The sequence below is a fragment of the Streptomyces sp. NPDC055103 genome, assembly GCF_053607625.1.
Genome location: NZ_JBSGTX010000027.1, coordinates 54,650 through 99,888, shown reverse-complemented (window position 1 = coordinate 99,888; position 45,239 = coordinate 54,650). Strand labels below are relative to the sequence as shown.

The following is a 45,239-nucleotide window of genomic DNA, read 5'->3' as shown; positions in this document are numbered from 1 at the left end:
CGACAGCCGGGCCACCGCCGTGCCCACGACCAGCCCGAACAACCGAAACGGCCCACCGGAGAAACCGACGGACCATCACGAAAGATCGAGGTTAGAAGCCGTATCTCAACCGATCGTGGAACGTGCGGGTCGAACAGGTTTCCCGCCGGGGTGATCTTCCCGTTGTGCGCGCATGAAGGCAGGGTTATTCGGTAGCTCGGGGATGCGAATCTAACCGAGCAGTGCCGGGAGGCCCTGGTGTCGTTGTTGTACGCGTCCGAGCCCGTTCAGTTCAACTCGGCAGCTCCATCGTGTGATTGGCGCATGTGGACGGCAACGCGGCCGACCGTCCGAACCGGGAACGCCGGTATCCCTCGGACGTGTCGGACGCGGAAGCCGTTGTTGACGTCGCGAAACTGCCAGAAGGTGGCTCCTGTTCCTGCTGAAATAGTGCTCACACTTCATGTGATGCCCAACACAGGACGGGATTCATGTCCACAGCAACCACCACTTCCATCGACTCGCCTTCATTGCCGGCTCGATCACGATTGGTATCGTGGCTGGCGGTGATTTCGGTGATGTTGGGGATCTTCTCGATCGTCACCACCGAGATCCTGCCGATCGGCCTTTTGACCTCGATTGGCTCGAGTTTCACCATCTCCGATGGAATGGCTGGTCTGATGATGACCATGCCTGGTTTTCTGGCCGCGGTCTCGGCGCCCGTGGTAACTGTCGCCACGGGGCGCATCGATCGTCGGCTCATGCTGGGTACGTTTATTCTGTTGCTGGCATTGGCGAATTTCCTGGCCGCGGTTGCGCCGAGCTACTGGCTGGTCCTGGTCTCACGTGTATTAGTCGGGGTCACCATCGGTGGTTTCTGGTCCATCGGCGCGGGGCTGGCCAGCCGGCTGGTTCCTGCCGAATCGGTGGGCCGGGCAACCGCCGTGATCTTCTCCGCGGTGCCTCTCGGGTCCGTGCTCGGAGTCCCGCTGGGTACGTTCATCGGAGACGTTGCGGGGTGGCGTACCGCGTTTCTTATCATGGGGATTCTGACCCTCTGTGTCTTCGCCATGTTGCTCCTGGTGGTCCCGCCGCTGCCGGCCGATGAGCCGACTCGTCTGAGTGCGCTCACGGGCATGCTCAGGAGTGTCAATACTCGGTTTGCCTTGGTGATGACGTTCCTTGTGGTGCTCGCCCACTTCGGTGCCTACACCTATGTCACTCCGTTCCTGGAGCAGGTGACTCATGTGAGCGCCGGGCTCATCACGGTCTATCTGCTCGTGTACGGAGCTGCGGGAATTGCCGGGAACTTCCTGGGCGGATCGGCTGTGGCGCGGTATCCGATGGGCACCTTCGCAGCCGCCGCCCTGATGATCGCCGGCGCGACTGTGCTGCTCCCGGTGCTCGGCAAGGATGATCTCGGCGCCGTGGCCCTGCTGGTTTTGTGGGGCGTTGCCTACGGTGCCGTGCCTGTCTGCTCGCAGACCTGGTTCGCCAAGGCCTCTCCCGATTCACCCGAAGCCTCTTCCGTGCTCTTCACCGCCTCGTTCCAGGCCACCATTTCCATCGGGGCGCTGGTCGGAGGCGTCGTGGTTGACCACTCCTCCCCATCCACGGTCATGACGCTCGCTGGCACAGCCGCTGCCCTGATGGTGCTGGTCGCCGGGTCCCACTGCGCCCGGAAGATCCCGTGGCCTGACCCGGCCAAGCCGTAAATAGCCGCATCTCAACCGATCTTGGAACGTGCGGGTCGAACAGGGTTCCTGGTCGGGTGATCTTCCGGCGGTAGGTGTATGAAGGCAGGGCCTCTTGGTAGCTCGGGGGTGCGACCCCATCCGAGCAGCTCCAGGAGGCCCTGTTGTCACATGTGTACGCGGTTGCGCCTGTCGACTTCAACCCGTCCGTCGTGTCGTGCGATTGCCTCGCGCACTTGTACGGCAACGCTGCCGATCATTCCGACCGGCAGCGCCGGTATCCGTCGGACATGACGGACGCGGAATGGGTGGCGGTGCGGCCCTTGCTGCCCACGCCTTCCTGGCTGGAGGGCCGGGGCGGGCAGCCCGAGGGCTACTGCCACCGTCAGATGCTGGACGCGATCCGCTACCTGGTCGCGGGCGGGATTTCCTGGCGGGCGATGCCCGCCGACTTCCCTGACTGGGCCCGGGTCTATGCCTTCTTCCGCCGCTGGCGCGAGAACGGTCTGGTCGCGGAGTTCCACGACCGGTTGCGTGGCCGGGTGCGGGAGCGCGAGGGGCGGGAGGCGGAGCCGACGGCGGGGATCATCGACGCGCAGTCGGTGAAGGCCGCCGCGACGGTGCCAGCCGCCTCACGCGGCTTCGACGGCGGGAAGCTGATCAATGGGCGGAAGCGGCACATCGTGACTGACTGCCTGGGCCTGCTGCTGGTCGTGGCCGTGACCGCCGCGAACATCGGGGACCGCGAGGCGGCCACCGGCCTGCTGACCCGGCTGCGTGAGCTGCACCGGGACATCTGCCTGGTCTGGGCCGACGGCGGCTACACCGGATCCCTCATCGACTGGGCCCGCGAGAAACTCGCCCTGGCCGTGGAAGTCGTCAAACGGACCGACGATACGAAGGGGTTCGTGGTGCTGCCGAGGCGGTGGGTGGTCGAGCGGACCCTGGGCTGGTTGATGCACTCGCGGCGTTTGTGCCGGGACTACGAGACGCTGCCCGCGACCAGCGAGGCGATGATCCAGTGGTCGATGATCACGCGGATGGGTCGCCGCCTGGCGAGGCCACGAGCCTGCGGCCGGCGCTGAACGCGCCCGACGCCTCCTGGAGCAACCAGCCCCGCTCGGCCAGGCGTTTCGCCTTCGACCGCACTCCCTCGACCTTCGCCGCCGCCGCCTCGATCCCGAGGGCCGCCGCGATGTCCTTGGCCCGCACCGGCTCGAGACCCGGCCGGTCCTGAAGCACGTTCAAGATCCGCTGATTGTCCGGCGAGAGCACCGACACCGACAGCCCCTCCCGCCAGTGCGGCACGATCGCACCCGGCACCGCCGCGGACGCAGGCGCGGGGACGAGAGCCGTTTCGCCCTCGCCCTCGGCCTCCGTGACGCCAGTGGTCTCGGCGGCGGATGCGGCCAGGGCCTCGACGAGTTCCTCGCGCGCGATCACCCGCCGGTCCAGCTCGATCTCACCGGCCTCCAAGACCGCAACCGCACGGGCCGCCTCCTCCCGCAGGACCTCCACCCGCTCGCGGGCAGACGCTTCCCGCGCCTCCAGCAACCTCAGCATCGACGCCATCGCACACCCTCGACGAACAATCGGAAACAGAACGCCGGATGCCTCCCTCACCCCGACCAAAACCATGCCTGATCAGCAAAAATCAAGCGATCATGTTCGGTTGAGATACGGCTTCTTAGTCGTTGTCCAGACCGGTCCAGGAGTCCCGCACCACTTGCGCACCGCCTCGACGGCGACGAGGTCACGGGCGCTCGGCCGCCCTCACGTCACGCAGACGGAGACGGAGACGGAGACAAGAATGCGTACATGGCCTGGCCGTCAGCCCTCACACTCTCGTCGGGCAGTTGACGCCACGCGGCATGCTGCGAATCATGCAGAGCTTTCGCGAACGCGAGCTTCCTACGGTCGCCCTTGTCGAGTTGATCTCTGAGTTGCAGCGGATTGGCGGGCAACGAGAGCAAGAACGCCAGATCGCGGTAGTGGCGCTCCGGTGAAGCGGTCTTGATGCTCACCGCCGCAGCCTTCGCCACGATCGCCCCCAACAGGCTGGGTCGACGGATCCGGCCGGTCCGCGGCCCCAGTTGCACACTCACAGCCTCGGTTCTCTGCGCGGCCTGCCGGCCGCCCGGCACCTCCAGTGTGCGGCCGGGCGGCGTCGTCGTGAGGTCTGCACGGGGGCCGAGGTTGTCGGGCGCCAGCAGATCCACCACCAACCGCTGCGGCTCCACACCACGCCGATAGCGGTGCAACAGGTTGCCCTGCGGCGACATGCCGGCGGGGGAGAACCCGAGCCGTTCCAGCGCCGCGACCAAACGGCGCAAGCTCTGCTGGTCCGACTGCACGTCAGCCAGGACATCGAGGTCGGCGCTCGCCGCCGGTGGGGTCCGACCGTGCTCCAGGCCGTGCAGGAGCACCATCTGCCCACCGATCAGCGACCAGGCATCCGGCACCTGCTCCGAAAGGTCGAACAGCACGCCCCACAACTCCACCAGTGGACCGGTGAACAGGTCCGACTCCAGTCGCACGTCGGGCAAATCGGCTGCCATGATCACACCCTCCGAGGCTGTGCGTAGCGAGTCAGCAGAGGCTCAAGCAACCCAGCTGCGGCAGCGGCGGCTCGGCCCTCGTGGCGGTCCAGCAAGTCGGCCGCCACTACTGAGGCGGGGGCGTCATGGCCCTGCCCAGGCGTCTCAGACCTTGAGCAGAGGAACGACCACATCTCCGCCGGGGGGATTCGGACCGAGACATTGCCCCGCTCTTCATCACGGACCATGCCGAACTCAGCTTCCAGCCTGTCGACCCTGTCGGGATGCGCGTAGATCTCCGCGCGGCCGAGAGCGATGTAGTCCGCCCCCGCCTGCGCCGCAGCGCTCACCCCCCCCCTCACCACATCCTGAGCGGCGAGCAGAACCGGCAGTACGCCTGAATGAACGCGGTACGAGCGAACCTCGGCGCGGGCGGCAAGAAGCTCCTGGAGCAGGGCCGGAGCTAGTTGCCCGTGGGCAAGGAGGTTCCGCAACCGCGTCCTCACCCGGGACTTCTCGGCATCGGACAGGCTCATCGGCTGATGACCGTCCAGCACCGCCAGAACGCCCCATGCATTGCGGGCCGACAGCGGTCTCCGCGAACGAGGGCCCCGGTCCTTGCGATCCCGGACACCATCCCCGGCAACCAGCCAACGACCACCGACTCGCTGCCCTTGCAGCTTCCCGTCATGCAGCAACTGACGGACACGGGAATCATCCACCCCGAGCAGGGCCGCAGCCTCTTTCACCGACAGCAGTTCCATGACCATCTCCTTGCGCCTCCCCTCACGAAACCAGGAGGGAACACGCAAGCAGTCTCCTACCCAGATTCCCTTGCGTCAAGGCTCACGCTTTCAGGAGACAAGGCGCAACCACCGAGGTCGGGGATGTGCCGCACGACCCAGACCAGCGGACGGTGCCCTATCCGTGCCCTTCGGAGCGGCGAACAGCGGTCAATACCGGTATGGGCGGACCCTCGAGGCAGCCCTTTCGGCAGACCGTTTCCGCAGGTCAGATGCCTTACGGATGCCCCGCGCGTCGAAGATTCCCAAGCTTATAGCGCGGGTTCGATTCCCGTCATCCGCTCTTCTGCGAAGCCCCAGGTCAGCGACCTGGGGCTTCACAGTTGTCCAGCCGTGCCAGGGCCTCCGGTCCCTCCGCACGTCGGTGCCGACGTGCCGCACCCACGGATGACACCCCTGTGGCGTGGCCCGCCACCCGGGCGCATCCTGATGGTGAGACCGCCCGCAACAGGCCCGGCTTCCCTGTCCGCAGGACACCGGCCGGCGTCGGCACCTGAGAGGCGTGCGCCCGTACGGCCGAACAGCAGCGCAGGCGCTACGCAGCCCGTCCGCCGCCCTGCGGGAGGGAGTGGGATGACAGATGGATCGCCCGGGGATCCGGATCGCTCGGAGAGCTTCGGAGAGGGGCTGCTGGGCGGGCTCCTGGACCATGCGCACGAGCTGCCGCCCCATCTGGTCGGGCCGGTCCTGGCCGACACGGTGGCCCGGCTGGGGGGACGGGATCCGCAGATCCTGCTCCAGGACTACGGGCAACAGAGGCTTGTCCCCCTGTGGGGCGAAGGACTGGCGGGCGGCGACCCGCAGTCCATCGACCACTCCGACGCCGGCCGGTGCTTCCTCACCTCACGCCCGGTGGAAAACGTGCTGCCCGACGGCGTACGGGTCCTGGTGCCGTTGCTGGACGGGGGCGAGCAGGCCGGCGTCCTGGCCGTCACCCTGGACGCCGTCGATGACGACGACCGCCGCCTCCTGCGCAGGATCGCCGGCCTGATCGCGGATCTGATCCTTGCCAAGAACAGCCACACCGACCTCTTCTTCCGCACCCGGCGCAGCGAACCGATGAGCGTCGCCGCCGAGATCCAGTGGTCGCTGCTGCCGCCTCTGTCGATGGCGACGCCACGCGTCGCCGTCGCCGGTGTTCTGGAGCCCGCGTACGACGTGGCGGGCGACAGCTTCGACTACGCCCTCAACGGGGACACCTTCCACCTCGCCATGATCGACGCCATGGGCCACGGCCTGGACGCGGCCACGATGGCCACCGTGGCCATCGGCGCGTACCGGCACGCCCGCCGGATCAGTATCGAACTGTCCGAGATCTACCTCTTCATGGACCGGGCCATCGCCGAACAGTTCGCCCCCGATCACTTCGTCACCGCGCAGATGATGCGGCTGGACGCGGACACGGGACGCCTCCAGTGGGTCAATGCCGGACACCCCGCCCCCATGCTGATCCGCGACCACCGCGTCGTACACCGCCTGGACAGCCCCACGACCCTGCCTGTCGGATTCGGAGGAGCACAGCCGCAGGTCAGCGGCGTGGCGCTCGAACCGGGGGATCGTGTCCTCTGCTTCACCGACGGGCTGATCGAAGAACACGAGAGCGGGCGGGAGGAGTTCGGCGAGGACCGGTTGATCGACTGGGTGAATCGGCTGGAGAAGGTGGACCGAGGCGTCCGCGCGGTGGCACGGGACCTCTCCCACACGCTCAGGCGGGCACGCGGCGAGGCTACTACCGACGACGCCACCCTCGTCCTGGTCGAGTGGCGCGGGTGACGGAGGTACGGGCCGGGAGGAGGTGGTGCGGACGGGTCGGCGCGGAGGGCGGCAGGAGGGCGCGCCTTCCGGATCACGCCGACTCCTCATGGCCGCTTGCCGGTTCGGGAAGCGCGGCGACGAGGATCTCAGCAGCTCGGGTGACGTTCCCCGCGTCGACCGCACGGGCCATGGCATCACGTGCCGTGTCCGGTGTCGTGTCCGGTGGCACCACCAGGAGGGCGAAGTGGTCGTTGTCGCCTCGGGTGATGAGGACGGTGTCGTCGCCGACGGGGAAGGAGTCGAGGTGCACGACATGGTCGTCGACGACCACACGGGTCGGGACCGCCTCCCAGGCGTCGGTGTCCAGGCCGACGCGCGTGATGGGGCCGAGGTGCGTGGTGAGCGCCTGGATCAGGGCGGGCAGTTCGGTCGCGACGTCCCGGGAGCGGGGCCACCACGCGCCGTCGAGGACGCCTTCGCGGGAGTGGGTCGTCTGCAGCCGGAGCAGGGCCGTGCCGGGCCTCACCGCTCGGTGGATCTCGTCCGGAAGGAGCTTGCGAGGGGCGGGGGTGTCGGATTCGGCCATGGTGGTCCGCCTGTCCGCGCGGGGCTGTCGACACCTCATGGCCGACGAGATACCTCCGTGGTCTCACGGTACTCCGACGGTCTGCGGTCTTGCTCACGGCTGTCGGCCCGGCTCACAGCGGTCGGCCCGGCTCACAGCGGTCGGCCGGGCGGTCTTCCCGCTGGAAAGTCACCTGCTCGGAACAGCTCGTCCGGGGACGGGGCGGAGTAGGCTGGATTTACCGGGAGTAACTCGAGCACCCGCTCCCACGCGGACGTCGTTTCCGGCGATCAAGACACTGGGCCGCCCTGCAGGGCGGCCCGGAGACGGGTCCGCGATCATGAGCATCGCCCTCGCACCCCCGCTCTCGGCGCGCCTGTCGCTGACGCCGAAGACCACACTCGCCGGCCTCCTGGACGGCGCCTGGTGGCCTCGTTCGCGTGACCTCGCCGCCGAGCTTCCGCCCCTGGTCGACGCCTTGGAGGAGCACTACGGACGCATCACACGCGTCGCGGTGAACCCCACCCGCTGGCCCGTCGTCCCGCACACGGTTCCCGCCACCGGGCACACCGTGCACGTGGGCTGGTTCACCGAACAGGATCCCGACAAGATGATCCTGCTCTCCTACACCGTCGGCCGCTGCGACCTTCTCGTGATCCCACCCGAGACCGAACCCGCCGCAGCCGCCCGGCTCATGAACGCCGCCGCCCTCCCCGGCAGCGTCCGGCCCGCCGATGTCCTCATCTCCGACGAAGCCGCGACCGGCAGCCGTACGCGCGACGCCCGAAGCGGCGTGGACACCTGGGAGACCGACGGCGGGTCCGCCCAGCCACCGCTCCGACACGCGGTCGTCGGAGCCCGGATGATCGCGCTACCGCGCACCCTGCGGAGGTGACGTCATGGAAACCCTGATCGCGCTCGCGGCAGGAGCCCTGCTGATCGCGTTCGGCATGCGCCTGATCCACCGCCTCAACGCCCAGCACGACGCACGCATCGCGGCACACCACTTCAGCGAACCGTTCCCGGCCATCATCCGGCCGCCCGGCCACAGCCACCCCACGCCGACAGCTCAAGCCTCCCGCCGCCGGCTCACGGGCACCTGGCCCTGGCCGCCTCAGACCATTCCTCCGGCCGAAGGCCGCGGGTGGGGTACCCGACACCCGGGACAACCCACCCGCCCGGCCTCTCGCTCGCCCGCGAAGGGACCACGCACCTTGCATCCCACCGACACCACGACCCTGCCCTCGGCCGGACACGCCGAGATCCGTATCGTCGCCGCCAGCCCCGAAGCCGCCCGCGCGGTCGCCGAAGTGATCCGCCGCTCCTTCGCCGGGACGGAACAGCGCAGCTACCCCGTTCCCGAAGGCGGCACCCGACTGCACCTCACCGTCGACACCGAAACCGCCGCAGAACCCGCCCGCTCCTGGCTCACCACCAGCAGAGCGTCCAACCTCACCGGCACCCACGTCGACGAAGTCTGAGAAGCACCGGACCCTCACAAGAACCTAGGGACTCGATCATGGCGACACTCCGCGAGCGGCAGGTGTACCGCGAACGGGTCCTGACCGCCCTCTACGAAGCCACCGAAGGCAACCGTCTCCTCGGCGTCCCGGGGAGGACGCTGCGGAACGATCTGAGCATCCCGGAGGAAGACCTGGCCGCCGCCTGCACCTACCTGGCTGGCGAGGGCCTGATCACCGTCGACTGGGATCCGGGCAACACACCCTCGATGGTCTCCCTCACCCACCAGGGAATCCGCCGTATGGAGGCCGAGGAAGAGGAACGCGGCTGAACCGGACCCCGATGGCCCGTCGACCCGCTCGCCTGCCCGGCGTCACAGTCGTAAAATCGAATGTGGATCGAGCACGCTCACGTGTGGCGATCCGGAAGGGCGGCCTCGGCGGAGTGAATGCGCTGGGGCCGTTGTGACGACCGCCGCCATGAGGGGCGAAGAGGTCGTGGGTTCGATACAGCCAACACGGTTCCCGTGTGCGACGCCGCTCCGCTTCGGCTTCGGCCACTTCTCTGCACCCCACCCAGGGACGCGTGCCACAACGTGCCAGGAGGGACGGTGAACAGCAGACGACAGGGGAATCGACGAGACACCGACGAAACGGCCCAGAACCAGCGTTCCCGCAGGTCAGAGAGGGCGCAGGGGCTGAAGTGCCGGGTGATTCCCAAGCTCCTCGCGGATGTCCTCGCCGTGGGCGATGTCTACCCGCTCGTGCTCACGGGTGGCTACGCCGTCCAGGCACACGGACTGGTCGACCGGCTCAGCAAGGACCTCGATGTTGCCACCGAGAACCCGGAGCCGATGGAGAAGATCGCTGCCGCCGTGCGCGCCGGGCTGGAACAACGCGGCTGTCGGGTACGAGCGTGGGAAACCGACCCGCTGTCCGCGCGGCTGATCGTCACCGACACCTCCACCGGCGAGGAGTGCGAGGTCGATGTCCTCAAGGAAGCACTCTGGCGTCCGCCGGTGAAGACTCAGCACGGCTTGGTGCTTTCGAGCGGGCGGTCTTCCACGACCCCGGCTTCGTCACCACCGCGCGGACCGACCGCGCGATGCGCCTGGCCTCCCGGCCCGGCGGCGCCGAGGCGATGCTGGAGATCCTCGGCTCCCTGCGCGGGGTCCACGAGCCGTGGCGGCGTGAACTGCTGACGGAGGTGGCCGCTATGGACCTGCCGTTGCTCGTCGTCTGGGGCGACCACGACAGGATCCTCCCCGCCCGCCACCTGGACGCCGCCCGTGCCGCCTTCCCCAAGGCCCGTACCCACCTCTTCACGGCCACCGGCCACATGCCGCAGATCGAACGCGCGGAGGACTTCGCCGACCTGGCCCGGGACTTCTGGGCCTGACGTCCTCCTGGGGCCGGGGCTCACCCGAACGGTCCACCCGTGTGGCGGAGCCACCTCGCGACCGGCAGGTTGCCAAGCGTGGGGCGGCGCCCGCCGCCCGGGGCGAAGGTGAGAACGCGCATGGACATGCTGTCGGCGGATCTGCGAACCCTGAGCCGTGAGGCGTACGTCTACCTGTACCCACTGGTCATGATGGACGTCACGCGCCGCCAGTCCACCGCCCTGCCCGAAGGCGTCAAGCCCGGATACGGCCCGCCGAACCGATTCCACCACCTGCGCGAGTTCCCTCCCGCGGACTTCCGCGCCGTCGTCCGGCCCAACTTCGACACCCTGTACTCCACCGCCTGGCTCGACCTGACCGCCGGCCCGGTGGCCCTGCACGTCACCGACACCGCCGGCCGGTACTTCATGCTGCCGCTCATGGACATGTGGACCGATGTGTTCGCCACCATCGGCCAGCGCACCACCGGCACCGGCGACCAGGACTACCTCCTCGTCGGTCCTGGCCACCATGGCGAGGCGCCGGCGGGAGCAACGCTCCTGCGCGCGCCGACCCCGTACGTATGGATCATCGGGCGGACCCAGACCAACGGCCCCGCCGACTACGACGCCGTCCACAAGGTCCAGAACGGCTACACGCTGACCGCACTGAACCAGGCCGGACACGTGCCCGACGCCGGTGTGGACGTGGAGACGGACGCGCTCACCCTCGTCAACGGCCTCAGCGCGACGCAGTTCTTCACCCACGCCGCCCAGGCGATGACGGTCAACCCGCCGCACGCCGCCGACTTCTCCGTCCTCGCGCGCATCGCACACCTGGGCATCGTCCCGGGCCGCGCCTTCGACGCGAGCCGCTTCGACGACGACGCCCTCGCGCAGATCGAAGCCGGCGCGAGCGCGGCCCGTGAGGCGGTCCTCGGATCCCTGGCCTCCTTCGGCACCGCCGCGAACGGCTGGCGCACCTCCACCGACACCATGGGCGTCTACGGCAACAGCTACTTCAAACGCGCCGCGGTCGCCTCGGGAGGGCTCGGCGCCAACCCTCCCGAGGACGCCGTCTACCCCGTACTGGCCACCGACGCCGAGGGCTCGCCCGTGACTGGCGAGAACGACTACGTCCTCCACTTCGACGCCGACGCGCTCCCGCCCGCCGGGGCGTTCTGGTCGGTCACCATGTACGACGCCGAAGGCTTCCAGGCCGCCAACGAGCTGAACCGCTTCGCCCTCGGCGACCGCGATCCCCTCACCTACAACGCCGATGGCTCCCTCGACATCCACATCTCCCACCGCGACCCGGGCCCGGACCGACGGGCCAACTGGCTGCCCGCACCGCTCGGCCCCCTGGGGATCACCATGCGCCTGTACGCACCTTCACCCCAGGCACTCGACGGCACCTGGAACCCCCCGCCGGTCCGCAGGACCCGCCCGGCGGCCGACGGGAAGGCGACGTAGCCCGTCGACCGCGCCTGCACGGGCGGCCGTGCCACAACGTGCCAGTAGGGGCGGTGAACAGCGGTCACCAAGGGGCTCGAAATGGCAGCCGGGACGGAACTTCCACGAAGCCCCAGGTCAGCGACCTGGGGCTTCGTCGTTGCGCTAGACCTGTCGGGGGCTGCCGTGCCCTCCGCGTGCCCGGGGCCGGCGGCGGGACACACAGCCTACGATCCGGGCGGCGCGACCCGCCGTACGGTCAGGCCCGGGCGACGGTGAACAGCACGGGGGTACGGATGCCGATGTGCGCGGCGGAATCCGCCACGGTCGCGGCGAGCCAGCCGACCGCGTCACAGGACCACTCCGCCAACTCGCCGGAGAGCGTCATTCCGTGCAGGGGCGGACCGTTCCAGAAGCGGTCGTCGAATGGCGGCGGCGGAAAGCTCCCTGGGGGAACGACCTCGTCGAGCCCACCCGTGAACACGTTCTGGTCCGGAGGGACGACGCGGCGGGCCAACCGCGTCGCCACCGCCGGGATCGACGGGTCGAGGCCGCCGTCGATACGGACCTTCACCGATACCCGCGCCCCCGGGTCGCACTCGCCGAACCAGTCCGGCGTCCGCATGGACGGCACCATCGCGTACGGCGGGCGAGCCGAGGCTTCGATCCCCTGCACCGGCAGAAGGACCTGGACCGCGGTGAGACGCACGGCGCCGATCCGCTCTGTCGTGTCCTGCGCGCAGCGCAGGAACGGCTGTACAGGAAGCGGCCGGTCGTCGGCCAACGCGCTCGCCTCGATCTGGAACCACGAGATCAGGTTCGGCCCCGGAGCGGCACGGGGGTGGCTCCACCCCGCGTCGTTCATGGCCCACAGCCCCGGCGCGACGTACGTGCGCCCATCAGAGGCGCTCCGTTCTCCAGCGCCCGCCCTGTCGTCGAGCCAGCCCATCGCGAGCGATCGCTGATGGAACAACTGGTATGCGTCGTGCTCCGAGGCGGGATCGCGCCACGCGTGTGGGACCAGCTCTCCGTAGAGCGCGGCGAACATGGTTCCCGCGGTGGGACGAGCGGTGGGCGCAATGCCCGGCTGCGCGGTGGCATCCTGCTCCGACATGTCGCTCTCCCCGCAGATCGGCTCGACGGCCTGCCCTTGGAGCCGGCCGACAGCACCTCTCAGTACACCCGGCAGTTCACTTCAGCCTGGTTCATCGGTTTCTCTCCGGTGTCGATCTCGCCGATCACATCGACGTCCACGTGGTTGCGCCACGACGTGCGTCGGGTGTCGCGGCAGTCACGACGGGCCACTGTGCGGTGAACGCTCCCACCACCGGGCTTGAGCGTCTTGGTCTCCGAACATGCCTGCAGGACACCCCTGGCTCGATCATGTGATCGGCCGCATCTCGGATCAGTTTCGAGTCATTGGCCCTGACTCGACCAGGGAAGGGCGGAAACTTACGCCTATGGGATGAACCAAGACGCCGCTCGGAGGTCATCTGGGGACTCGGCCATCCCGCCGACCCGCAGGAGAGGCGGTCAACAGCGGTCAACACGGGGTCGCCCAGGCCGGACGACACGAGCCTGCCTCTCGCCCTGCAGGACCGCCTGATCCACGAGGGCAGCGAGCTGCCGCCGGACAACCCGTACGACGTCCGCACGCTGGAGGGCAGCCACCTGAAGCGGCTGGTCGACCCGGCTCCGGCGGCTCGCGTCCTGGGCGAACCGGCCACGCTCCTGGCCCCGTCCGCTCCGGCGTGATCGAGCCGGCGTGAAGCCGATCGGGCGGTGGAGGTGCGAGAAACGACCCGCCCGTGCGGGGCGCCCCCACGACCACCCTGCACCGAGATCGGACGCCACTACCGGGTGACGGCCATCGCCGCGGCCGTCACCCGCACCCGGCCCCATGCCGGTCCACGGGCGGTCGGAGCCGGCCCGGGGCAGCACCTCGGGCCGCCCGGTTTCCTCATGAACCACCGCGTGCCACCACGTGCCAGTCACAGCAGCGAAGAGCGGTCGACAGAGGCTGATTCCGCGTGTCGGCGACGTTCCTTCACCAGAGGCCGCCTTCCTGCTGACCGACGGCGCGGCCCGCACCACATGGAGACGGGCGAGCGTGGGTGAGGCCGCCTTGTGGACGCTGGCCCGGATGAGCGATCCGCGCTGCCTGCCGGGCCTGATCCAGCTCATCGCCGACGCACGATCCGACTTCGCCTCGGACTCCGCCCTACCCGCCGACCTGGGCCTTCGTGATCGGACAGACCGTCAAACCGACGGCGGAAGCCATCCGTGCTGGACCGCGCGGGCACCCGCTTCGAAGCGGCTTCGGGCGCCTAGCCGGTCCATGAGGTCGGTGGCGATTCGCCGGGCCGTACGTGAAGAGACCCCTAGGCGCTTGGCTATGGCGTCATCCGTGTGACCCGCGGCAAGGAGCTGGAGCGTCGCGCTCTGTTGGGAAGTGAGACCGTGTTCGTCATTCACGGAACCGCCGCCGAGAGGTTGGGCCGAGGCCCAGATGGTCTCGAACAGCGCGCAGAGTGCCGTGACGATGCCGTCGCTCGTCAGGACCACGGCTCCGACCGCCGTGTCCTGGCTGGCGAGCGGGATGACCGCGGTCTTACGGTCGACCACTATCATCCGGGTCGGCAGCATCGGTGCCGTGCGGACCTGAGCGCCACGCATGGTGAGCCAGTCCGCGTATCCGAGGGTCGGTTCGTCGTTGCGAACGCTGTCGAGGTAGACCGTACGCATGCGGACGCCGCGATCGAAGAGTTCCTGGTCCAGGGGACGGGACGCTTCCATGGCTTCGGCAGTCTGGGCTCCGTCGGTGTTCAGCCCCAGCACCTCCTCCCGTACGTCCCGCGTCAGGGTAGCGAGGCGTTCGCGGATCTGGTCGAGGCCGATGAGCTGCTCGACTCCGGGTCCGCTGACCGTGGGGGTCAGGGTCGCGTAGTCGGCGATGAGACGGGCCGCCGCCTCACGGGAGGCTTCCAGTCGCTGCTGGCGTGCCGCGAGTTCAGCCTGCTGGCGGGCCATCAGGACTTCCATGCCCAGGGCCGGCGGGACGGCCCGCAGCTGGTTCCGAGATTCGTACGCCGGCCGGACCAGCGTCAGTTCGCTGAGTGTGTCCAAGGCGGTTCGGACATGACTCTCGGCCAGATCGAGGCTTTCGGCGATGGCCTGCACCCCGTGCTGAGGGCGGGCAAGCATGATCCGATAGACAGCCTCTGCCGTGCTGTCCAGGCCCAATTCGACGAGCATCTCTAACATCCCCCCCGGAACGTCTTCGACAGGTAGATCGACAGTCGGAGGATCATGTCAGGTACACCCTTCAGGTGACCAGGCCGGGAAAGGTTGTACAAAACCCTTGGCCGATTCCGTCCATGTCCCGAACCGGCCCGAGCGGAGACCACTCATTGGTACCGGGCCCTGGAAGCCTGAACGACATGTATCTGGTTCATGTTCACGTGCGGCGGCCCACGGGCGCGTCTGTGCCCGAGGAGATCGGCTCCTGGGTGGGTGAGATGGCCGGTCCCGGCCATGTCGAGCACGTCGCCGTCCACGCCACCACGATCGCCCACCCCGTTCTGGGCGTCTACCTGCTCGCCGACAGTCTGGAAGAAGCCGAGGAGCTGGTGCTGACGGCCTGCCGGCGAATGCTGGCCGAGCGGCCGGAGTTGAGGGGGTGGGCAGTCGTCGACGGGTACGTGCCGCTGCTGGCGCCCGTTTACGAGGCGCTCGCCGAGGGCGGCTGAGCAGCCGTGGACTGATCCGTCCACGGCCGATTCCGTCCACACGGAAGCTCTTCTCCCGTGCCTGAGCTGGGGGAAAGCTAGAACTCGTCGCCGGGGGAACCCGGTCAGGCCACTGGATGCGGCATCACCGCGGGATGCGATCCGGAGTCGTACCGCCCACTCAGGAAGAGGAACCACGTCATGCTGCGTACCCGTATCGCCGAGACCGCCGCGGTCGCCGTCGTCACCCTTGGCGCCCTCCTCCTCGGCGCCGCCGCCACCACCGCGGCGGGTTCCGAGTCCGTCGTCGCCGAGGCGACGACCACGGACGCCCCTCCGGCCACGGGAACCGACAACATGACCTGGCAGTAGCGGCGCCAAGCCGAACTGGCGGCACCCGACCAAGGCTTGCCATGCACATGACATGCCCGCCGTATCCGCCGCCGAGGCGGTGCCCCTCGCCTTGTCGATCGCCTTTGGCTACATCGCGATCTGGGCCAGGTCCAATGCACGATCTTCACCCTCATCGGCCACCGCAGAGGAATCCAGCCACCGTGCAGTCCGTCAACGCCCGCACCCAATCCGCCCGGCGCCTCGCTGCTGCCGTCCTGATCACCGTCGGACTCACCGGCCCGCTCACCGCCTGTGGTGGCTCCCAACCGTCCGCTTCCCACGCCGGGATCATGGCCGCCGGGTCGGGTCGGCCCACCGCCTCCGAAGGCCCCCAGTCGTCGGCCGCCCCCCAGTCCACCCAGTCCCCCCGGTCATCCATGCCCCTTCAGACCACCCCTCAGTCCCCTCGCATCACGACATCACCACAGGCCACGCTCACCCCGAAGAGCGGAAGGACCCCCGGTGAACCCAAGCGCTCGCAGGCGGCTTCCCACACCCCGGCCCTCCCGTACACCCCGCCTGCGGGCACGTCGCAACATCTCCCCGAGGGACAACTGACCGTCGCCGACGCCGCACGAATCACCGTCGGGATCAGCGGCCTGCCCGCCTCGCCCCTGCTCGTCTCCGGCAGCGCACCGGTGGAGTTCACCGTGACGATGCGCAACACCGGAGACACCGACTTCCCGTTCATCGCTCCCGTGGTGCGGTTCGACCAGTACGACGGCGGGCTCGCGCCCCTCGGATCGGTCGGCGGCCACCTGGAGCGCTTCGATCCGGCGACTGACGCCTGGCAGGCCGCCCCGCTGCCGCAGGCATCCGGCATGGACTTCCTTCTCGCCGCCACCGGCGGTGCGCCCCTGCCCAGGAGCGCGGTCACGAAGATCCGCTACCGGGTGACGCTCGGCGGCGATCTGCGCGCCGGTGTCACCGAACTCCAGGTGTACGCCGTCTCCCAGCCGTCCAACCAGCAGGCCGGAATGGCCGCGACCACGGTGACGATCGCGCCCTGAACGTCCGCGACCGGCTCCCCCTCACTGCCTGACCGCATCACCACCCATCACCCCGGCCCACGTGTGCCCACGTGCGCCCACCTGAACTTCGCCATACCCGAAAACAGGAGACTGAACATGTCCAAGGCCTCTCTTCGTCGCACGCTTCAGGGAATGCTCGCCACCGCCGCGCTCGCTCCGGCCCTCCTGTTCGCAGGCGCCCAGCCCGCCTCGGCCAGCGTGGGTTCCACGATCACGGGCATAGCCGAGCAGAACCTCGGCAACGGGCCGTGCGACACGAACAGCGACGGAGGCTCCGGCTACTACAACAGCTGCTCGGAGGCCTGGTGCGCCGACTTCGCGAAGTGGGTCTGGAACCAGGCCGGTGTGAACGTCACCGGTCTCACCGCGGGCGCCGGCAGCTTCGGCCAGTACAACGGCGGACTGACGCAGACCCCGCACGTCGGTGACGCGGTGGTCTTCAACTACAACGGTGCCGGGTACGCCGAGCACGTGGCACTGGTGAAGTCCATCAACGCCGACGGCACCATCACCACCATCGGCGGCAACCAGAACGGCGCCGTGACCTACGGCACCATCAGCAACGGTTACTACAACACACAGAAGGTCAGCGGCTATGTGTCGCCGATCGGTGGGGTGGACGCCGCGCCGGCTCCGGTGTTCACGCAGACGGCCGCCGCGGACTTCACCGGCGACGGCCAGGCCGACATCATCGCCCGCGACGCCTCGGCCACCCTCAAGATGTGGACCCACAACCCCGGCGGCTACTTCAACTCGCCGGTCAACGTCACCGGCGGCTGGAACTTCACCCAGACCGTGACCGGAGACTTCAACAACGACAACAAGAACGACATCATCGCCAGGGACGCCAGCGGAAACCTGAAGATGTGGCTCGGCCGGGGCGACGGCACCTTCAACGCCGCGAGCCACATCACCGCCGGCTGGAACTTCACCCAGACCGCCGCCGCCGACTTCGACGGCAACGGCAAGGACGACCTCATCGCCAAGGACGCCGACGGCAACCTCAAGATCTGGGCCGGCCGAGGCGACGGCACCTTCAACGCCGCAGCCCACCTCTCCGCCGGCTGGAACTTCACCCAGACCGCCGCCGCCGACTTCAACGAAGACGGCCAGGCCGACATCATCGCCAAGGACACCAGCGGCAACCTGAAGATGTGGACCCACAACCCGGGTGGTTACTTCAACGCCCCGGTCAATGTCACCGCAGGCTGGAACTACTCCCAGACCACCGCCGCCGACTTCGACGGCAACGGCAAGGCCGACATCATCGCCCGCAACGACACCACCGGCGACCTCACCATCTGGGCCGGCCAGGGCAACGGCACCTTCAACGCCGCCAACAAGCTCACCAGCGGCTGGTAACCACCAGCCGACCTTCGCCGGTGCCGTACGGACGTGATCGGTACGGCACCGGCCCCTGGCCCGCGACGCGGCCGGTCCCCCTCACTCTCCCCGCCCGGAAGGTTCCTTCGCCATGTCCTCCCGCACCCCTGCCGCCCGCCGCCGTGCCCTCGCCCTCTCCCTCGCGACCTGCTCCGCGCTCGTTGCGCTCGGCGGCACGACGGGGACGTCCCACGCCGCCTCGGTCAGTACGTGGGAGAAGCTCGCCGAGTGCGAGAGCGGCGGCGACTGGACCGCGGTCAGCAGCGGAAGCGTCACCTACTACGGCGGCATCCAGTTCAGCCTCGCCACCTGGCAGTCGATCGGCGGAACGCAGTACGCCGCCTACCCGCACCAGGCGACGAAGAACCAGCAGATCATCATGGGCGAGAAGCTCCTCGACACCGCGGGCGAGAACCAGTGGCCCGTCTGCGGCCCCAAGGTGGGCCTCGGTTCGGACCCTGCCGACCCCTTCCCGGTCGACGAACCGCCGGCTCCGGTGTTCACGCAGACGGCCGCCGCGGACTTCACCGGCGACGGCCAGGCCGACATCATCGCCCGCGACGCCTCGGCCACCCTCAAGATGTGGACCCACAACCCCGGCGGCTACTTCAACTCGCCGGTCAACGTCACCGGCGGCTGGAACTTCACCCAGACCGTGACCGGAGACTTCAACAACGACAACAAGAACGACATCATCGCCAGGGACGCCAGCGGAAACCTGAAGATGTGGCTCGGCCGGGGCGACGGCACCTTCAACGCCGCGAGCCACATCACCGCCGGCTGGAACTTCACCCAGACCGCCGCCGCCGACTTCGACGGCAACGGCAAGGACGACCTCATCGCCAAGGACGCCGACGGCAACCTCAAGATCTGGGCCGGCCGAGGCGACGGCACCTTCAACGCCGCAGCCCACCTCTCCGCCGGCTGGAACTTCACCCAGACCGCCGCCGCCGACTTCAACGAAGACGGCCAGGCCGACATCATCGCCAAGGACACCAGCGGCAACCTGAAGATGTGGACCCACAACCCGGGTGGTTACTTCAACGCCCCGGTCAATGTCACCGCAGGCTGGAACTACTCCCAGACCACCGCCGCCGACTTCGACGGCAACGGCAAGGCCGACATCATCGCCCGCAACGACACCACCGGCGACCTCACCATCTGGGCCGGCCAGGGCAACGGCACCTTCAACGCCGCCAACAAGCTCACCAGCGGCTGGTAACCACCAGCCGATCGCAGCACCCCCGACGTCGACAAAGCCAGGAAAGGCAGTTCCTTCCATGCCCCGCACCGCATTCGGGTCCACCAGGACGAGACTCGTCGCGACCGCCCTCGTGGTCGGACTGGCCGCCACCGGGCTCGCGACCACGCACGCGACTGCCGCCGAGACCGTCTACACCTCGTTCAGCAGCGCCTTCAACAACGCCGGCATCGCCACGCAGGCCGCCCCGGGTGTCGCGGACCTCGACGGAGCGGGCGACAGCCTGTCCGCCGACGCGCTCAACGCGGCAGGCTGGACCCGCGGAGCACGCATCACCGTCAGCGGCACGACCTACGTGCTGCCCGACGTCGCCCCCGGGCAGATGGACAACATCGTCGCCGCCGGTCAGCGGGTTCCCGTGTCCGGTTCCGGCAACGCCCTCGGCTTCCTGCTCACCGCCACCGGTGGCGCGGTGTCCGGCTCGGGCACCGTGCACTACAGCGACGGCACCACCTCCGCGTACAACCTGGGCAGCGTCGGTGACTGGGAGACCGGCAACGCGGTCGCCGCAGCCGTCGTCCTCGACCGCTCGGCGCGCGGCACCACTCCCGTAAAGCTGTTCTCGGTCACCGTCCCCGTCACCGCGGGCAAGTCGGTCGCCTCGGTCACCCTTCCCGCCGCCCCCGCCGACGGAAAGCGCCTCCACGTCTTCTCCGCGGCGGTACGCAGCACCCCGGCCGCGCCCGGTGGAACCTCCTGGACCGGAAGCTGGGCCGCGTCCTTCAGCCACGCGGGCTCCACATCGATGGGGGCCGAATACCCTGACTGGTCGAACCAGACCTTCCGCATGGTCGTCAACCCGCACACCAGCGGCAGCACGGTCCGGCTGCGCTTCGCCAACACCTTCTCCGCCGACCCCGTAAAGCTCGGCCACGTCACCGTCGCCGGGCAGTCCAGCGGTGCGAGCGCCGCACAGGCCCCGGCCACCCTGACCTTCGGCGGCAGCCAGCAGGCCACTCTCCCGGCCGGTGGCGAAATCGTCAGCGACCCGATCGCCCTTCCCGTCACCGCAGGGAAGAACCTGCTGGTCAGCTACCACCTGCCCGGCACGGTGACGACCGCCCCGCAGCACGGGTACGCCCTGGCCACCTCGTACACCACTCCCCGGCTCGCCGGTGACCGGTCCGCCGACGCAAGCGGCGCCGACTTCACCAAGCAGCTCTCCTTCTGGAGTCTGGTCAGCGGTGTCGACGTCGCCACCGCCGGCACCCCGGGAACCGTCGTCACCCTCGGCGACTCCCAGACCGACGGTGGCCACAGCACCAAGGACACCAACCGGCGCTACCCCGACTTCTACGCGTCCTTCCTCAACGGCGCGCCCCCCGCGCCCGGCGTCCTCAACGCAGGCATCAGCGGAAACCGGATCGTCAGGGACATCGCCGCGGGACAGGGGGCCAGCGCGGTCACCCGCCTCGACCGTGACGTCTTCGCCCAGCCCAACGTCCGCGAGGTGATCCTCTACGAGGGCATCAACGACATCCTCGACGGCGCGTCAGCGGCCTCGGTCACCAACGCCATCCAGACGATCGCGGCCCAGGCCCGCTCCCGGGGAGTACGCGTCACCGTCGCCACCATCCCGGGCTTCTCCGGCTACCCCTCCGCCGCCTCGACCTTCCGCGTCCGCGAGGCCGTCCGGCAGACCGTGAACAACTACATCCGCACCACGAGCGACATCGACGACTACATCGACTTCGACGTCGTCTCCAAGGACCTCGACGACCCCTACGCCCTTCGGCCTTCGGTCGCGAGCACCGACAAGCTGCACTTCAATGACGCCGGTACGGAGCTCCTCGGCCGTACTCTGGCCGACCGCACCGCTCGGGCTTCGCTCCCCATGGGAGAGACCACGGCCGCGGACTTCAACGGTGACGGGAACTCCGACCTCCTGGCCCGGCACGACCCCACGGGCACCCTGAAGGTGTGGCTCGGCCGCGGCGACGGCACCTTCGCCGCCGCGACGGACCTCACCGGCGGCTGGCAGAACTACTCCCAGACCGTCGCCGCCGACTTCACCGGTGACGGCAAGGCAGATCTCATGGCCCGCTACGAGGGCCCCGCCAACGAGAACGTCCCCCAGAACACGCTCCGGCTGTGGGTCAACCGGGGTGACGGCACCTTCGCGGCCCCGAGCAACGTGACCGGTGGCTGGAACTTCACCCAGACCGCCGCCGCCGACTTCGACGGCAACGGCAAGTCCGACCTCATCGCCCGCGACCCCGACGGCAACCTCAAGATCTGGGCCGGCCGAGGCGACGGCACCTTCGGCGCCGCAGCCCACCTCACCGGCGGCTGGAACTTCGCCCAGACCGTCGCGGCCGACTTCAACGAGGACGGCCAGGCCGACATCCTCGCCCGTGACCCCGCCGCAGGCACGCTCAAGGTGTGGACCCACAACCCGGCCGGCTACTTCAACGCCCCCGTCCACGTCACGGGCGGCTGGAACTTCTCCCAGACCACCGCAGCCGGCGACATCGACGGCGACGGCAAGGCGGACATCCTCGCCCGCGACAACGCGACCGGCAAGCTGAAGGCCTGGTCGGGCCGAGGCGACGCCACCTTCACCTCCGCTCGCGATGTGACGGGCGGCTGGTAGCCCCGAGGCGGGTGCGGCCCCAAGCGTGCCCCTCGGAGCAGTGAACAGCGGATACGACGGGCATCGACGAGCCCGTGAAGGGCACCGTGCGAGATGACATCTCCGCAGGTCAGCCATTCCTGCAAACCAGCTCGGCGTCGGTGATTCCCAAGCTTGTGGCGCGGGTTGATTCCCGTCATCCGCTCTTCTACGAAGCCCCAGGTCAGAGACCTGGGGCTTCGTCGTTGTCCCCTCGGACCCTGATGGAATGGTCGTCAGCGCGGAACGGCTGCTGCGCCGACGCGAGGGCCGACACCCCCGTGCTGCTGAGTCCGCAGGACTCCGTTCGTGATCGCTTCCATGCGTGCCGCGTGCGTGTTGCAGGCCGTACGGGTATCGCGGCGACATGGCGCGCGAGGATCCCCTCACGGTTCTCACGCATACCTTGCTCGCTACGACGCCGAGCCTTCTCGTCGTAGGGGTTCTCCAGGAGGTCGAAGAACAGTTCGCCGCCGCGCGAGAGCGAAGTCTCCGAGCAGGAGCGGTTCTTGGGCGACATCCTCCAGGGCATTCACCAACGGACTGCCCCTTGCCGTACCCGGCCCCGCCGAAGGCAGACCCATGATGCGCAGCACTGCATCGATGCGCCAGGCGATGCACGAGTCGTGCGAGCAAGCCGACGGGTGCTTGCCGGTCTGGGGCCCGGCCAATACACCCTCCACGATGAGGACGGGTCGGTCACTGTCACGCTGTACGACTTCTGACGAGGTCTGACGACCAGTCGGTGAGGTACACGGCCAGGTCTCGCTCGAGCGGCTTCTTCGTCTGCAACCAGATCTTCCGCCTGCCCCTCGTCTGAACCACCCGGCTCCACTCCTCACCTCCGGACGTGCGGCGGACAGCCCTGTCTGGGGGAGGAGCCTGCGTCCTACCTGCCCGTTCGGGCCCCTTGGCCGTCGCAGGGCAGGGGGCGGCCGGGGTGGTCCTCGGCGAAGTCGGCCACCGTGTCCTCCATGGAGGTGCTCGAGATGTGGATGTGGCCGGAGAACGGCCGGTCGATGTCCTCGATGAGGAGCAGGGAGCCCGTGAAGATTCCGGCCAGGACGAGCAGCAGCACGAGGTGCGCGGGGCCACGCCTGACCGGAAGGCCGAAGGCGAAGGCGAAGGCGCCGATGGTGGCGAACGAGACGACCATGAACCAGTAGACGACGGGCGGGATCGCCGGGGCGGCCTCGGACAGCCGGGTCTGGCGGGCCACGGAGCGCTCGTCGGCGGCCTCGACCAGCAGGTCCGGCGTCCCGTCGTCCGTACGGGCCAGCGCCTTGAAGTGGCGGCGGAAGTCCGAAGGCCAGACGGATGCCTCCAGGGGGCCGGGGCGCAGTCGGCCACCTCGCAGAGCTGGTCCACGCGGTGCGCCTCGGCGGCCACGACGATGACGAAGGCGACCAGGAGGACGGCGAGCGTCTCCAGCGGACTGATGAGGTCGCTGACCGGCGCCGTCTCCTCCTCCTGGTCCTTCGGCGACCGTCGGCGCCGGTACTGGTTCGCGGCCGGTCCGACGGCGAGCGCGGCGGCCATCGCCACGATGGTGGTGAGCGTCAGCATGCTCGGGCCTCAGGGGGAAGTCGGCCGGCCGGTCACGCGTTGCGGCGGTCGCCCTGGTCGTCGCAGGGGAGGTCGGTGGTCTTGTGGTGTCTCCCCCTTCGTCCGGCGGCGGGGTGTCCCCCCGCGCCCGCCCCTCGCGGCAGCTACCTGCCGCTGCGGCTTCCGAGAATGAATCTCGTACGTAATGGGACAGACATCACGGATCCGCGCATCTGCGGCCAGACCCCCGTCCGGCAAGCGGCGCCCGGGGTCCGGGTCCGCGCTTCCGAAATGCTGTGGTCAGGGGGATTCAATATCTATGACCGCGGTCCGAGAATTTACCGAGCCTCGCAGGGAGAGTTTTTACCGCAACGCGCGGAGAGCGATTGCTCTCCGCACAGCGGCCGCTGCGGCATGCTACTGTCGATATCAGTTGCAGTTTTGGTACCCAAAGACTTCAAGCGCCTCCGGTCGGCCTCGCCGCACAGGATCGCTTTTTATTTCCGGTCATTTTCCGGGCAGGGCATCATCGCGGCGACACGGCATCCGTAAAGTGCGGATTCCGGTGTACTGCCCAAAGGAGATATGACATGGCTACTGGCACCGTGAAGTGGTTCAACGCGGAAAAGGGCTTCGGCTTCATCGAGCAGGACGGTGGCGGCCCGGACGTGTTCGCCCACTACTCGAACATCGCCGCCCAGGGCTTCCGCGAGCTGCAGGAGGGCCAAAAGGTCTCCTTCGACATCGCGCAGGGCCAGAAGGGCCCGACGGCCGAGAACATCGTTCCCGCCTAAGCCTGACGCACAGCTCGTAGCTGGGGCCCGCATCCCTCGGGGTGCGGGCCCCAGCTACATGCATTTCCGGCAGCGATTTCACCGGCGGGACGACCGCCGACCCCTGCCGACGAGATTCACTTTCGCATTCCCCTCGGCCCGTTCTTTTGGTTCCCCGCGCCGCTCCATCGCTGCGGGAATTCCTTGATGACGTGCCGCATCAAGGAAGGTTCTTCATGAACCCCACACGTACGAACAGCCGCTCCCCCCACGGCCGCCGCCGCGCCGGCGGATCCACTTTCGGCTCCACCGCCGCTCCCAGCCGGGGCGGTCGCTTCGGTACGTCGGCCCCCAGCCGTACGGGAGACCCGAGCCGCTCGGGTGGCCGCGGCCGCCGGCCCGCCCCCGTGCAGGGCGAGTTCGCCCTCCCGAAGACGATCACGCCGCCGCTGCCCGCCGTCGAGACGTTCGGCGAACTCGACATGCCCCAGGAGCTCCTCGCCGCGCTCACCGCGCAGGGCGTGGCCGTGCCGTTCCCGATCCAGGGCGCGACCCTGCCGAACTCCCTCGCGGGCCGCGACGTCCTGGGCCGCGGCCGGACCGGTTCCGGCAAGACCCTCGCCTTCGGCCTGGCCCTCCTGGCCCGCACCGCCGGGCAGCGCGCCGAGCCCCGCCGGCCGATCGCCCTCGTCCTCGTCCCCACCCGCGAGCTGGCCCAGCAGGTGACCGACGCCCTCACGCCGTACGCGCGCGCCGTCAGGCTGCGCCTGGCGACCGTCGTCGGCGGCATGCCCATCGGGCGCCAGGCCGGCGCCCTGCGCGGCGGTGCCGAGGTCGTCGTCGCCACCCCCGGACGCCTCAAGGACCTCATCGACCGCGGCGACTGCGCGCTGAACCAGGTCGCGATCACCGTCCTGGACGAGGCCGACCAGATGGCCGACATGGGCTTCATGCCCCAGGTCACCGCCCTCCTGGACCAGGTGCGCCCCGAGGGCCAGCGGATGCTGTTCTCCGCCACCCTGGACCGCAACGTCGACCTCCTGGTCCGCCGCTACCTCACCGACCCCGTCGTCCACTCCGTCGACCCCTCCCAGGGCGCGGTCACCACGATGGAGCACCACCTCCTGCACGTGCACGGCGCCGACAAGCAGCGGGTGACGACGGAGATCGCGGCGCGCGAGGGCCGGGTGATCATGTTCCTGGACACCAAGCACGCCGTGGACCGGCTCACCCAGGACCTCCTCGACAGCGGCGTCCGCGCCGCGGGGCTCCACGGCGGCAAGTCCCAGCCCCAGCGCACCCGCACCCTCGCCCAGTTCAAGACGGGTCACGTCACCGTCCTGGTCGCCACGAACGTCGCCGCGCGCGGCATCCACGTCGACAACCTCGACCTCGTCGTCAACGTGGACCCGCCGACCGACCACAAGGACTACCTCCACCGCGGCGGCCGCACCGCCCGCGCGGGCGAGTCCGGCAGCGTCGTCACCCTGGTCACCGCCAACCAGCGGCGCGGCCTGACCCGCCTCATGGCCACCGCCGGCATCGTGCCCCGGACCACGCAGGTCCGCTCCGGCGAGGAAGCGCTCCACCGGATCACCGGCGCCCGGAAGCCCTCCGGCATCCCGGTCACCATCACCGCGCCGGTGACCGAGCAGCGTAAGCGCGGCCCGGTGTCCCGCGGTCGACGCAGCGCCGCCGCCTCGGCCCGCCGCGCGAGCACGCAGCGCTCCGGCGCGTGAGTCCCTGTCGGCCCGGCGCGTGAGCCCGTGACGCTCGCGCGCCGGCCCGGCACTCCGCACGCCATGTGAACAGGAAACCGACCCATCTCCGCAGGAGGCATTTTGACGCTGGTCCAGACGCAGCCCCGCTCGGCGAACGCCACCCCCGCGGACAGGAGGGTCGCCGACGCCACCGAATCGGCCGCACCACGGGTCGGTGACGACATGACCGTGGAAGTGGCCCTGTCCGTCGTGATCAGTGCCCGCGCGGGGCATCTGCTCATCTGTGACGACGACGGTCTGTGTACCCGAACGGTCACCCGCGTACAGCTCGCCGCCGTCCGTGACAGCAGCGCGTACACGGACCGCATCCGGCTGCGCGACATCCTCGGCGACCGCGGGCCGTTCGTCTCGGCCCGTACCCCGATCGCCCCGATCGCCGGACACCCGACGAGAAACCGTCGGACGGGCGCCCTGCCCGTCGCTGCCGGCCAAGGCGGCGCTCCGGGCGTCCTCGACGCCGCCTGAACCGACGCACCGCTGCCGGACCCTTCTCCCCTTCTCCCTGTGAGGCACCATGCGTTGTGTCATCGCCCGGTTCCCGTTCGATCTGACGAAGAGCGGCGTCCTGGAATCCATGAAGGGCGTCAAGCCCGAGCCGGTCACCGGCGAGTCCGTGATCATCGGACGCCGTGTCTACCCCGTCAAGCAGGTCGGCCAGGTCGTCACCCGCCAGGACCGTCGTGACTTCACCGCCGGGGAGGTCCTCAGGGCCATGACCCGGCTCGGCTTCACCTGCCGCGGGCTTCCCGAGGCCGACGCCCCCGCAACCGGACTCACCCCCGTCCAGCAGGCGTCCGCGCTGCTCGGCGCACCGGTCGCCGTCTGACCGACGGGACCGGCGCGAGCCGCCACCGGAACAGCCGGAAGAGCCCGACCCGCGCACGTGCGGGTCGGGCTCTTCCGCGTACCGCCGGGTTTCCCCGGCGGCGCCGTGTCAGTGGTCGGAGTAGCTGAAGTCGCCCATGCTCCAGGCGCTGACGTCCGCGATCGCGACGCGGTACATCCCGCCCGTCTCGGGGATCCCCACCGTGCCCTGCAGGATGCGGGCCACATGGAAGTGCAGATGTGTGGGCGGCTCGTCACCACGCGGCACGGCGGTGAAGACGGCGGAGAACTCGCCCAGGCGGGCCGAGTCCGTCAGGACCTCCGACACCCGCTGCCTCCACACGGCTTCGGGAGCCAGCCGACCGGTGATGACAGCTCCACCGGTGACCACGGTCAGGGACATCTGATTGCTCCGCACGGACTCCACCAGGGCGGCGACGTCAACGAGCAGCTCGTCAGGCTTCGACATGAGAGCCGATTCTATTCGCCCGCCGTCCGCAGAAGGCGCGACGGGATGTGACGCGCTCGGACACGACCAGGACCGGTGTCGGCGGCGGCATCCCGTGCCTGACCTGCGACGCAGGCGGCTCCGCACACCCTGAACCGGCCATGAAGGACTAGCTCACCTCCCGGCACACAAAAATCTATCTCGGCCGGAGTAGACATTGGGTGGTGGTCTGGTTATGGTTTCTCTCGTAGCCCAGAGAGACAAGAGGGCCCGGCAGAGATGAACTGCCGGGCGGCAGTAACCGCAGGTGTAGTCGCAGGACGGTGCGGTGGTGGAGTTCCGAAGCCAGTTTTGTGAGGACGGCGACGGGACTGACGACCGGACCGGGTGGCCCGCAGTGATGAGGGGCCGCCGTGAACGGGACCGCTGTCATGGCAGTCGCGGTACCCGTTGGTGAAGTACGCAGGAAAGCAGTACCGGCAGTACCAGCAGTACCAGCAGTACCAGCAGTACGCAGGAAAGCAGTACCCGCAGTACGCAGTACCAGCAGTACGCAGTACCCCCGTTGGGAAGCAGTTGATCACCGAGGGAGAACGGAGGAGCCGAGCGCGCCATCAGGATCGCCCGGGCGGAAGTCCTGAGCCCGGGTACCGCAGGACATCGACAGTGAGGTGGTCTCCGGTCAAGCAACCGCGATCCCCGCGTACCCGACAGTGTCTCGGTCGGGTCGGCGGAAACAGAAGGCCGGTGCAGTATCAGGACCGGCGGATGGTGTAGTAGTTCCTTCGGGGCCCTGGTGCCAGTACGGCACCAGGGCCCCTCCACGCGTTCACCAGAGAGGTGCCAGTGACAGCAGACAACTCCTTCGACCGTCTCGACGACGACGACTACCCCGCCTACACGATGGGCCGGGCCGCCGAGATGATCGGTACCACCCAGGGATTCCTGCGCGCCCTCGGCGAAGCGCGCCTCATCACCCCGCTGCGTTCCAGCGGCGGCCACCGCCGCTACTCCCGCTACCAGCTGCGCATCGCCGCCCGCGCCCGGGAGCTGGTCGACCAGGGCACCCCCATCGAGGCCGCCTGCCGCATCATCATCCTCGAGGACCAGCTCGAAGAGGCCCAGCGCATCAACGCCGAGTACCGCCGCGCCGCCGAGTCGTCCCCTCCGCCGGCCGCGGACTGAGCCGGGTGCGCGGGGCCGTCACGCGCCGTCGAGGACGCCTTCGCGGGCGTGCCTCGCCGACGCTAGGGTGAGGCGCCTACTCGGCGGATCGCTCCCCGAGGGAGGTAGGGGTGGGGCTCATGGACGCGGACCACGCGGGGCTGGTCGTCGCGGCGCAGGCCGGGGACGAGCAGGCGCGCGATGAGCTGATCGCCGCGTACCTGCCCTTGGTCTACAACATCGTCGGACGCTCGCTGAGCGGGCATGCCGACGTCGACGACGTCGTCCAGGAGACGCTGCTGCGGGTGGTGCGGGACCTGCCCGCCCTGCGTGCCCCGGAGAGCTTCCGGTCCTGGCTGGTGTCGATCACGCTCCGCCAGATCACCACCCACTGGCACCGGCAGCGCACCTCCACCGACCGGACCACGCCCCTCGACGAGGCGCTTCAGATACCGGACGCGGGCGCCGAGCACGAGGACGTGACGATCCTGCGTCTGCGGGTGTCGGACGAACGTCGCCAGGTGGCCGAAGCCGGGCGGTGGCTCGACCCGGACCATCGGGTGCTGATGGCACTGTGGTGGCAGGAGTCCGCCGGCCTGCTGAGCCGTGAGGACGTCGCCGCCGCGACGGGGCTCTCCGTCGCCCACGTCGGAGTACGTCTGCAACGCATGCGCGAGCAGTTGGAACTGAGCCGGACGATCGTCGCCGCCCTGGAGGCCGACCCGCGCTGCCGGCGGCTGGACGAGACCGTCGTCGGCTGGGACGGTCTCCGTACGTCGGTGTGGCGCAAGCGGATCGCGCGGCACACCCGCGACTGCCCTGTCTGCTCGGCGACGAGGACAGAACGGGTTCCGGCCGAACTCCTGCTCCTCAGCCTCGCGCCGCTGGCCGTCCCGGCCGGGCTCCTCGCCGCGCTGGCCGGCAAAGGCCTCCTGTCGGGTACGGCCGCGATCGCCGCCGGGCCGGCCACGGCACACGTCGCAGCCGGCACGGCTACGGCATCTGCATCGGCATCCGTATCGGCATCGGCCTCGGCCTCGGCGGGAGGCGGCCTGCACGGCGGGCTGACCGGCGCGCTGCACGCGGTGACCGCTCATCCGCTGGTCAGCCTCACCGCCGGCGCGGTGCTCATCGCCGGGACCGCCACCTACGCGACCTGGCCCGAACCGGTCCATCGGAAGCCCGCCGTCATCGCCGCGCCCACGGCGGTCGGCACCCCAACGCCGGTCCCGGCGCGCACCACCCCGCCGGTCCCGTCGCGCACCACCCCGCCGGTCCCGTCGCGCACCCCCACGCCGGCCGCACCGCCCCCGGTCAGTCCGACCGCCGTCGCGGGCACGGTTCCGCTGGGCGCGCGGTCGCTGGAGTCCGTGGACCAGCCCGACCTGTACGTCACGTACGCCGGCGACTTCGCGACGCTCGGCCGGGTCTCCGCGTCGAGCGACACGCAGACGCGGCAGCGGGTCACCTTCACGGTCGTCGTGGGTCTTGCCGACACGCGGTGCGTCACCTTCCGGGCCGCCGACGGCCGCTATCTGCGCCATCGGGACCTGCGGCTGCGGCTGAGCGGCGACGACGGCAGCGCACTGTTCCGTGAGGACGCCACGTTCTGTCCGCGCCCCGGGGCGGTCGCCGGGTCGGTGACCCTGCACGCGCACAACTATCCCGGGGCGGTCCTCCGCCACCGCGACGGCGGCGTCTGGCTCGACGGCTCCGACGGCACCCGTACCTTCGCCGGCCAGGCCTCCTTCATCGTGCGCGGGGCCGGGGCCTGAGAACCGCTCCTCGGGCCAGGGCCGGACCGCGGGGCCCGGCATGACGTCTTCCGCCCGCGAGACGCGTCACCGGGCAATCGTCCGGACGGGACGAATTTCTGTTACGACGCCGTGAGTCCGGAGGCCTCCCTTGCGTGGGGTTCACTTCCCGCCGCTCACCATGACGTGCCGGCGGGGCGGGTTCCCCGACTTCCCCCGTTGACGCATGCCCGGAAGAAGGCCCCTCCCATGACGCGACACACCCCCACGATCACCGCACCCAGGGTGCCCCGCGGCCCCCGAGGAAACTCATGAAGGGCCTGCACCGGCTCAGCCGGCGCCGCCGGACGGTGACGGCAGGACTGGCGGCCGCGGCGGTGGTGGCCGGTGTCGTGACGCTCCTGCCCGGCGCCGCCGGAGCCGCGAACCTGGGCACGCAGGCGGCCCCCTCGGGCCGGTACTTCGGCACCGCCGTGGCCGCCGGCAGGCTCGGCGACCCGGCGTACACCGCGATCGCCGACCGCGAGTTCACCATGATCACCCCGGAGAACGAGATGAAGTGGGACGCCGTCCAGCCGTCCCGCGGCACCTTCACCTTCGGCCCCGCGGACCGGATCGTCGACCGTGCGAAGGCGAACGGCCAGCGCGTGCGCGGCCACACCACGGTCTGGCACTCACAGCTCCCCGCCTGGGTCGGCTCGATCGGCGACGCGCACACGCTGCGCGAGGTGATGGACCGTCACATCAACACCACGATGACCCACTTCAAGGGCAAGATCTACGCCTGGGACGTGGTCAACGAGGCGTTCGAGGACGGCCCCGGCGGCCGGCTGCGCGGCTCGGTGTTCCAGAAGGTCCTGGGCGACGGCTTCATCGAGGAGGCGTTCCGCACGGCCCGTACGGCCGACTCCTCGGCCAAGCTCTGTTACAACGACTACAACATCGAGAACTGGTCGGACGCCAAGACCCAGGGCGTCTACCGGATGGTCAAGGACTTCAGGTCCCGCGGTGTGCCGATCGACTGCGTCGGGTTCCAGAGCCACTTCGGCACCGGCGGCCCGCTGTCCAGCTTCCGGACCACCCTGGCCAATTTCGCCGCCCTGGGTGTCGACGTCCAGATCACCGAGCTGGACATCGCCCAGGCATCACCCACCCACTACGTCGGAGCGGTCAACGCCTGTCTTTCCGTGGCCCGTTGCACTGGCGTCACGGTGTGGGGCGTCCGTGACAGCGACTCCTGGCGCAGCGACGAGAGCCCGCTGCTGTACGACAGGAACGGGAAGCCCAAGCCCGCGTACACCGCCGTCATGAACGCCCTCGGCTCCGCATCGGGTACCACCCCGGGGAAGCCGAGCGACGGCACCGGCACTGATGCGGGTACGGGTTCCGGTACGGGCGAGATCAAGGGCGTGGCCTCCGGCCGCTGTCTCGGCACCCCCGCCTCCACCACCGCCAACGGCACCCAGGCGCAGCTGTGGAGCTGCAGCGGTCAGGCCAACCAGCGGTGGACCCGCACCGCCGGCAAGCAGCTCAGGCTCGACGGCGGCAAGTGCCTGGACGCCAAGGGCAAGGGCACCGCCAACGGCACCCCGGTGGTCGTCTGGGACTGCAACGGCGGCACCAACCAGCAGTGGACCGTCAACGCCGACGGCACGATCGCGGGCGTCCAGTCCGGGCTGTGCCTCGACGCCGTCGGCGCGGGTACCGCTGACGGCACCAGGATCCAGCTGCACTCCTGCTGGTCCGGCGGCAACCAGAAGTGGACCGTCCCGTCCGGCTCGGGCGGCGGCACGTGCGCTCTTCCGTCGACGTACAAGTGGAGCTCGACGGGCGCCCTGGCGCAGCCGGCGAACGGGTGGGCCTCGCTGAAGGACTTCACCACGGTCGTGCACAACGGCAAGCACCTGGTCTACGGGTCGAACTTCACGGGATCGTCGTACGGCTCGATGACGTTCAGTCCCTTCAGCACCTGGTCGGACATGGCGTCCGCCGGACAGAAGGCGATGAACCGGCCCGCGGTCGCGCCCACGCTGTTCTACTTCGCGCCCAAGAAGGTCTGGGTCCTCGCGTACCAGTGGGGCCAGTGGCCCTTCATCTACCGCACGTCGAGCGACCCCACCGACCCCGACGGCTGGTCCGCTCCGCAGCCGCTGTTCACCGGAAGCATCCCCCGCACCGACTCCCCCACCGGCCCGATCGACCAGACCCTGATCGCCGACGACCGGAACATGTACCTGTTCTTCGCCGGTGACAACGGCAGGATCTACCGGGCGAGCATGCCGATCGGGAACTTCCCCGGCAGCTTCGGCTCCTCGTACACGACGGTCATGAGCGACACGGAGGCCAAGCTGTTCGAGGCCCCCCAGGTCTACAAGGTCCAGGGCCGGCAGCAGTACCTCATGATCGTCGAGGCGAAGGGCGCGAACGGGCGCTACTTCCGCTCGTTCACGGCCACCGACCTGAACGGTTCATGGACCCCGCAGGCCGCCACCGAGAGCAACCCCTTCGCGGGCAAGGCCAACAGCGGCGCCACCTGGACCGCCGACGTCAGCCACGGCGACCTGGTCCGGGCCGATCCCGACCAGACCATGACGATCGACCCCTGCGATCTGCAGTTCCTCTACCAGGGCAAGTCCCCCACCGCGGGCGGTCCCTACGACCGACTGCCGTACCGCCCGGGTGTCCTCACCCTGCGGCGCTGACCCGGCCGACCCGCCCGTTCCACGGTGACACGCAAGGAGAACCGACCCCCCATGAACCAGCCCCCCATGAAGAACCCCACGAACGGTGGACGCCGCGGGCGTCACCGCCGTCGCTGGACCGCGACAGGACTGCTGCTCGGAGCGCCCGCGCTCGTCGTGCCGTACCTCCTGTTCGTGCAGGACGACTCGCAGGCCGCGACGGTCGACGGCAACGCCTACTACCGGCTGCTCTCCGTACGCAGCGGCAAGGCGCTGGACGTCAAGGCCTTCTCCACCGCCGACGGCGCCCGCGTCCAGCAGTACACCGACCAGAACACCGCCAACCAGCAGTGGAAGCTGCGCCCCGCCGGGGACGGCTACTACGAGCTGGTGAACCGCAACAGCGGCAAGGTGCTCGGCATAGCCGGCGGCTCGTCCGACCGGGCGGCCTCCGCCGAGCAGCAGACCGACAGCTCCTCCACCTCCCAGGAGTGGCGGATCGACGAGGTGAGCGGTTCCGACGCCGTCACCCTCACCTCCCGCAGGAGCGGCCAGGTCCTGGACGTCTCCGGTGGCTCCACGGCCGAGGGCGCGGGAGTCATCCAGTATCCCGGCAGGGGCAGCACCAACCAGCAGTGGAAGCTGGTGAGGACGGCCGACTCCCAGGCGGCCGGAACCGGACCGTACACGTGGCGCAACGCCCAGGTGGTGGGCGGCGGTTACGTCACCGGGCTCGTGTTCAACCCGCGCGCGAAGGGCCTGCTGTACGCGCGCACCGACATGGGCGGCGCCTACCGCTGGGACGTCGCGGCCGAGCAGTGGATCCCGCTGACCGACTGGGTCAGCGAGAAGGACTGGAACCTGCTGGGCATCGACTCGCTGGCCACCGACCCCGTCGACCCCGACCGGCTCTACCTCGCGGCGGGCACCTACACCAACAACTGGGCGGGCAACGGCGCGCTCCTGCGCTCCACCGACCGCGGCCGCACCTTCCAGCGCACCGACCTGCCCTTCAAGCTGGGCGCCAACGAGGACGGCCGCGGGGCCGGCGAACGCCTGGTAATCGACCCCGCGAACAACGGCACCCTGCTGCTCGGCACCCGCAAGAACGGGCTGTGGCGCAGCACCGACCACGGGGTGAGCTGGAGCCAGGTGTCCTCGTTCCCCGTGAAGGACGGGGCGGGCAGCGGCGCGGGCATCTCGTTCGTGACGTACGGCCCGGCCGGCAGCAGGACGGTCTACGTCGGCGTCGCCGACGCGTCCCGGTCCCTCTACCGCTCCACCGACGGCGGCAGCACCTGGCAGGCCGTACCCGGGCAGCCCACCGGCCAGATGCCGCAGCACGGCGTCCTCTCCGGTGACGGCTCGCTGTACCTGACGTACACCGATGTCGTCGGACCCAACGGCGTGACCGCCGGCTCGGTGTGGAAGCACACACCGTCCGGCGGTACGTGGAAGAACGTCTCGCCGTCGCAGGGCGGTTACGGGTTCTCCGGTCTGGCCGTCGACCCGCGGAAGCCGTCCACGGTGATGGTGACCACCCTCGACCGCTGGTGGCCCGAGGACGAGATCTACCGCACCACCGACGGCGGCACGACCTGGAAGGCGCTGGCCGAGAAGTCGGTACGGGACGCCTCCGCCGCTCCGTACGTCGGTACCGGCACCGGGCACTGGATGACCGCCCTCGCCATCGACCCCTTCGACTCCGGACACGTGCTGTACGGCACCGGTAGCGGCATCTGGCGGAGCAAGGACGCCCACGCCACCGACAGCGGCGCCACCAGCCACTGGACCGTGGGGTCCCGGGGCCTTGAGGAGACCGCGGTCCTGGACGCGGTCGCCCCGCCCGGCGGCGCCACCGTCATCACGTCCATGGGCGACCTGGGCGGCTTCCGCTACAGCACCCCCGACTCGCTGACCAGGGTGCCCGCCGGGCGGCTCAAGAGCCCCATGATGATCACCAGCACGGCCATCGACTTCGCCCAGTCCAACCCCTCGGTCATGGTCCGCGTCGGCCGTGGCGGCGAACAGGACGGCGCCTACTCCACCGACGGCGGCAGCAACTGGAGCGGCTTCACGTCGGAGCCGGTGGGCGGCGCCGACAGCGGGCAGGTCGCGCTCTCCGCGGACGGCTCCGCCATCGTCTGGACCGAGGAGGGGCAGGCCCCGTACCGCTCGACCGACAAGGGGGCGAGCTGGTCGAGGGCCGGCGGCCTGGGCACCGGCGCCGTGGTCGTCGCCGACCGCTCCTCGGCCAGGACGTTCTACTCACTGGCCGGCGGCACGCTCCACGCCAGCACCGACGGCGGCGCGACCTTCAGTGCCCGCGCCACCGGCCTGCCCACCGGCCGGCTCAGCGCCGTCCCCGGCATCGCCGGGGACCTGTGGATCGCCGGCTACGACAAGGGGCTGCTGCACTCCACCGACGGCGGCCGCACCTTCACCACGCTCACGACGGTGAGTTCCGCCTCCGCCCTCGGCTTCGGCAAGGCCGCGCCGGGCGCCTCCTACCAGGCGCTGTACCTGATCGGCACCGTCAAGGACGTCACCGGAGTCTTCCGCTCCACCGACAAGGGCGCCACCTGGGTCCGCGTCAACGACGACGCCCACCAGTGGGGCAACATCAGCGGCACCGGCGTCGTCACCGGCGACCCCGACACCTACGGGCGCGTCTACATCGGCACCAACGGCCGCGGGCTCCAGTACGGCGATCCGTCGTCCTGACACCGGCGCCGCTCTAGGGGGCCGCAGGCCGCGCACAGCGGCCTGCGGCCTGCGGCCCCTGACGGTCAGAACACGAAGTCCGACGCGTACGCGCCGACCCGGTTCAGCTCCATCACTTCACCGGTTCGGAACGGGACCTTCCAGTCGCCGGTGCCCTTGTACAGCTTCGGCAACTGGTAGTCCACGCCGAGGCCCATGAGGTCGAGGCGCCCGTCGCCGTCCGCGTCACCGGCGGCGATCAGCGTACGGAACGCGTTCCAGCCGCCGCCGATCCGCACACGGGGCGCGAACGTGCCGTCGCCCTTGCCCAGGTGGAGCCAGAGGACGCCGTCCCTGCCACGGCCGACGAGATCGCCGGCGGGGCCGCCCGCGATGTTGCCGACGGCCGTGATGTCGTTGTAGATCCCCCAGCCGGTGCCGAGCTTCTTACGCGGGAGGAACGGCTTCGTGGCGCTGCCCGTGCCGGTGTGGAGCCACAGCACGCCGGACCTGTCGGCGGCGAGCACGTCCGCGCGGCCGTCGTTGGTCAGGTCGCTGCCGGACGCGATCTTGTCGTAGATCCCCCAGCCGACACCGATCTGCACCCGGTTCGCGAAGTCGCCGGTGCCCTTGCCCTGGTGCAGCCAGAGCACGCCGGACCTGTCGCGTCCCAGGAGGTCGCCGACCGGCGTACCGCCCAGGTTGCCGGCGGCCTCGATCCGGTCGTAGACGCCCCAGCCCGCACCGAGGTAGGACCTGGTTCCCGCCTCGTTGACGCCGTGCCACTCCGCGCTCGGACGGTAGAAGAGGTCGGTGCGCCACAGGCGTCCCGCGGAGTCCCGACTGAGCAGGTCGGGGCTGCCGTTGTCGTTGAAGTCGTGCGGCTGGACCTTGCGGACGACCTTGAACGTGCCCTTGGCCGTGACGTTCGGGCCGATGCCGTTGACCGGCACGCCGGACATCTCCCAGGTGAAGTCGCCGTTGGGGACGTCCCCGTCCCAGTCGTCGTCGCCGCCGCTGCCGACCCAGGAGAACGCCGGCGTGGTGGCGCTGAGTGGCACGGTCACGACATCGGTCTTCCCGGTCCGCACGTGACGGACGGTGACCCTGTGGCTCCGCACCTCACGGGACAGCGTCCATCTGAAGGTGAAGCCGTTGACCTTGTCGAGATCGAGGACCGCCGGGGGCACGGTCGAGGCCGTGGCGACGACCTCGGTGGGCTCGCCGGTCTTCGCGACCGGCTCGGCCTCCAGGGTGTCGCCGCCCGTGTCCGCGATCCGGTACACGCCCTCGCCCTGGCCGACGAGGCCGCCGTGCGCGTAGAGGCTGCTGTCGGGGGCGGAGGTGAACTCGTAGGCGTGGTCGAGGACCTTCACCTTCGCCTTGGTGGTGAGGTTGTAGGCGGTGATGGCGTGGTGGGCGCTGGGCTGGACGAAGCTCATGCCGCCCTTCTGCCCGTACAGGACCCAGTCGCCGACCAGGCCGACCTGGAGGTTGCCGAGCGGCGGCGCCGGGGGCAGCGGGGCCTCCTGCACGGCACCGGTGGCCCGGTCCGCGACGCGGAGGCGGAGGCTCGGGTCCGTCGCCGAGGCGGCGGCGAACCAGGCGACGTGGGTCGCGGAAATCGTCTGCGGGCCGATCTCGGGGTCGCCGAGGGTGAGGACGCCGGTGGCGAGGTCGAGGAGGCCCCACCTGCTCGGCGCGTTGTACCAGGTGACCTTGGCGTGGGTGGGTGTGGCGGGCGTGACCGTGACGGAGGTCGCGGAGACGGGAAGGCCGGTGACCGTCACCGCGGGGGCCCCGGCGACGTGCTTGCGGAGCACCGTGCCGGCCTCGGTCACGGTGGTGGTGAAGACGGCGTCGCCCGCCGCGCCCGCCCACTTCGCGTCGGTCGCCAGGGAACCGACGGGGACCTCCAGGGAACCGTTCGTCGTCAGGTTCCGCTGTGTGATCTCTGCCCGCCCCTGAAGACCAGGAAGTCCGTGGTCGGCGTCGACCGCAGGTACATGGCACCGTCGTACGTCTCCCCGGCACCGTCCGAGTAACGTCGGAAGGTCGCGACGTTCGTGTTGGAGGTCGTCAGGAAGCCGGTCACACCGGCACCGTCGAGCCTGCTGTACTTGGGGTACACGATCGGGGCCGCGGTCGTCGTCGCGGTCGCCGTCGCGTCCTCCGCCGCGAGCGCCCCGCCCGCGCCCGGGGCGGCGTACCCGGGAGCGGTCAGCGCGGTCGCCCCGAGCGTGACGGCGAGAACGGTGGTGCCGGTGCCGGCGAGCCGCCGTCGCGTCGAACGGGCCAGGGGCGCGGGCATTCCTCCCGAAACAACAGGCGCACCATACGCCTTGACGTTTGAGACCCCCGAGCGGCCGAATGGTTGTACGGGCCTACCGCGGCGGTGTCGTGGGAATGGAGGACCACCAGGTCGAGGGTGCCGCGACGGTGTACCCGAGGGACTCGTCCAGCGGCCTGCCCAGTTTCGAGGCGGTGAGGGTGGCCGGCAGGTCCGCCAGGTGGGCGAGGGAGCCGAGCATGACGGCCCGACCCACGCCGCGCGACCGGAAGGCCGACGACGTACCGACCCAGTAGCGGCTGCCGACGCCGTCGTCCACGAAGCTGACGCAGGCTCCCGCGGCCACGCCGTCGTGCAGGGCGACGAACACCTCCACGCCCGGCTGCCCGAGCAGCGCCGCCGGGAACAACTCGCCGGGCCGGTACGGCTCGTATCTCGTCAGGTCGAAACCCTCGATCACGATCCGCTCGGCCGCCCGGAGGTCCTCGGGCCTCCGTACCTGGCCAACGGTAGTGCGCACATGGCCCCTCACACGGGCCACTTCGACGCTCGCGGACTGGGCCACTTCCGGGCCCCGGAACGTACCCGGAAGGGTTCGAACTACCCTTCGGGGCATGGCTTTGCGACCTGACGAGTTCTACGACCACGCTCTCGCCGCCGCGGACGGTGAGCGCCGGCTTCCACTCGCGCGCATGACCGGGTGGGACATCAGCCCGTTCGAGCCGGACGGGTTGCGCGTCGCGGCGCTGCGGCCTCCGGTGCTGCCCGAGCCTCCGCGGCACGGCGAGGACCCGTCGGACTGTCAGTCGTGCCGTGACCGGGGCGAGGGGATCTGGTTCAACGACCGCTGGCGGCTCACGCGGATCACGGGCGTCGGTGTGCCGCTGGTGCTCATGCTGCATCCGATCGAGCACCACGACATGGACGACCTGCCCGATGAACTGGCCGCCGAGCTGGGTGTCCTGTCCGCGCACCTCGTCCGCCACGTCCAGGCCCTGCCGCACATCTCGCGGGCCCACGTCTACCGCATCGGAGACGGCGGCGCGCACCTCCACATCTGGTTCTTCGCGCGGCCCGAGGGACAGGCCCAGCTGTACGGATCGTGGATGCCCGTCTGGGACGACCTGCTGCCGGCCTACCCGGCCGATGTCGCGGACGCGGACGCGGCGGTCGTGGCGGACGCGTTGATCGCCTCCCTCGGGGGACGCCGGTCCGCCGCCGGCGCGTCGCCGAGCGACTGATTCGAAGGAGCCGCGCGACCGGGCTGCCCGCAACGCCAGGCGAGGGCGGCCCTGCGGATGCGGAAACTCCGGATGGCCGGGATGCTGGGTGCGTCGGCTTTTCGTGAGGAGGACAAGCAATGTCCATGCTCGACAAGCTCAAGGGCATGATCAAGGGCCATGAGGACACCGCACGTCAGGGTGTCGAGAAGGCGGGCGACGCCGTCGACGCCAAGACGGGCAACAAGTACCAGAGCCACGTCGACACGGCCCAGCAGAAGATCAACGACGCGCTGGGTACGCAGGAGCAGCAGCCACCGGCCAAGGAGTAGCCCTCCCTCCGAACGACCGACGAGGCCCCGGGGCGGTGTCCCGGGGCCTCCGGCGTTTCTAGGGCGCGCGGGGACGTTCAGGGACAGGCGAGGAGCCACCTCCGGCGTTCCAAGGTCCTAGCGCGGCGCCGTGTCGTCCGCCGGGAAGGCCGGGCCGTGGCCGGGGACGATGACGTCCGCGGCGGCCAGCACCCGGAGCCTGGAGTCGCGCAGGACCGTGTGGTCCGGGGCGACCGGGTCGTCCACCGGGCCGTTCGGCCGCCACCAGAGGTCGCCCACGAAGGCCACGACGTCCGTGTCGGTGCCGGCGAGGAGCGTGATGTCCTCGCGGCTGTGCCCGGGCGTGCGGATCAGCCGCAGCGACGGGGTGAGTTCGTAGCCCTCGGCGTCCCGGTCGGTCCACTGGTCGTTCACGTAGATCGCCTTGTGGTCGTGGACGCGCGCCTGCCCGAACAGGCCGACGTTCATGGTGTTGTCCGGGTGGTGGTGGCTGAGCACGACGTCGGTGATGTCGTCGGGGCCGAGGCCCAGTGCGGCGAGCGGGCCGAGGATCCGGTCGCGGCCGGCCACCATGCCGGGGTCGACGATCACATGCCGGTCGCCGTCGTGGACGTAGGAGACGGTGGCGGCGACCCCCGGGCCGGTGGAGAGGGTGTAGCCGGTGGTCAGGACCGTGTAGCGGGCGGTGCGGGCGAGCGGCGCGTCGGCGGGGTCGCTGGTGGTGTTGTCGTTCATGGGGGCAAGTCTTCGCGTTCGGCCGGGCCTTCACGAGTGGCCCTGCTGCCACCGATCGCGTGAATCGTGCCAGGCGTGGCGGCCGTACCGTGTCACACTCCTGGCGTGCCGCCCTTCGTGACCGTCGCCGCCTATGCCCCGCCCGGCGTCGGCATGCTCGGCGCCGGCATCGTCTCCGAGGTGTTCGACGCCCGCGGTCAGGGCCTGCCCCTCTTCGACTTCGCCCTGTGCACCGACCGGCCCGGCCAGGTCCGCACCGACGTCGGACTGCCGCTGGTCGTCGAGCACGGCCTGGACCGCCTCGCCTCCGCCGACCTCGTCATCGCGCTGCCCTGGGCCGACTTCCGTACGTCCCCGCCCCCCGCCGTGCTCGACGCGCTGACCACCGCCCACGGGCGGGGCGCGCTCGTCGCCGCCCACTGCGTCGGCGCCTTCGCGCTCGCCGCGGCCGGGCTCCTCGACGGGCGGCGGGCCACCACCCACTGGCGGTTCGCCGGACTCCTCGCCGAGCGCCACCCGGACGTCACCGTCGACCCCGACGCCCTGTACGTCGACGAGGGCAGCGTCGCCACCGGTGCGGGCGCCGCCGCCGGCTTCGACCTGTGCCTGCACCTCCTGCGGCGCGAGTACGGCGCCACCACGGCCAACGCCATCGCCCGGGACCTGGTGCTCCCCTCCCACCGGGACGGCGGCCAGGCCCAGTACCTGACCACCCCCGTACCCGAGGACAGTCAGGACGAGCGTCTTGCCGAGGCCCTCGCCTGGGCCCGTGAGCACCTCGACGAGCCGCTGCCCGTCGCCGAGTTGGCGCGCCGGGCCCTGATGAGCCGCCGCTCCTTCGCCCGCCGCTTCGCCGCCTCGACCGGTACCACCCCGCACGCCTGGCTGCTCGGGCTGCGCCTCAGCCGCGCCGAGGAGCTCCTGGAGACCACGGACCTGCCGGTCGAGGAGATCGCCCGCGCGGTCGGCTTCGGCAGCGCGGCCGTGCTGCGCGCCCGGTTCGTCCGCCGCCGGGGCGTCCCGCCCCGCTCGTACCGCCGCTCCTTCACCCGTCTCGAAGGGCCCGGGGAGCCGCCGAGAGACGACACGCCGAAGAGCCCGGACGCCCCCTAGCCCGTACGGGCGTCCCCGGTTGCCGCGCCCCGTCGGCCGATCGAGCCTGGGGTGATCGTGTGACCGACGGGAGGGCCCCCTTGAGCAGCATCGACACCTCGGCCGACGTGCCCCGACCACGGGCGGCGGCGGCCAGGCCCGTCGCGCCGACCACCATGACCTGGGTGACGCTCGCCCTGATGACGACCGCGTCGGTGGCGAGCCTGCGCGCCGCGCCCACCATGGCGGTCTACGGCCTGGCCTGCGTCTTCCTCTATCTCGTGCCGGCCATCGTGTTCCTGCTGCCGACGGCGCTGGTCTCCGCCGAGCTCGCCTCCGGCTGGAGCGGCGGCGTCTACCGCTGGGTCGCCGAGGGGCTGTCCAAGCCGCTCGGATTCCTCGCGGTCTGGTGCCAGTTCGCGATGACGATCTTCTACTATCCGAGCCTGCTGGCCTTCGTGGCCTCGACCATCGCGTACGTCATCGATCCGGCCCTCGCCTCGAACGGCGTCTACACCGCGATCGTCATCATGGTCCTGTACTGGACCGGCGTCTGGGTCTCGTCCCGCGGCACGAAGACCCTGGCCGGACTGTCCAGTTGGGGCCTGATCATCGGCACGCTCGTGCCGGGCACGGTCCTCGTCGTCCTCGGCATGGTCTTCCTCGGCGAGGGCAACCCCTCGGCCGCCCCCATGGACAGCAGCCATCTGCTGCCGCAGTGGACGGGCCTCGCGAGCCTCGTCCTGATCGTCAACAACTTCCTGTCGTACTCCGGCATGGAGATGAACGCGGTCCACGTCTCCTCGCTGAAGAACCCGGGGAAGGAGTACCCGAAGTCGATGTTCCTGGCGGTGGGCCTCGTCCTGCTGATCTTCATCCTGCCCGCCCTCGCGATCAGCTGGGTCGTCCCCGCGGACCAGCTGAGCCTCACGGCCGGCGTCATGCAGGCCTTCGACGCCTTCTTCTCGTACTTCGGCGTCGGCTGGATGACCCCGATCGCCGCCGTCATGCTGATCTCCGCGTCCCTCGGCGGCATGCTGACCTGGCTCGCCGGCCCGTCCAAGGGCCTCCTGGAGATCTCCCGCCACGAGGGTTACCTGCCGCCGTTCCTGCAGAAGCTCAACAAGTTCGGCATCCAGCAGAACATCCTGGTCACCCAGGGCGTCGTGACCTCGGTGATCGCCCTGATGTACGCGCTCATCCCCAACGTGTCGAGCGTCTACTGGATCTTCTCGACGATCACCACGCAGGTGTATCTGATCGTCTACCTGCTGATGTTCGCCGCCGCGATGCGCCTGCGGAAGACCAAGCCCGACCATCCGCGCGGCTACCGGGCCCCCGCCCTGGGACTGCTGTGCACGGTCGGCCTGCTCTCCTCGATCGCGGCCCTCGCCATCGGCTTCGTACCGCCCTCCCAGTTCGGCGGCGGCAGCGTGTGGTCGTACGTCCTCGTCGTCGGCGGCGGCCTGGTCGTTCTGGGGCTGCTCATCCCGTGGGCGTTCCTGAAGTTCCGCAAGCCGGGCTGGCGTACCGCCGAGGCCGCCGCCGGCACGTCGACCGAGGGAGAACGGTCATGAGCCCCACCCGTTTCGCCTCCGAGCACAAGTGGGTCTACTGGGGTGCGATCGTCATCCTCGTGGGCCTCGCCGTCACCGGCGTCATCCGGTACGCGGACGTCCGGAGGAACAGCGTGACGCTCTCCAAGGCGAACCAGCTCCAGGAGGAGCTGGTCAAGGCCGGTTACTCCGCCCCCGACACCGAGACGATCGAGCGTCTGCTCGGCACGGACGGCGGTCAGGTCTGCGAGGACCCGGGCAACGCCCTGAAGACCGCGCTGTGGAAGATCCAGCAGTCCAACGGCGCCACCGGGCCCGGCATGCGTCCCGTCATCTCCGACTCGAAGGCCGTCGAGGCCGAGCGGATCGTGCTCCAGGTCTACTGCCCCGACCAGCTCGACGAGTTCGACGAGGCCCTGGACGACCTGAAGACGGACGACACCGTGCGGCGCTGACATCGCTCCTCGCGTACGCGTGAAGAGGGGGCCTCCGCCGGAGGCCCCCTCTTCACGCGTACGTCTAGGGCGTGTGGGCCTCGTGGGCCTCGTGCGTCCCACCGCCCGTCCTCTCCGCCAGGAACGCCACCACCGCGAGCGCGAAGAGCAGTCCGAGCGCGAGCCCCACCACGACCCAGCCCGTGGGGTGGGGCCAGAAGACGCAGGCCACGGCCGCCGCCGCGACGAGGATCCAGGTGATCCAGGTGCGGAACCGGCGGACGAACGGCCCCACGGGGCCCGTCCGCAGGCCCGCGCGGTCGGCGGTGGCACGGGTGGCGGAGATGCCCGAGTCCCAGATGCCCCGGGCGAGGGTCGCCGGGCGGCTCGGTCCCGAGATCCAGGCGGCGAGGGCGATCAGCACGCCGAGGGTCACGAACACCCGTACCGACGTCCGGAGGTAGCGGACCAGCGTGTCGTAGACGGCGCCGGCGGCGGCCGGGGAGACCCCGGACGGCAGGGCGTTGAGATAGACCGTACGGAAGACGGTGAGGGCGATGCCGAGCACCAGGGCCGCCACCGCGATGCCCAGGGCCCCGGCGACCAGGGCGCGCCGCCTGCGCGCGGCGAGCAGGATCCCGCCGGCGACAAGGAGCACCGAGATCACCGGCAGCCACACGCCCATCAGCTGGAGCAGGGAGAAGCCCGTCTTCACCTTGCCGATGTCGTCGGCCTGGAGCACGGTGAAGTCGGTGTGGACCTCGGGGATCTTCCCCGCGACCGTCAGGCCCGAGTCGACGAGCCGCTCCTTCACCCGGTCGATCACCGGCGCCAGGTCGATCGTGACCTTGTCCGTGTCGATCTTCACGGCGCCCTCGTCGCTGCCGGTCAGGGCCCGGTCGAGGGAGGTGTGGATCGCCCGGTTGGCATCGGTCCAGATCGTCTCGAAGGCCGGGGAGGCCACGACGTCCTGCGCCCGGTCGTGGACGAAGCTGCTGACCGCCCCCTCCAGGGAGTCCCCCAGCTTGCCGAGGGCCTTCTCCAGGAGCGGCCGCTGGTCCGGCGCCACGCCCTCCAGGAGGGAGTTCAGGTCGATGTGCTCCATGACGGCGCCGGTCACCCGGGTCGCGACAGCCTCCTGGACGGCCGGGTCGGAGGCGAGCGGGGTGACCGTCTGCACGTACCGGTCGGTGTCGCCGACGATGTCCGACGTCCAGGAGGCGACGATGCCCAGCGGTGCCAGGACGCAGCCGATGACGATGAGCAGGGCGGCGCAGAACGAGCGGAGGCGGTGGCGGGGCGGCCGGGCCGTCGCCGTACCGGCCTCCAGGGCCGCGATCCGGGCCCGGAGCACCGCCAGATCGTCACCGTCGGGTTCCACGTCCTTGGCGTCCACGGCACCCACTCCTCACAGCGATGGCACAGAGAGACAAATCAGGGCAATTCTCCGTTCGGTGGGTGCCTTTGTCGCTCCGAGCGTGGCGTCCGTGCGCGTGCGCGGCGATCATGCGGTCATGAAGCTGCCGCGCTGCGCCGTACTCGACGACTACCAGGGCGTCGCCCTCACCTCCGCCGACTGGGGCCCGCTCGCCGGCCGCGTCGACGTCCGGGTGCTGCGCGAGCACCTCACCGACCGGGACGCGCTCGTCGCCGCCGTCGAGGACTGCGAGATCCTCGTCGTCATGCGGGAGCGGACCCCCGTCGACGCCGCGCTCCTCGACCGGCTCCCCCGGCTCCGCCTCCTCGTCACCTCCGGGCTGCGCAACGCCTCGATCGACGTCGCCGCCGCCCGCGCCCGGGGCATCACCGTCTGCGGCACCGCCAGCAGCCCCGAACCGCCCACCGAGCTCACCTGGGCCCTGCTCCTCGGCCTCGC

General features: G+C 70.0%; 41 protein-coding genes and 2 pseudogenes (1 of these 43 cut by a window edge). 30 read left to right on the top strand and 13 right to left on the bottom strand.

Annotation, left to right across the window (positions count from 1 at the left end):
* The first annotated feature begins 470 nt into the window (after positions 1-470).
* Together ACWFR1_RS19055 and ACWFR1_RS19050 are read left to right on the top strand one after the other, a co-directional pair.
* The gene (locus ACWFR1_RS19055; protein ID WP_453552552.1) at positions 471-1,694 is read left to right on the top strand and encodes an MFS transporter; all 1,224 of its coding nucleotides are present in this window, start codon (positions 471-473) and stop codon (positions 1,692-1,694) included.
* 269 nt (positions 1,695-1,963) lie between these two features.
* Complete coding sequence (locus tag ACWFR1_RS19050) at positions 1,964-2,758, top strand: IS5 family transposase (protein WP_453552550.1); 795 nt, start codon at positions 1,964-1,966, stop codon at positions 2,756-2,758.
* Here the strand turns inward: ACWFR1_RS19050 and ACWFR1_RS19045 are convergent.
* From ACWFR1_RS19045 to ACWFR1_RS19035, 3 genes are all read right to left on the bottom strand, one after another.
* The gene (locus ACWFR1_RS19045) at positions 2,706-3,245 is read right to left on the bottom strand and encodes a hypothetical protein (RefSeq protein ID WP_453552548.1); all 540 of its coding nucleotides are present in this window, start codon (positions 3,243-3,245) and stop codon (positions 2,706-2,708) included. The two genes, ACWFR1_RS19050 and ACWFR1_RS19045, sit on opposite strands and share 53 nt — an antisense overlap.
* Before the next feature lie 206 nt (positions 3,246-3,451).
* On the bottom strand, positions 3,452-4,231 hold the full coding sequence (locus ACWFR1_RS19040) for a hypothetical protein (protein ID WP_453552546.1): 780 nt from the start codon (positions 4,229-4,231) through the stop codon (positions 3,452-3,454).
* A gap of 2 nt (positions 4,232-4,233) precedes the next feature.
* Positions 4,234-4,974, bottom strand: a complete 741-nt coding sequence (locus ACWFR1_RS19035; protein ID WP_453552544.1) for a helix-turn-helix domain-containing protein — start codon at positions 4,972-4,974, stop codon at positions 4,234-4,236.
* Between the two features lie 612 nt (positions 4,975-5,586).
* Here ACWFR1_RS19035 and ACWFR1_RS19030 point away from each other — a divergent pair.
* Positions 5,587-6,786: a PP2C family protein-serine/threonine phosphatase gene (locus tag ACWFR1_RS19030; RefSeq protein ID WP_453552542.1), complete on the top strand. Its 1,200-nt coding sequence runs from the start codon at positions 5,587-5,589 to the stop codon at positions 6,784-6,786.
* A gap of 73 nt (positions 6,787-6,859) precedes the next feature.
* Here ACWFR1_RS19030 and ACWFR1_RS19025 read toward each other — a convergent pair whose 3' ends face one another.
* Entirely contained in the window at positions 6,860-7,354 is a 495-nt protein-coding gene (locus ACWFR1_RS19025) for a DUF5994 family protein (protein ID WP_453552540.1), read from the bottom strand.
* A gap of 319 nt (positions 7,355-7,673) precedes the next feature.
* On the opposite strand from ACWFR1_RS19025, the gene ACWFR1_RS19020 reads away from it, so the two are divergent.
* From ACWFR1_RS19020 to ACWFR1_RS18995, 6 genes and pseudogenes are all read left to right on the top strand, one after another.
* Entirely contained in the window at positions 7,674-8,228 is a 555-nt protein-coding gene (locus ACWFR1_RS19020) for a DUF5994 family protein (protein WP_453552538.1), read from the top strand.
* A 319-nt stretch (positions 8,229-8,547) separates the two neighbouring features.
* Positions 8,548-8,814, top strand: coding sequence for a hypothetical protein (locus tag ACWFR1_RS19015; protein WP_453552566.1), 267 nt, complete (start codon positions 8,548-8,550; stop codon positions 8,812-8,814).
* Between the two features lie 38 nt (positions 8,815-8,852).
* Complete coding sequence (locus ACWFR1_RS19010; RefSeq protein WP_453552536.1) at positions 8,853-9,125, top strand: hypothetical protein; 273 nt, start codon at positions 8,853-8,855, stop codon at positions 9,123-9,125.
* A 366-nt stretch (positions 9,126-9,491) separates the two neighbouring features.
* Positions 9,492-9,842 (top strand): annotated as a pseudogene (locus ACWFR1_RS19005) (nucleotidyl transferase AbiEii/AbiGii toxin family protein); the annotation flags it as partial.
* A 56-nt stretch (positions 9,843-9,898) separates the two neighbouring features.
* Entirely contained in the window at positions 9,899-10,192 is a 294-nt protein-coding gene (locus tag ACWFR1_RS19000; protein WP_453552534.1) for an alpha/beta fold hydrolase, read from the top strand.
* Between the two features lie 120 nt (positions 10,193-10,312).
* Positions 10,313-11,644 carry a DUF1254 domain-containing protein gene (locus ACWFR1_RS18995; RefSeq protein ID WP_453552532.1) on the top strand — a complete coding sequence of 444 codons (1,332 nt, stop codon included), beginning with the start codon at positions 10,313-10,315 and terminating at the stop codon, positions 11,642-11,644.
* A gap of 238 nt (positions 11,645-11,882) precedes the next feature.
* Here ACWFR1_RS18995 and ACWFR1_RS18990 read toward each other — a convergent pair whose 3' ends face one another.
* Positions 11,883-12,737, bottom strand: a complete 855-nt coding sequence (locus ACWFR1_RS18990) for a hypothetical protein (RefSeq protein WP_453552530.1) — start codon at positions 12,735-12,737, stop codon at positions 11,883-11,885.
* A 452-nt stretch (positions 12,738-13,189) separates the two neighbouring features.
* Between ACWFR1_RS18990 and ACWFR1_RS18985 the strand changes: the two are divergent.
* Positions 13,190-13,378: pseudogene (locus tag ACWFR1_RS18985) on the top strand (alpha/beta hydrolase); the annotation flags it as partial.
* A gap of 504 nt (positions 13,379-13,882) precedes the next feature.
* On the opposite strand, the gene ACWFR1_RS18980 reads toward ACWFR1_RS18985, so the two are convergent.
* On the bottom strand, positions 13,883-14,878 hold the full coding sequence (locus ACWFR1_RS18980) for a helix-turn-helix transcriptional regulator (RefSeq protein ID WP_453552528.1): 996 nt from the start codon (positions 14,876-14,878) through the stop codon (positions 13,883-13,885).
* Positions 14,879-15,084: 206 nt separating this feature from the next.
* On the opposite strand from ACWFR1_RS18980, the gene ACWFR1_RS18975 reads away from it, so the two are divergent.
* The 6 genes from ACWFR1_RS18975 (at position 15,085) to ACWFR1_RS18950 (ending at position 22,012) form a co-directional block, all read left to right on the top strand.
* Positions 15,085-15,372, top strand: a complete 288-nt coding sequence (locus tag ACWFR1_RS18975) for a hypothetical protein (RefSeq protein WP_453552526.1) — start codon at positions 15,085-15,087, stop codon at positions 15,370-15,372.
* A gap of 180 nt (positions 15,373-15,552) precedes the next feature.
* Entirely contained in the window at positions 15,553-15,723 is a 171-nt protein-coding gene (locus ACWFR1_RS18970) for a hypothetical protein (protein ID WP_453552524.1), read from the top strand.
* 182 nt (positions 15,724-15,905) lie between these two features.
* A complete protein-coding gene (locus ACWFR1_RS18965; RefSeq protein WP_453552522.1) occupies positions 15,906-16,754 on the top strand; it encodes a hypothetical protein in 849 nt (282 codons plus the stop codon).
* A gap of 117 nt (positions 16,755-16,871) precedes the next feature.
* Complete coding sequence (locus ACWFR1_RS18960) at positions 16,872-18,137, top strand: FG-GAP-like repeat-containing protein (protein ID WP_453552521.1); 1,266 nt, start codon at positions 16,872-16,874, stop codon at positions 18,135-18,137.
* 112 nt (positions 18,138-18,249) lie between these two features.
* Positions 18,250-19,380, top strand: coding sequence for an FG-GAP-like repeat-containing protein (locus ACWFR1_RS18955; protein ID WP_453552519.1), 1,131 nt, complete (start codon positions 18,250-18,252; stop codon positions 19,378-19,380).
* A gap of 58 nt (positions 19,381-19,438) precedes the next feature.
* Entirely contained in the window at positions 19,439-22,012 is a 2,574-nt protein-coding gene (locus ACWFR1_RS18950; RefSeq protein WP_453552518.1) for an FG-GAP-like repeat-containing protein, read from the top strand.
* A gap of 907 nt (positions 22,013-22,919) precedes the next feature.
* Here ACWFR1_RS18950 and ACWFR1_RS18945 read toward each other — a convergent pair.
* Positions 22,920-23,276, bottom strand: coding sequence for a bestrophin-like domain (locus ACWFR1_RS18945; protein ID WP_453552564.1), 357 nt, complete (start codon positions 23,274-23,276; stop codon positions 22,920-22,922).
* An 889-nt stretch (positions 23,277-24,165) separates the two neighbouring features.
* On the opposite strand from ACWFR1_RS18945, the gene ACWFR1_RS18940 reads away from it, so the two are divergent.
* The 4 genes from ACWFR1_RS18940 (at position 24,166) to ACWFR1_RS18925 (ending at position 26,955) form a co-directional block, all read left to right on the top strand.
* A complete protein-coding gene (locus tag ACWFR1_RS18940; RefSeq protein WP_030939356.1) occupies positions 24,166-24,369 on the top strand; it encodes a cold-shock protein in 204 nt (67 codons plus the stop codon).
* Positions 24,370-24,584: 215 nt separating this feature from the next.
* The gene (locus ACWFR1_RS18935) at positions 24,585-26,087 is read left to right on the top strand and encodes a DEAD/DEAH box helicase (protein ID WP_453552515.1); all 1,503 of its coding nucleotides are present in this window, start codon (positions 24,585-24,587) and stop codon (positions 26,085-26,087) included.
* Between the two features lie 102 nt (positions 26,088-26,189).
* On the top strand, positions 26,190-26,594 hold the full coding sequence (locus ACWFR1_RS18930; RefSeq protein ID WP_453552513.1) for a CBS domain-containing protein: 405 nt from the start codon (positions 26,190-26,192) through the stop codon (positions 26,592-26,594).
* Positions 26,595-26,643: 49 nt separating this feature from the next.
* A complete protein-coding gene (locus ACWFR1_RS18925) occupies positions 26,644-26,955 on the top strand; it encodes an SCO5918 family protein (protein WP_453552511.1) in 312 nt (103 codons plus the stop codon).
* Positions 26,956-27,063: 108 nt separating this feature from the next.
* On the opposite strand, the gene ACWFR1_RS18920 is transcribed toward ACWFR1_RS18925, so the two are convergent.
* On the bottom strand, positions 27,064-27,423 hold the full coding sequence (locus tag ACWFR1_RS18920) for a hypothetical protein (protein WP_453552509.1): 360 nt from the start codon (positions 27,421-27,423) through the stop codon (positions 27,064-27,066).
* A gap of 825 nt (positions 27,424-28,248) precedes the next feature.
* On the opposite strand from ACWFR1_RS18920, the gene ACWFR1_RS18915 reads away from it, so the two are divergent.
* The 4 genes from ACWFR1_RS18915 (at position 28,249) to ACWFR1_RS18900 (ending at position 35,725) form a co-directional block, all read left to right on the top strand.
* Positions 28,249-28,587 (top strand): MerR family transcriptional regulator, encoded by a 339-nt coding sequence (locus ACWFR1_RS18915; protein WP_453552507.1) that lies wholly within the window; start codon positions 28,249-28,251, stop codon positions 28,585-28,587.
* Positions 28,588-28,706: 119 nt separating this feature from the next.
* On the top strand, positions 28,707-30,341 hold the full coding sequence (locus ACWFR1_RS18910) for a sigma-70 family RNA polymerase sigma factor (RefSeq protein ID WP_453552505.1): 1,635 nt from the start codon (positions 28,707-28,709) through the stop codon (positions 30,339-30,341).
* Between the two features lie 290 nt (positions 30,342-30,631).
* A complete protein-coding gene (locus ACWFR1_RS18905) occupies positions 30,632-33,022 on the top strand; it encodes a non-reducing end alpha-L-arabinofuranosidase family hydrolase (protein WP_453552503.1) in 2,391 nt (796 codons plus the stop codon).
* A 66-nt stretch (positions 33,023-33,088) separates the two neighbouring features.
* A complete protein-coding gene (locus tag ACWFR1_RS18900) occupies positions 33,089-35,725 on the top strand; it encodes an RICIN domain-containing protein (RefSeq protein WP_453552562.1) in 2,637 nt (878 codons plus the stop codon).
* 65 nt (positions 35,726-35,790) lie between these two features.
* On the opposite strand, the gene ACWFR1_RS18895 is transcribed toward ACWFR1_RS18900, so the two are convergent.
* From ACWFR1_RS18895 to ACWFR1_RS18885, 3 genes are all read right to left on the bottom strand, one after another.
* On the bottom strand, positions 35,791-37,545 hold the full coding sequence (locus ACWFR1_RS18895; RefSeq protein WP_453552501.1) for an FG-GAP repeat domain-containing protein: 1,755 nt from the start codon (positions 37,543-37,545) through the stop codon (positions 35,791-35,793).
* Positions 37,546-37,637: 92 nt separating this feature from the next.
* On the bottom strand, positions 37,638-38,015 hold the full coding sequence (locus ACWFR1_RS18890; protein WP_453552499.1) for a hypothetical protein: 378 nt from the start codon (positions 38,013-38,015) through the stop codon (positions 37,638-37,640).
* 73 nt (positions 38,016-38,088) lie between these two features.
* Entirely contained in the window at positions 38,089-38,514 is a 426-nt protein-coding gene (locus ACWFR1_RS18885) for a GNAT family N-acetyltransferase (RefSeq protein WP_453552497.1), read from the bottom strand.
* A gap of 94 nt (positions 38,515-38,608) precedes the next feature.
* Between ACWFR1_RS18885 and ACWFR1_RS18880 the strand changes: the two genes are divergently transcribed.
* Both ACWFR1_RS18880 and ACWFR1_RS18875 read left to right on the top strand, forming a co-directional pair.
* Entirely contained in the window at positions 38,609-39,235 is a 627-nt protein-coding gene (locus tag ACWFR1_RS18880) for a hypothetical protein (RefSeq protein ID WP_453552495.1), read from the top strand.
* 119 nt (positions 39,236-39,354) lie between these two features.
* Positions 39,355-39,546 (top strand): antitoxin, encoded by a 192-nt coding sequence (locus ACWFR1_RS18875; RefSeq protein ID WP_453552493.1) that lies wholly within the window; start codon positions 39,355-39,357, stop codon positions 39,544-39,546.
* 117 nt (positions 39,547-39,663) lie between these two features.
* Here ACWFR1_RS18875 and ACWFR1_RS18870 read toward each other — a convergent pair whose 3' ends face one another.
* Positions 39,664-40,281, bottom strand: a complete 618-nt coding sequence (locus ACWFR1_RS18870; protein WP_453552491.1) for an MBL fold metallo-hydrolase — start codon at positions 40,279-40,281, stop codon at positions 39,664-39,666.
* 153 nt (positions 40,282-40,434) lie between these two features.
* Here ACWFR1_RS18870 and ACWFR1_RS18865 point away from each other — a divergent pair, with 153 nt between their 5' ends.
* From ACWFR1_RS18865 to ACWFR1_RS18855, 3 genes are all read left to right on the top strand, one after another.
* On the top strand, positions 40,435-41,394 hold the full coding sequence (locus tag ACWFR1_RS18865; protein ID WP_453552560.1) for a GlxA family transcriptional regulator: 960 nt from the start codon (positions 40,435-40,437) through the stop codon (positions 41,392-41,394).
* An 80-nt stretch (positions 41,395-41,474) separates the two neighbouring features.
* Positions 41,475-42,950, top strand: coding sequence for an APC family permease (locus ACWFR1_RS18860; protein ID WP_453552489.1), 1,476 nt, complete (start codon positions 41,475-41,477; stop codon positions 42,948-42,950).
* Positions 42,947-43,384 carry a hypothetical protein gene (locus tag ACWFR1_RS18855; RefSeq protein WP_453552487.1) on the top strand — a complete coding sequence of 146 codons (438 nt, stop codon included), beginning with the start codon at positions 42,947-42,949 and terminating at the stop codon, positions 43,382-43,384. Before ACWFR1_RS18860 ends, ACWFR1_RS18855 begins: the two co-directional genes overlap by 4 nt.
* A 64-nt stretch (positions 43,385-43,448) precedes the next feature.
* Here ACWFR1_RS18855 and ACWFR1_RS18850 read toward each other — a convergent pair whose 3' ends face one another.
* Complete coding sequence (locus tag ACWFR1_RS18850) at positions 43,449-44,759, bottom strand: hypothetical protein (protein WP_453552485.1); 1,311 nt, start codon at positions 44,757-44,759, stop codon at positions 43,449-43,451.
* Positions 44,760-44,877: 118 nt separating this feature from the next.
* Between ACWFR1_RS18850 and ACWFR1_RS18845 the strand changes: the two genes are divergently transcribed.
* A protein-coding gene (locus ACWFR1_RS18845) for a D-2-hydroxyacid dehydrogenase family protein (RefSeq protein ID WP_453552483.1) crosses the window boundary here: on the top strand, positions 44,878-45,239 show its 5' portion. 601 nt of this gene lie beyond the right edge of the window; 362 of the gene's 963 nt are visible here — the first part of the coding sequence; the start codon lies at positions 44,878-44,880; its stop codon lies beyond the right edge, outside the window.

What these genes read in the sequence shown, in the direction of transcription:
- ACWFR1_RS19055 (WP_453552552.1), top strand. Translation starts at nt 471, where the DNA reads ATGTCCACAGCAACCACCACTTCCATCGACTCGCCTTCATTGCCGGCT.
- ACWFR1_RS19050 (WP_453552550.1), top strand. Translation starts at nt 1,964, where the DNA reads ATGACGGACGCGGAATGGGTGGCGGTGCGGCCCTTGCTGCCCACGCCT.
- ACWFR1_RS19045 (WP_453552548.1), bottom strand. Translation starts at nt 3,245, where the DNA reads ATGGCGTCGATGCTGAGGTTGCTGGAGGCGCGGGAAGCGTCTGCCCGC.
- ACWFR1_RS19040 (WP_453552546.1), bottom strand. Translation starts at nt 4,231, where the DNA reads ATGGCAGCCGATTTGCCCGACGTGCGACTGGAGTCGGACCTGTTCACC.
- ACWFR1_RS19035 (WP_453552544.1), bottom strand. Translation starts at nt 4,974, where the DNA reads ATGGAACTGCTGTCGGTGAAAGAGGCTGCGGCCCTGCTCGGGGTGGAT.
- ACWFR1_RS19030 (WP_453552542.1), top strand. Translation starts at nt 5,587, where the DNA reads ATGACAGATGGATCGCCCGGGGATCCGGATCGCTCGGAGAGCTTCGGA.
- ACWFR1_RS19025 (WP_453552540.1), bottom strand. Translation starts at nt 7,354, where the DNA reads ATGGCCGAATCCGACACCCCCGCCCCTCGCAAGCTCCTTCCGGACGAG.
- ACWFR1_RS19020 (WP_453552538.1), top strand. Translation starts at nt 7,674, where the DNA reads ATGAGCATCGCCCTCGCACCCCCGCTCTCGGCGCGCCTGTCGCTGACG.
- ACWFR1_RS19010 (WP_453552536.1), top strand. Translation starts at nt 8,853, where the DNA reads ATGGCGACACTCCGCGAGCGGCAGGTGTACCGCGAACGGGTCCTGACC.
- ACWFR1_RS19000 (WP_453552534.1), top strand. Translation starts at nt 9,899, where the DNA reads ATGCGCCTGGCCTCCCGGCCCGGCGGCGCCGAGGCGATGCTGGAGATC.
- ACWFR1_RS18995 (WP_453552532.1), top strand. Translation starts at nt 10,313, where the DNA reads ATGGACATGCTGTCGGCGGATCTGCGAACCCTGAGCCGTGAGGCGTAC.
- ACWFR1_RS18990 (WP_453552530.1), bottom strand. Translation starts at nt 12,737, where the DNA reads ATGTCGGAGCAGGATGCCACCGCGCAGCCGGGCATTGCGCCCACCGCT.
- ACWFR1_RS18980 (WP_453552528.1), bottom strand. Translation starts at nt 14,878, where the DNA reads ATGCTCGTCGAATTGGGCCTGGACAGCACGGCAGAGGCTGTCTATCGG.
- ACWFR1_RS18970 (WP_453552524.1), top strand. Translation starts at nt 15,553, where the DNA reads ATGCTGCGTACCCGTATCGCCGAGACCGCCGCGGTCGCCGTCGTCACC.
- ACWFR1_RS18960 (WP_453552521.1), top strand. Translation starts at nt 16,872, where the DNA reads ATGTCCAAGGCCTCTCTTCGTCGCACGCTTCAGGGAATGCTCGCCACC.
- ACWFR1_RS18955 (WP_453552519.1), top strand. Translation starts at nt 18,250, where the DNA reads ATGTCCTCCCGCACCCCTGCCGCCCGCCGCCGTGCCCTCGCCCTCTCC.
- ACWFR1_RS18950 (WP_453552518.1), top strand. Translation starts at nt 19,439, where the DNA reads ATGCCCCGCACCGCATTCGGGTCCACCAGGACGAGACTCGTCGCGACC.
- ACWFR1_RS18940 (WP_030939356.1), top strand. Translation starts at nt 24,166, where the DNA reads ATGGCTACTGGCACCGTGAAGTGGTTCAACGCGGAAAAGGGCTTCGGC.
- ACWFR1_RS18935 (WP_453552515.1), top strand. Translation starts at nt 24,585, where the DNA reads ATGAACCCCACACGTACGAACAGCCGCTCCCCCCACGGCCGCCGCCGC.
- ACWFR1_RS18925 (WP_453552511.1), top strand. Translation starts at nt 26,644, where the DNA reads ATGCGTTGTGTCATCGCCCGGTTCCCGTTCGATCTGACGAAGAGCGGC.
- ACWFR1_RS18920 (WP_453552509.1), bottom strand. Translation starts at nt 27,423, where the DNA reads ATGTCGAAGCCTGACGAGCTGCTCGTTGACGTCGCCGCCCTGGTGGAG.
- ACWFR1_RS18910 (WP_453552505.1), top strand. Translation starts at nt 28,707, where the DNA reads ATGGACGCGGACCACGCGGGGCTGGTCGTCGCGGCGCAGGCCGGGGAC.
- ACWFR1_RS18905 (WP_453552503.1), top strand. Translation starts at nt 30,632, where the DNA reads ATGAAGGGCCTGCACCGGCTCAGCCGGCGCCGCCGGACGGTGACGGCA.
- ACWFR1_RS18900 (WP_453552562.1), top strand. Translation starts at nt 33,089, where the DNA reads ATGAAGAACCCCACGAACGGTGGACGCCGCGGGCGTCACCGCCGTCGC.
- ACWFR1_RS18890 (WP_453552499.1), bottom strand. Translation starts at nt 38,015, where the DNA reads ATGCCCGCGCCCCTGGCCCGTTCGACGCGACGGCGGCTCGCCGGCACC.
- ACWFR1_RS18880 (WP_453552495.1), top strand. Translation starts at nt 38,609, where the DNA reads ATGGCTTTGCGACCTGACGAGTTCTACGACCACGCTCTCGCCGCCGCG.
- ACWFR1_RS18875 (WP_453552493.1), top strand. Translation starts at nt 39,355, where the DNA reads ATGTCCATGCTCGACAAGCTCAAGGGCATGATCAAGGGCCATGAGGAC.
- ACWFR1_RS18870 (WP_453552491.1), bottom strand. Translation starts at nt 40,281, where the DNA reads ATGAACGACAACACCACCAGCGACCCCGCCGACGCGCCGCTCGCCCGC.
- ACWFR1_RS18865 (WP_453552560.1), top strand. Translation starts at nt 40,435, where the DNA reads ATGCTCGGCGCCGGCATCGTCTCCGAGGTGTTCGACGCCCGCGGTCAG.
- ACWFR1_RS18855 (WP_453552487.1), top strand. Translation starts at nt 42,947, where the DNA reads ATGAGCCCCACCCGTTTCGCCTCCGAGCACAAGTGGGTCTACTGGGGT.